Origin of the sequence: Brevundimonas sp. (assembly GCF_035627055.1) — a bacterium.
Taxonomy (GTDB): Bacteria; Pseudomonadota; Alphaproteobacteria; order Caulobacterales; family Caulobacteraceae; genus Brevundimonas.
In genome coordinates this window covers 1-55,016 of record NZ_DASPMM010000010.1, presented here as the reverse complement: position 1 = coordinate 55,016, position 55,016 = coordinate 1, and the positions used below count along the sequence as shown (strand labels likewise).

At 70.4% G+C, this 55,016-nt stretch carries 53 protein-coding genes, 2 tRNA genes and 1 other RNA gene (1 of these 56 running past the window's edge); 33 read left to right on the top strand and 23 right to left on the bottom strand.

The genetic code is table 11. The annotated features are described in order from the left end of the window. Positions 1-252, bottom strand: partial view of a cytochrome c family protein gene (locus VEA98_RS04050; protein ID WP_324811195.1) — the 5' portion only. Its footprint begins 501 nt before the window's first position; 252 of the gene's 753 nt are visible here — the first part of the coding sequence; its start codon is at positions 250-252; the stop codon falls past the left edge of the window. A 148-nt stretch (positions 253-400) separates the two neighbouring features. On the opposite strand from VEA98_RS04050, the gene VEA98_RS04045 reads away from it, so the two are divergent. Then, a complete protein-coding gene (locus tag VEA98_RS04045) occupies positions 401-1,141 on the top strand; it encodes a 3-deoxy-manno-octulosonate cytidylyltransferase (RefSeq protein ID WP_324811194.1) in 741 nt (246 codons plus the stop codon). 51 nt (positions 1,142-1,192) lie between these two features. On the opposite strand, the gene nudC is transcribed toward VEA98_RS04045, so the two are convergent. Beyond that, positions 1,193-2,122 carry an NAD(+) diphosphatase gene (nudC, locus tag VEA98_RS04040; protein WP_324811193.1) on the bottom strand — a complete coding sequence of 310 codons (930 nt, stop codon included), beginning with the start codon at positions 2,120-2,122 and terminating at the stop codon, positions 1,193-1,195. A gap of 55 nt (positions 2,123-2,177) precedes the next feature. On the opposite strand from nudC, the gene ffs reads away from it, so the two are divergent. After that, an RNA gene (ffs, locus tag VEA98_RS04035) (signal recognition particle sRNA small type) lies at positions 2,178-2,273 on the top strand. Between the two features lie 192 nt (positions 2,274-2,465). Then, positions 2,466-4,367 carry a DNA polymerase III subunit gamma/tau gene (locus tag VEA98_RS04030; protein WP_324811192.1) on the top strand — a complete coding sequence of 634 codons (1,902 nt, stop codon included), beginning with the start codon at positions 2,466-2,468 and terminating at the stop codon, positions 4,365-4,367. A 15-nt stretch (positions 4,368-4,382) separates the two neighbouring features. On the opposite strand, the gene VEA98_RS04025 is transcribed toward VEA98_RS04030, so the two are convergent. Beyond that, the gene (locus tag VEA98_RS04025) at positions 4,383-4,955 is read right to left on the bottom strand and encodes a hypothetical protein (protein ID WP_324811191.1); all 573 of its coding nucleotides are present in this window, start codon (positions 4,953-4,955) and stop codon (positions 4,383-4,385) included. 148 nt (positions 4,956-5,103) lie between these two features. On the opposite strand from VEA98_RS04025, the gene VEA98_RS04020 reads away from it, so the two are divergent. After that, on the top strand, positions 5,104-5,499 hold the full coding sequence (locus tag VEA98_RS04020; protein WP_324811190.1) for a cupin domain-containing protein: 396 nt from the start codon (positions 5,104-5,106) through the stop codon (positions 5,497-5,499). 383 nt (positions 5,500-5,882) lie between these two features. After that, the gene (locus VEA98_RS04015; RefSeq protein WP_324811189.1) at positions 5,883-6,422 is read left to right on the top strand and encodes a hypothetical protein; all 540 of its coding nucleotides are present in this window, start codon (positions 5,883-5,885) and stop codon (positions 6,420-6,422) included. A gap of 43 nt (positions 6,423-6,465) precedes the next feature. Here VEA98_RS04015 and VEA98_RS04010 read toward each other — a convergent pair whose 3' ends face one another. After that, entirely contained in the window at positions 6,466-7,080 is a 615-nt protein-coding gene (locus VEA98_RS04010; protein ID WP_324811188.1) for a malonic semialdehyde reductase, read from the bottom strand. Positions 7,081-7,238: 158 nt separating this feature from the next. On the opposite strand from VEA98_RS04010, the gene VEA98_RS04005 reads away from it, so the two are divergent. The 8 genes from VEA98_RS04005 (at position 7,239) to VEA98_RS03970 (ending at position 14,206) form a co-directional block, all read left to right on the top strand. Then, the gene (locus tag VEA98_RS04005; protein WP_324811187.1) at positions 7,239-7,568 is read left to right on the top strand and encodes a YbaB/EbfC family nucleoid-associated protein; all 330 of its coding nucleotides are present in this window, start codon (positions 7,239-7,241) and stop codon (positions 7,566-7,568) included. A 207-nt stretch (positions 7,569-7,775) separates the two neighbouring features. Next, positions 7,776-8,378 (top strand): recombination mediator RecR, encoded by a 603-nt coding sequence (recR, locus tag VEA98_RS04000; protein ID WP_324811186.1) that lies wholly within the window; start codon positions 7,776-7,778, stop codon positions 8,376-8,378. Positions 8,379-8,696: 318 nt separating this feature from the next. After that, positions 8,697-10,112 (top strand): DNA recombination protein RmuC, encoded by a 1,416-nt coding sequence (gene rmuC / locus VEA98_RS03995; protein ID WP_324811185.1) that lies wholly within the window; start codon positions 8,697-8,699, stop codon positions 10,110-10,112. A 92-nt stretch (positions 10,113-10,204) separates the two neighbouring features. Beyond that, positions 10,205-10,651, top strand: a complete 447-nt coding sequence (locus tag VEA98_RS03990; RefSeq protein ID WP_324811184.1) for a hypothetical protein — start codon at positions 10,205-10,207, stop codon at positions 10,649-10,651. Between the two features lie 10 nt (positions 10,652-10,661). Beyond that, entirely contained in the window at positions 10,662-10,856 is a 195-nt protein-coding gene (locus VEA98_RS03985) for a helix-turn-helix transcriptional regulator (protein WP_324811183.1), read from the top strand. Between the two features lie 13 nt (positions 10,857-10,869). Continuing rightward, positions 10,870-11,835 (top strand): TraB/GumN family protein, encoded by a 966-nt coding sequence (locus VEA98_RS03980; RefSeq protein WP_324811182.1) that lies wholly within the window; start codon positions 10,870-10,872, stop codon positions 11,833-11,835. A gap of 81 nt (positions 11,836-11,916) precedes the next feature. Then, positions 11,917-11,991 (top strand) — tRNA-Gly (locus tag VEA98_RS03975). 115 nt (positions 11,992-12,106) lie between these two features. Then, positions 12,107-14,206 carry a TonB-dependent receptor plug domain-containing protein gene (locus VEA98_RS03970; protein ID WP_324811181.1) on the top strand — a complete coding sequence of 700 codons (2,100 nt, stop codon included), beginning with the start codon at positions 12,107-12,109 and terminating at the stop codon, positions 14,204-14,206. A 101-nt stretch (positions 14,207-14,307) separates the two neighbouring features. On the opposite strand, the gene VEA98_RS03965 is transcribed toward VEA98_RS03970, so the two are convergent. Then, positions 14,308-16,512 (bottom strand): oligopeptide:H+ symporter, encoded by a 2,205-nt coding sequence (locus VEA98_RS03965; protein WP_324811180.1) that lies wholly within the window; start codon positions 16,510-16,512, stop codon positions 14,308-14,310. 166 nt (positions 16,513-16,678) lie between these two features. Here VEA98_RS03965 and VEA98_RS03960 point away from each other — a divergent pair, with 166 nt between their 5' ends. The 3 genes from VEA98_RS03960 to VEA98_RS03950 are packed head-to-tail and all read left to right on the top strand — an operon-like array spanning position 16,679 to position 19,325. Beyond that, positions 16,679-17,620, top strand: coding sequence for a hypothetical protein (locus VEA98_RS03960; protein ID WP_324811179.1), 942 nt, complete (start codon positions 16,679-16,681; stop codon positions 17,618-17,620). After that, positions 17,608-18,606, top strand: coding sequence for an iron ABC transporter permease (locus tag VEA98_RS03955; protein ID WP_324811178.1), 999 nt, complete (start codon positions 17,608-17,610; stop codon positions 18,604-18,606). Before VEA98_RS03960 ends, VEA98_RS03955 begins: the two co-directional genes overlap by 13 nt. Continuing rightward, entirely contained in the window at positions 18,603-19,325 is a 723-nt protein-coding gene (locus tag VEA98_RS03950) for an ABC transporter ATP-binding protein (RefSeq protein WP_324811177.1), read from the top strand. Before VEA98_RS03955 ends, VEA98_RS03950 begins: the two co-directional genes overlap by 4 nt. A 16-nt stretch (positions 19,326-19,341) precedes the next feature. Here VEA98_RS03950 and VEA98_RS03945 read toward each other — a convergent pair whose 3' ends face one another. Next, positions 19,342-19,563: a hypothetical protein gene (locus tag VEA98_RS03945; protein WP_324811176.1), complete on the bottom strand. Its 222-nt coding sequence runs from the start codon at positions 19,561-19,563 to the stop codon at positions 19,342-19,344. Positions 19,564-19,597: 34 nt separating this feature from the next. Between VEA98_RS03945 and VEA98_RS03940 the strand changes: the two genes are divergently transcribed. From VEA98_RS03940 to VEA98_RS03910, 7 genes are all read left to right on the top strand, one after another. Continuing rightward, the gene (locus tag VEA98_RS03940; RefSeq protein ID WP_324811175.1) at positions 19,598-20,665 is read left to right on the top strand and encodes an isoaspartyl peptidase/L-asparaginase; all 1,068 of its coding nucleotides are present in this window, start codon (positions 19,598-19,600) and stop codon (positions 20,663-20,665) included. Beyond that, positions 20,662-21,033, top strand: a complete 372-nt coding sequence (locus tag VEA98_RS03935; protein WP_324811174.1) for a cupin domain-containing protein — start codon at positions 20,662-20,664, stop codon at positions 21,031-21,033. Before VEA98_RS03940 ends, VEA98_RS03935 begins: the two co-directional genes overlap by 4 nt. Then, positions 21,030-21,506 (top strand): isoprenylcysteine carboxylmethyltransferase family protein, encoded by a 477-nt coding sequence (locus VEA98_RS03930; protein WP_324811173.1) that lies wholly within the window; start codon positions 21,030-21,032, stop codon positions 21,504-21,506. Before VEA98_RS03935 ends, VEA98_RS03930 begins: the two co-directional genes overlap by 4 nt. Further along, the gene (locus VEA98_RS03925) at positions 21,497-21,769 is read left to right on the top strand and encodes a hypothetical protein (RefSeq protein ID WP_324811172.1); all 273 of its coding nucleotides are present in this window, start codon (positions 21,497-21,499) and stop codon (positions 21,767-21,769) included. The genes VEA98_RS03930 and VEA98_RS03925 overlap by 10 nt, the downstream gene beginning before the upstream one ends. A gap of 114 nt (positions 21,770-21,883) precedes the next feature. Next, positions 21,884-22,600 (top strand): hypothetical protein, encoded by a 717-nt coding sequence (locus tag VEA98_RS03920; protein ID WP_324811171.1) that lies wholly within the window; start codon positions 21,884-21,886, stop codon positions 22,598-22,600. A 44-nt stretch (positions 22,601-22,644) separates the two neighbouring features. Continuing rightward, positions 22,645-23,652 (top strand): fumarylacetoacetate hydrolase family protein, encoded by a 1,008-nt coding sequence (locus VEA98_RS03915; protein ID WP_324811170.1) that lies wholly within the window; start codon positions 22,645-22,647, stop codon positions 23,650-23,652. Continuing rightward, complete coding sequence (locus VEA98_RS03910; RefSeq protein WP_324811169.1) at positions 23,652-24,443, top strand: TonB family protein; 792 nt, start codon at positions 23,652-23,654, stop codon at positions 24,441-24,443. The genes VEA98_RS03915 and VEA98_RS03910 overlap by 1 nt, the downstream gene beginning before the upstream one ends. On the opposite strand, the gene VEA98_RS03905 is transcribed toward VEA98_RS03910, so the two are convergent. Further along, the gene (locus tag VEA98_RS03905; protein WP_324811168.1) at positions 24,440-25,480 is read right to left on the bottom strand and encodes a S41 family peptidase; all 1,041 of its coding nucleotides are present in this window, start codon (positions 25,478-25,480) and stop codon (positions 24,440-24,442) included. The two genes, VEA98_RS03910 and VEA98_RS03905, sit on opposite strands and share 4 nt — an antisense overlap. A gap of 115 nt (positions 25,481-25,595) precedes the next feature. Here VEA98_RS03905 and VEA98_RS03900 point away from each other — a divergent pair, with 115 nt between their 5' ends. The 3 genes from VEA98_RS03900 to VEA98_RS03890 all read left to right on the top strand — a co-directional run bounded on the left by VEA98_RS03900 (position 25,596) and on the right by VEA98_RS03890 (position 27,262). Further along, a complete protein-coding gene (locus VEA98_RS03900) occupies positions 25,596-26,132 on the top strand; it encodes a CcdC protein domain-containing protein (protein ID WP_324811167.1) in 537 nt (178 codons plus the stop codon). A gap of 72 nt (positions 26,133-26,204) precedes the next feature. Next, a complete protein-coding gene (locus VEA98_RS03895; protein WP_324811166.1) occupies positions 26,205-27,089 on the top strand; it encodes a hypothetical protein in 885 nt (294 codons plus the stop codon). Positions 27,090-27,177: 88 nt separating this feature from the next. Continuing rightward, positions 27,178-27,262, top strand: a tRNA-Leu gene (locus tag VEA98_RS03890). A gap of 85 nt (positions 27,263-27,347) precedes the next feature. On the opposite strand, the gene VEA98_RS03885 is transcribed toward VEA98_RS03890, so the two are convergent. The 5 genes from VEA98_RS03885 to hemN all read right to left on the bottom strand — a co-directional run bounded on the left by VEA98_RS03885 (position 27,348) and on the right by hemN (position 34,698). Continuing rightward, the gene (locus VEA98_RS03885) at positions 27,348-29,177 is read right to left on the bottom strand and encodes a pyridoxal phosphate-dependent decarboxylase family protein (protein ID WP_324811165.1); all 1,830 of its coding nucleotides are present in this window, start codon (positions 29,175-29,177) and stop codon (positions 27,348-27,350) included. Beyond that, complete coding sequence (locus VEA98_RS03880) at positions 29,153-29,614, bottom strand: YbaN family protein (protein ID WP_324811164.1); 462 nt, start codon at positions 29,612-29,614, stop codon at positions 29,153-29,155. The genes VEA98_RS03885 and VEA98_RS03880 overlap by 25 nt, the downstream gene beginning before the upstream one ends. Positions 29,615-29,663: 49 nt before the next feature. Continuing rightward, positions 29,664-30,845, bottom strand: coding sequence for an NnrS family protein (locus VEA98_RS03875; protein ID WP_324811163.1), 1,182 nt, complete (start codon positions 30,843-30,845; stop codon positions 29,664-29,666). Between the two features lie 76 nt (positions 30,846-30,921). Beyond that, positions 30,922-33,213 carry a nitric-oxide reductase large subunit gene (locus VEA98_RS03870; RefSeq protein ID WP_324811162.1) on the bottom strand — a complete coding sequence of 764 codons (2,292 nt, stop codon included), beginning with the start codon at positions 33,211-33,213 and terminating at the stop codon, positions 30,922-30,924. A gap of 123 nt (positions 33,214-33,336) precedes the next feature. Then, positions 33,337-34,698: an oxygen-independent coproporphyrinogen III oxidase gene (gene hemN / locus VEA98_RS03865; RefSeq protein ID WP_324811161.1), complete on the bottom strand. Its 1,362-nt coding sequence runs from the start codon at positions 34,696-34,698 to the stop codon at positions 33,337-33,339. Positions 34,699-34,812: 114 nt separating this feature from the next. Between hemN and VEA98_RS03860 the strand changes: the two genes are divergently transcribed. Together VEA98_RS03860 and fixJ are read left to right on the top strand one after the other, a co-directional pair. Beyond that, positions 34,813-36,324 (top strand): PAS domain S-box protein, encoded by a 1,512-nt coding sequence (locus tag VEA98_RS03860; RefSeq protein ID WP_324811160.1) that lies wholly within the window; start codon positions 34,813-34,815, stop codon positions 36,322-36,324. Further along, positions 36,314-36,925, top strand: a complete 612-nt coding sequence (gene fixJ, locus VEA98_RS03855) for a response regulator FixJ (RefSeq protein ID WP_324811159.1) — start codon at positions 36,314-36,316, stop codon at positions 36,923-36,925. Before VEA98_RS03860 ends, fixJ begins: the two co-directional genes overlap by 11 nt. Here the strand turns inward: fixJ and VEA98_RS03850 are convergent. Together VEA98_RS03850 and VEA98_RS03845 are read right to left on the bottom strand one after the other, a co-directional pair. After that, complete coding sequence (locus VEA98_RS03850) at positions 36,922-37,308, bottom strand: response regulator transcription factor (protein WP_324811158.1); 387 nt, start codon at positions 37,306-37,308, stop codon at positions 36,922-36,924. The two genes, fixJ and VEA98_RS03850, sit on opposite strands and share 4 nt — an antisense overlap. Continuing rightward, the gene (locus VEA98_RS03845) at positions 37,305-37,997 is read right to left on the bottom strand and encodes a helix-turn-helix domain-containing protein (RefSeq protein ID WP_324811157.1); all 693 of its coding nucleotides are present in this window, start codon (positions 37,995-37,997) and stop codon (positions 37,305-37,307) included. Before VEA98_RS03845 ends, VEA98_RS03850 begins: the two co-directional genes overlap by 4 nt. Before the next feature lie 160 nt (positions 37,998-38,157). Between VEA98_RS03845 and VEA98_RS03840 the strand changes: the two genes are divergently transcribed. Continuing rightward, on the top strand, positions 38,158-38,853 hold the full coding sequence (locus VEA98_RS03840; protein WP_324811156.1) for a Crp/Fnr family transcriptional regulator: 696 nt from the start codon (positions 38,158-38,160) through the stop codon (positions 38,851-38,853). A gap of 70 nt (positions 38,854-38,923) precedes the next feature. Here the strand turns inward: VEA98_RS03840 and VEA98_RS03835 are convergent, their stop codons facing one another. Then, a complete protein-coding gene (locus tag VEA98_RS03835; RefSeq protein WP_324811155.1) occupies positions 38,924-39,370 on the bottom strand; it encodes a pseudoazurin in 447 nt (148 codons plus the stop codon). Positions 39,371-39,441: 71 nt separating this feature from the next. Then, positions 39,442-39,924 carry a hemerythrin domain-containing protein gene (locus VEA98_RS03830; RefSeq protein ID WP_324811154.1) on the bottom strand — a complete coding sequence of 161 codons (483 nt, stop codon included), beginning with the start codon at positions 39,922-39,924 and terminating at the stop codon, positions 39,442-39,444. 119 nt (positions 39,925-40,043) lie between these two features. Here VEA98_RS03830 and VEA98_RS03825 point away from each other — a divergent pair, with 119 nt between their 5' ends. Beyond that, positions 40,044-42,296, top strand: a complete 2,253-nt coding sequence (locus VEA98_RS03825; protein ID WP_324811153.1) for an adenosylcobalamin-dependent ribonucleoside-diphosphate reductase — start codon at positions 40,044-40,046, stop codon at positions 42,294-42,296. A 61-nt stretch (positions 42,297-42,357) separates the two neighbouring features. On the opposite strand, the gene VEA98_RS03820 is transcribed toward VEA98_RS03825, so the two are convergent. From VEA98_RS03820 to VEA98_RS03795, 6 genes are all read right to left on the bottom strand, one after another. After that, positions 42,358-43,551: an alginate export family protein gene (locus VEA98_RS03820; RefSeq protein WP_324811152.1), complete on the bottom strand. Its 1,194-nt coding sequence runs from the start codon at positions 43,549-43,551 to the stop codon at positions 42,358-42,360. 67 nt (positions 43,552-43,618) lie between these two features. Beyond that, positions 43,619-44,662, bottom strand: a complete 1,044-nt coding sequence (gene nirK, locus VEA98_RS03815; protein ID WP_324811151.1) for a copper-containing nitrite reductase — start codon at positions 44,660-44,662, stop codon at positions 43,619-43,621. A gap of 234 nt (positions 44,663-44,896) precedes the next feature. Further along, positions 44,897-45,301: a SirB2 family protein gene (locus VEA98_RS03810; RefSeq protein ID WP_324811150.1), complete on the bottom strand. Its 405-nt coding sequence runs from the start codon at positions 45,299-45,301 to the stop codon at positions 44,897-44,899. A 5-nt stretch (positions 45,302-45,306) separates the two neighbouring features. Beyond that, positions 45,307-47,613: a nitric-oxide reductase large subunit gene (locus tag VEA98_RS03805; protein WP_324811149.1), complete on the bottom strand. Its 2,307-nt coding sequence runs from the start codon at positions 47,611-47,613 to the stop codon at positions 45,307-45,309. A gap of 84 nt (positions 47,614-47,697) precedes the next feature. Beyond that, positions 47,698-48,213 carry a YcnI family protein gene (locus VEA98_RS03800; RefSeq protein ID WP_324811148.1) on the bottom strand — a complete coding sequence of 172 codons (516 nt, stop codon included), beginning with the start codon at positions 48,211-48,213 and terminating at the stop codon, positions 47,698-47,700. A gap of 11 nt (positions 48,214-48,224) precedes the next feature. Next, positions 48,225-50,294, bottom strand: coding sequence for a TonB-dependent receptor family protein (locus tag VEA98_RS03795; RefSeq protein WP_324811147.1), 2,070 nt, complete (start codon positions 50,292-50,294; stop codon positions 48,225-48,227). A 231-nt stretch (positions 50,295-50,525) separates the two neighbouring features. On the opposite strand from VEA98_RS03795, the gene VEA98_RS03790 reads away from it, so the two are divergent. Further along, the gene (locus VEA98_RS03790) at positions 50,526-50,732 is read left to right on the top strand and encodes a hypothetical protein (protein ID WP_324811146.1); all 207 of its coding nucleotides are present in this window, start codon (positions 50,526-50,528) and stop codon (positions 50,730-50,732) included. Here the strand turns inward: VEA98_RS03790 and arsC are convergent. Further along, the gene (gene arsC, locus VEA98_RS03785) at positions 50,729-51,085 is read right to left on the bottom strand and encodes an arsenate reductase (glutaredoxin) (protein ID WP_324811145.1); all 357 of its coding nucleotides are present in this window, start codon (positions 51,083-51,085) and stop codon (positions 50,729-50,731) included. The two genes, VEA98_RS03790 and arsC, sit on opposite strands and share 4 nt — an antisense overlap. 91 nt (positions 51,086-51,176) lie before the next feature. Here arsC and VEA98_RS03780 point away from each other — a divergent pair, with 91 nt between their 5' ends. Together VEA98_RS03780 and VEA98_RS03775 are read left to right on the top strand one after the other, a co-directional pair. Continuing rightward, positions 51,177-52,427 (top strand): multidrug effflux MFS transporter, encoded by a 1,251-nt coding sequence (locus VEA98_RS03780; protein WP_324811144.1) that lies wholly within the window; start codon positions 51,177-51,179, stop codon positions 52,425-52,427. A gap of 97 nt (positions 52,428-52,524) precedes the next feature. Beyond that, a complete protein-coding gene (locus tag VEA98_RS03775) occupies positions 52,525-54,477 on the top strand; it encodes a M1 family metallopeptidase (RefSeq protein ID WP_324811143.1) in 1,953 nt (650 codons plus the stop codon). Positions 54,478-55,016: the final 539 nt, after the last annotated feature.

Below are 55,016 nucleotides of genomic sequence, written 5' to 3'. Positions count from 1 at the left end.
GGCCTGGCAGCGCGCGAAGGCGGCCTCGCCGGCGGCCAGGTCCGCGGTCGGCAGGACGGTGCCCCAGTCCGGCGGCAGTTCGGCCTCTTCGGCTCCGCCGGCGGCCTCTTCCGGCGCGTCGACGAAATAGCCCATCTTTTCAGGGGCCTCGGAGTGGTAGATCAGGCCCGTGACCTGCGGCACGGCCACAATCACGAAAGCGGTCGCCAGCACGGCGCCCAGAATCTTGTTCGTGTTCAGATCGCCGCTCATCGCGTCGTCGCATCCCGTTCTTGAGGCCCGGCCGCGAAGACGGCGGGGCGGATTCTTGCGTGGGCGTCTCTTACACGCTAGCGCGACCTTCGCAACCGGCCCCGGACGTCCCTGACGGCGTTCCGGAGTCGCAGGCAGGAAGCTAACGATGAACCCCCTCGTTCTGATCCCGGCGCGCATGGCCGCGACCCGCCTGCCCGGAAAGCCGCTGGCCGACATCGGCGGCCAGCCGATGATCGTGCGCGCCTGGCGTCAGGCCGCCGCCTCCGGCCTGCCCGTCGCCGTCGCCGCCGGCGACCCCGAGATCGTCGAGGCCGTCGAGGCCGCCGGCGGCGTCGCTGTCCTGACCGACCCTGACCTGCCCTCGGGCTCGGACCGCATCCGAGCCGCTCTGGACGCCATAGACCCCCAGGGGCGCCACGACGCCGTCATCAACCTGCAGGGCGACATGCCGTTCGCCGATCCGGGCCTCGCCGTCGCCTGCGCCCGGCTGCTGGAGGTCGAGCCCGCCTGCGACATCGCCACCCTGGTCGCCCGCGAAGCCGACGCCTCCGACCGCGCCAACCCCGACGTGGTCAAGGCCGTCCTCGCCCTGCCCGAGGGCCAGACCCATGGCCGCGCCCTCTATTTCACCCGCTCGACCCTCTACGGCGACGCCCCCGTCTGTCGCCACGTCGGCCTCTACGGCTACCGCCGCGCCGCCCTCGAACGCTTCTGCGCCGCCCCGCCCTCGCCGCTGGAGCGCCGCGAGAAGCTGGAACAGCTCCGCGCCCTCGAAATGGGCCTGCAAATCTGGGCCGCCGTCATCGACGAGGCTCCGCTGTCGGTGGACAGCCCGGCGGATCTCGAAGAGGCGCGGCAGCAGGCAGCAGGCAGCAGGCAGCAGTAGGGTCGCGGCGCAGGCGGGCTCTCCAGCCGTTCTCGTCCTGCTGCCTGCTGCCTAAACTTCGAACCCGTCCACCCATGCCTGCAACAGCGTCCGCGCGATGGCGATCCGCGCCGGCGCCTTGATGCTCGAGTGCGTTCCCGCGAGGCAGGCCCGCGCCTCGGCCCGCGTCAGCCACGCCACCGCCTCGAGTTCCGTCTGATCCGGCCGGGCGTCCTCCGAATCGACTTGGCACACCAACCCGATCATCAGCTGCCCCGGGAACGGCCACGGCTGGCTGGAGTGATAGCGCACCGCCGTCACCGTCAGCCCGGCCTCCTCCGCCACCTCGCGGGCGCAGGCCTCCTCGATGGTCTCGCCCGGCTCGAGGAAGCCCGCCAAGGCGGACATCCGCCCTTCGGGCCAGCTCGCCTGCCGCCCCAGCAGGCAGCGCGGCTCATCCCCACCCCGATACACCGGAAGCATGATCGTCACCGGATCGACGCGCGGAAAATGCTCCGTCGAACACGCCGGACAGACCCGCTTCCATCCCCCGCAGGCGTCCGCCGTCTGCACCCCGCACGCGGCGCAGAACCCGTGCCGCCGCCGCCAGTCGAACAGCGACTTGGCCGTCCCCGCCATGGCCGCGTCGGGTCCGGGCAGCAGCGCCGCCGCCTCGCGCATCTCGTGGAACACGCCGACGCCCCGCAGCGGCCCCGCCGTCGGATCGATGGAGCCCTCCACTTCCACCGCGAACACCGGCGCGCCCTTCCACTGTCCGAGGAACAGCTCCCGGTCCGGAACCACCGCCCGCGCGTGCGTCATCGGCAGCCAGGCCAGCCCCGGCTCGTCCCCCGCCTCCAGCAGCGGCCGCCCCTCCCACAGCACCAGCGCCAGCGCCTCCGGATCGGCCGCCCGCTCCGCCAGCCACTCGGGATCGTTCCTCAGGTCCCCGGCCCGATCGAGCGGATTGCCGGCGAAGGTGTTCAGGGCAGGGAGCGACATGGCGTCTCTCTAGCAAGGCGGCGCTTGCATCCGCGAGCCGGAATCGTCATATCGGCCTTGGAGATCGCGGGCGAAGGCTTCGCCAACCTGGTCAGGGCCGGAAGGCAGCAGCCACAACGAATTCCCCTTCGGGTCGCGGTCTCCACCTCCTTCTTTAGTGCGCTAACGCTCGCGACGCGGTCGCTCGCTGCCTGAGCGCGGCTGTCTCCTCCCTGTCGCGCAGCGATGGGGAGGGGGACCATCCGAGCCGCAGGCGAAGGATGGTGGAGGGGTTGGCGGCCCGTGCACAGTTTGACGGGCGGCCCCCCTTCGCCCCCGCCGCCCCCCGCGCTAAGACGGACCCATGAGCGACGTGGAACCGAGTCTCGATGGCCCTCCGTGGGAGGAGGACGCGCCCGAAGCGGAGGAGCGCGACCCCAACACCGACGACATGTTCGGCGCGCCCGAGCCCGCCGGCATGCGCGAGGCCGAAGCCGCCGCCGCGCCCGAACCGCCGCCCGTCGCCGATGCCCCTGCGCCCAAGGCTCCGAAGAAGGCTGCCGCCCCCGCGGCCGACGACGGCCCCGCCGCCCATGCCGACGACGGCGAGGCCTATACCGTCCTCGCCCGCAAATACCGGCCGCGCACCTTCGGCGACCTGATCGGCCAGGAGGCCATGGTCCGCACCCTGACCAACGCCTTCGCCACCGGCCGCATCGCCCACGCCTTCATGCTCACCGGCGTCCGCGGCGTCGGCAAGACCACCACCGCCCGCCTGCTGGCCCGCGCCCTCAACAACGAGACCGACGCCATCGACCGCCCGTCGCTGGAACTGACCGCCCATGGCCGGCACGACGCCGCCATCATGGCCGGCCAGCACATGGACGTGGTCGAGATGGACGCCGCCTCCCACACCGGCATCGACGGCATCCGCGACATCATCGAGAGCGTCCGCTACGCCCCGGTCGAGGCGCGCTACAAGGTCTACGTCCTCGACGAAGTCCACATGCTGTCGAACCAGGCCTTCAACGCCCTGCTGAAGACGCTGGAAGAGCCGCCGCCGCACGCCAAATTCATCTTCGCCACCACCGAGATCCGCAAGGTGCCGGTGACCATCCTCAGCCGCTGCCAGCGTTTCGACCTGCGCCGCGTCGAGCCGGAAATCCTCGTCGAACACCTCGCCCGCATCGCCGACCGCGAGGGCATGAAGATCGAGCAGGACGCCCTCGCCCTGATCGCCCGCGCCGCCGAGGGCTCGGTCCGCGACGGCCTCTCGCTGCTGGATCAGGCCCTCGTCCAGGGCGAGAAGGGCGAGACCGTTCCGACCACGGTGGTGCGTGACATGCTCGGCCTCGCCGACCGCAGCCAGACCATCGCCCTGTTCGAGGCCGTCATGGCCGGCCGCACCCCCGAGGCGCTGGAACTGTTCCGCACCCTCTACGGCTACGGCGCCGATCCGGTGCAGGTGACCAACGACCTGCTGGAGCACTGCCACGCCGCCTCTGTGGCCAAGATGCTCGGCCCTCAGGCCACCCGCCTGCCCAACGACCAGGCCCAGAAGCTGACCGCCCTCGGCGCCGTCATCTCGGCCGGAACGCTGGCCCGCGTCTGGCAGATGCTGCTCAAGGCGCTCGACGAGGTGCGCCGCGCCCCCAATCCGGCCGACGCGGTGGAGATGGCCATCGTCCGCCTCGCCTACGCCGCCGACCTGCCCGGGCCGGAAGAGGCGCTCAAGGCCCTGCGCGACGGCGAACCCATCGGCGGCGGCGCGGCCCCGCGCGGCCCGTCCGGCGGTGGCGGCGGTGGCGGCGCCTCGGCCCAGCTGGCGGCCCGCCCCGTCCAGGCTCCCGCCCTGCCCGATCCGCAGTCCTTCGAACAGGTCGTCGCCCTGATCGGCGACAAGCGCGAGGTCGGCCTGCAGATGGACGTCCAGCGCTACGTCCGGCCCGTCGCCTTCAAGCCCGGCGCCATCACCTACGAGAGCATCGAGGGCGCGCCCATCGACCTCGCCCGCCGGCTCGCCTCGCGGCTCAGGGAATGGACCGGCCGCACCTGGCTGATCGCCGCCAACGGCCAGGGCGGCGGCGAGACCATGATCGAGATCGACCGCCGCAAGCGGGCCGAGGAACGCGCCGCCATCGAGGCCGACCCCTTCATCGTCGCCGTCATGGACGCCTTCCCGGGCGCGAAGATCGGCGAGATCAAGACCCTGGCCCCGGCGGTGGAGCTGCCGGTCATCCCGGATGAGGCGGGGGACGAAGAGTGAAGGCCTCCCCTGGGCTCACCGCAGGAGGAAGGGAAAGGTGATCCATAGGGTGTAGGGGACGAGCAGCGCGACGAACCCCCTGTGCAACCATGGCCGTTTCACGAAGATCAGCACCGTCATGACGGCGCCGAGGGCGAGATTCGGCCATTGGCTGAGCAAGAACCCGACAGGGGAGGCGCCGGGCGCATGGCGCGACCCCAGCACGAACACGAGGGTGATCGTCGTCAGCACCATCAGCATCCAGAAGTGGGGCGCGGTGTCGAAGTAGTGGCGACGAAGCGAAAGCCCTTCGGCGGGCACCTCGTCGGGCAAGACGGCGGCGACGGCGAGGAACAGCATCAGGAACAGGGCGAGGTCGGGCAGAAACCCGCCGATACTCATAGTCGCGGCGGTGCGGTACCATTGGTACGAGCCCCACCAGAACAGCACGACCTCCAGCAGCATCACGAAAGCGAGCGCGAGGCTGAGCCAGTCCCATTCCACGCGTTTGCGCGCCCGCAAGAGCCTGTGGAAGCTGATGGCGAGGTCGGTGACCGCAAGGCCGACGATGATGGCGAGGAAGATGGAAATATATTCGGCGAGCGACATGGGCGACTTTCCCCCGCCGGCTTGCCCTTGAGTCGCGGCGCCTCGGCCGCCCCAGTAACGCTGATCGCCGGGCGATGGGCAAGGGACCGGCGGGGACGGAAACCTGAATGGCCGCTGGCCAAAGCGCCGTGTGCAGAGGAGTTACAGGATGGCCCGCAGAGACTTCGACCCCTCGACCGTCAAACCCGATGGACGCCCGGCGACGAAAAGCCGGCTGTTCGATCCTGCCAACGAGGGCCCGTGGCGCGGGTCCGTCCCCGGCCTGACGCTGGGCGGCCAGAACACCGTCCTCGCCTACGGCACGGACACCGTCGGCGCCGGCCCGCGCCTCCACGTGCACCCCTACGACGAGACCTTCATCGTCATCGAAGGTCGCGCGCGCTTCTTCGTCGGCGCGACGACGCTGGACGCCGCCCAGGGTGATGTCGTCTTTGGCCCGGCGGGCGTCCCCCACCGCTTCGAAAACCTCGGGCCGGGCCGCCTCCAGACCATCGACATCCACCATTCGCCGGAATGGATCCAGACGGACCTGGACGAGGATTAGCGTTGCCGACAGGGACGCCGCCTCAGCGGCTCTCGCCCGGACCCTGGTTGTCGGTATGGTCCGTCGCGTCCCTCGGAAACCCGCTGAACCGCCGGACCTGACAGGTTCCGCGCCGCGTGATGCGCCGGTGCGACTCCGGATAGTCCGTGTCCCAGGTGAAGGCGCCGTCGACTTTGTCAGCACGAAGCGATCAGGCGTCGCTTCCGCGATCGAGAATAGCATGGAGCATTCGGCGTCGCACGTCGCCCGCCGGACTGTGTCGACCCGAAATCGCTGCCGTATCCCGTCGAGTTTACTGGGTGCGGACCCATTGCAGAGGTTCGCCGGGGCCCGCATTCTGAAACCCTCAGCGGCGCCTGCGCCCGATTTCGAGGATCACCGCCGTGGCCGATCACCCCGAGGACGACTGGCGCGTCACCGAAGGCCCCGCCTTCGGCGTCGAACCCGAGTTCGACCTGTCCGATATCCGCCTGGGCGCGAACTTCATCGTCACCGGCGTGATGCTGCGGCGCATCACCGCCACGGTGACGGCCTCCGCGCCCACCCTGGTCGAAAGCCTCGGCCGGACGCTGCCGCAGCTCTCAGGATTCCTGAGGATTTTCGACGACCATCACAGGCGCACCATCACCGGTTTCGGCGAGGGCATGCCCGTCGACCTGGGACCTCATCGGGGCGCGATGTGGCTGTGCGGCCCTGACCGATATGTCGTCCATCTCTATCTGCCGCCCGACCAGTTCGAGAAGCTTCTGCCCCTGATGACCCCGGCTCCGGCGACGGCGAGACTGCGCATCGAGGTGGATCGGACGCTCGATCAGGGGCTGTTGGACACTGAGGTCCACTTCTGGAACGACCGCCTGTCGCCGGTGATCCTCTTCAACGAGTTCGAACTCAGCCTGCCGGCCCGGGACGGCTCCTACTTCTGATCCCGAGGGCGTTGAGCCGGCGGCTGTTCGAACTCGCGGCGCCCTACAGCACCACCGCCGCCTCATCGAACCTCAACCGCGGCGACCTCGGGAACAGGTTCTCGTCCGTGCCGTAGCCGAGATTGACGATGAAGTTCGGCTCCACCGTCGTCCCGGCGAAGAACTCCGCCTTCACCCCCGCCGGGTCGAAGCCCGACATCGGGCCGACGTCCAGCCCCAGCGCCCGCGCTGCCAGCAGGAAATAGCCGCCCTGCAGCGAGCCGTTGCGGAACGCGCTCTCACGCCGCCCGGCCTCGTCGGCGAACCAGTCCTTCGCCCCCGGCGCATGCGGGAACAGCACCGGCAGCTGTTCGTGGAAATCGGTGTCCATGCCGATGATGACATTGACCGGGGCCTGCAGAGTCTTGGCCTGATTGCCCTCGCTCATCAGCGGGATCAGGCGCGCCTTGGCCTCGGGGGAGCTCACGAAGACGAACCGCGCCGGCGTGTTGTTCACCGCCGTCGGACCGAATTTGGTCAGGTCGTACAGCTTCCTCAGCAGCGCCTCCGGCACCGGCCGGTCAGACCAGGCGTTGCGCGTGCGGGCCTCGGTGAACAGCTGGGCCAGGGCGCTGTCGGACAGCGGACGGTCGCGGACGGGGGTGGAGTCAAAGGCCATGGGAAAAACCCTCCTGATCGGTATTAGCAACAGCAGTGATTGCTAATTAGGACCCTTCAGGACGGGCGCAAGGGGATCGGGCACAAAAACTGTTGCCGATATGGCGACACTCGCCCGCTCCCTTGCGGGGCCGGGGCGGCGAGGCCTATCTAGGGCCCATGAAAGACCTCAACGCCCTGATGCAACAGGCCCAGGCGATGCAGCAGAAGCTGCAGGACGCCCAGGCGAAAATGGCCGAAACCACCGCCTCCGGCAGCTCCGGCGGCGGCCTCGTCTCCATCGACCTGAAGGGCCCCGGCGAGGTCACCCGCGTCACCATCGACGACAGCCTGATGGTCCCGGGCGAAACCGAGATCCTCGCCGACCTGATCGTCGCCGCTCATGCCGACGCCAAGCGCAAGCTCGACGAGGTCAATTCCGCCCTGATGCGCGAGGCCGCCGGCCCCATGGCCGGGATGAACATCCCCGGCATGCCCAAGCTGTTCTGAACCTTTCCGTCTTCTCCGCCGTCACCCTCGGGCTTGACCCGAGGGCCAGACCGTCCGGTGCTGCGTCAAAAGGAGCGCGGGCACAGTCGTCGGGCCACCGCTGACGCACAGCCCGGCTCGACGTCTGATCCTCGGGTCAAGCCCGAGGATGACGACGGTGTGGTGGACCGATAGGCAACCGCTCGACCCCCATGGTATGCGCCTCTTATGGCCGCCTCCGCAGGACCCGAAATCGAGCGCCTGATCTCGCTCCTCGCCAGGCTCCCCGGCCTCGGCCCGCGCTCGGCCCGTCGCGCGGCCTTGGCCCTGCTCAAGAAGCGCGAGCAGCTGCTGGTCCCCCTCGCCGCCTCCCTCCAGGAGACCGCCGACAAGGTCACCTCGTGCAGCGTCTGCGGCGCCCCTGACACCCGCGACCCCTGCTCGATCTGTTCCGACCGGGTCCGCGACAACGGCCTGATCTGCGTCGTCGAGGAGGCCGGCGCCTTGTGGGCCATGGAGCGCTCGGGCGCCTTCCGCGGCAAATACCACGTGCTCGGCGGCCTGCTCTCGGCCCTCGACGGCGTCGGCCCGGACGCGCTGCGCGTCGCCGAACTGGTCGGACGCGTCCGCGGCGGCGAGGCCAAGGAGGTCGTCCTCGCCCTCCCCGCCACCGTCGATGGCCAGACCACCGCCCACTACATCGCCGAACGCCTCTCCGGCTCAGGGGTCGAGATCACCTCCCTCGCCCGCGGCGTCCCCGTCGGCGGCGAACTCGACTGGCTGGACGACGGCACCATCATCCAGGCCCTGCGCCAGCGCCGACCTGCCTGAGCGGCGCCCTCCGGTCCTGACCGGGGAGCCGGACCATCCAGGGCTCCGTCCACCAAGGTTGAGCGCTGTCTCGGGCCGCCGGCGCGACGTCCGGGAGCCGGTTCGCACCCACGTCCGATTCTGACGCAGGCCGGGTGTAGGCTGGCGAGGATGACCGCCGGGCCGGTCGACGGATGTGGACTCTATGGACTCTACGGACGCTACGGACGCTACGGACTCTTCGGACTCTTCGGACTGTGTTTTTCCGGATTTCACCCGGGTGAAATCCCCCCGCCCCCGCCATGGCGGCGCCCCGCGACTCCCGGTAAGGAACGGAGCATGAACGCCTTTCTTCCCGTGATCTCCATCCTCACCCTGATCGCCGCCGCCGCGGCCGTGGTCGTCTCGGGCCTGGCCCTGCAAGCCGCTCGCCGCGCCGCCCGCACCGGCGAGGACGACCGGCTGCTGGCCGCCCTCAGCCGCGAGATGGCCGCCCTGCGAGCCGAGGCGACCCAGAACGGCGCCACCCAGCGCCTCGAACTGACCGACGCCCTGACCAAGCTGGGCGGCGGCCTCGACGGCCGCATCGGCCTGCTCACCGAGAATTTCGACAAGCGGCTGACCGCCTTCGCCGAGCTGCAGCAGAAGGTCGGGACCGATCTGGCCGACGGCCAGCACAAGCGGCTCACCGAGACCAATCAGGCCGTGTTCAAACTGACCGAGACCCTCCAGCAGCAGCAGGCCGAGGGCCGCAAGGTCATGGCCGAGGAGCTGGAAAAGGTCCGCGCCGTGCTGACCACCAACATGGAGCAGCTGCGCAAGGAGAACGAGGCCAAGCTGGAGCAGATGCGCGCCACCGTCGACGAGAAGCTCCAGGCGACGCTCGACCAGCGCCTCGACGCCAGCTTCAAGCAGGTCTCGGACCGGCTGGAGTCGGTGCAGAAGGGCCTCGGCGAAATGCAGACTCTCGCCACCGGCGTCGGCGACCTCAAGCGGGTGCTGACCAACGTCAAGTCGCGCGGCACCTGGGGCGAGGTCCAGCTGGAGGCCCTGCTCGAGGACACCCTCAGCGCCGAGCAATACGCCGCCCAGGTGCCGATCCGCCCGCGCAGTCCCGAACGCGTCGACTTCGCCGTCCGCCTGCCCGGCCATGACGACCAGGGCCAGGTCTGGCTGCCGATCGACTGCAAATTCCCGCACGAGGACTACGCCCGCCTGCTCGCCGCGCAGGACGCCGCCGACCCCGCCGCCGTCGAGATCGCCGGCAAGGCGCTGGAGAAGGCCGTGGCCGCCCAGGCCAAATCGGTGGCCGAGAAATACATCCATCCGCCGCACTCGACCGACTTCGCCTACCTCTACCTGCCAACGGAGGGGCTGTTCGCCGAGATCGTCCGGCGCGACGGCTTCGCCGCGGAACTGCGCGCCAAATATCGCGTCGAGGTGGCTGGCCCCAGCACCCTGACCGCCCTGCTCAACAGCCTGCGGGTCGGCTTCCGCTCGCTGCAGATCCAGAAGAAGTCCAGCGAGGTGTGGATCGAACTCGGCAAGGTGAAGACCGCCTTCGAGCGCTACGGCGACGCCCTGCACGCCGTCGACAAGAAGCTGGACGAGGCCAAGAACAAGGTCTCGGACGTCAGCCGCAAACACACCGTCGTCCTGCGCAGCCTGCGCAATGTCGAGGCCGTGCCGCTGCTCGCGGGCGAGCCGGAGCCGGAGCGTCTGCCGGCCCCGGAGGATGAGGTCGCCGCCGAATAGCCGGACAAGCCCCTCCGACTGTCTGACAAGGGTGCTTGACACCGCGCCGGCGCGATGTAAAACACGCTTGTCATCGCGACACGGAGCCCCTGATGAACCCCGGCCTGAAGCCCAGACCCCCATTCGGCCTCGGAACCTACCTGCTGATGATCCTCGGCGTCGCCATCGTGGGCGGCGTGGCCGGGGCCGCCCAGGTCTTCGTCAAGGACCTGCCGGGCACGCTTGGCCTGATCCTCACCGCCGCCATCGTCACCGCCGCCATGGCCATCGCCTTCGCCGCCTGCATCTGGTGGTGGCGCGGCATCGACGAGGCCGCCCGCGAAGCCCACAAGTCGGCCTGGTGGTGGGGCGGCTCCTGCGGCATGGCCATCGGCGTCGTCATCCTGACGGTGCTCACCATCCACGACGACGGCTCCACCAGCGCGACCGTCGGCATGACCGCCCCCGACCTCGTCGTCACCGGCATGTGGACCATCCTGCTGTTCCAGCTCGCCGGCTACACGGTCGCCTGGGCGATCTGGTGGCTCAAGCACCGCTAGGAGCGACCGGATGAACAACCGCCTCAAGGTGCTGCGCGCCGAACGCGACTGGAGCCAGGCCGACCTGGCCGAGCGGCTCGGCGTCTCGCGCCAGACCGTCAACGCCCTGGAGACCGGCCGCTACGATCCCTCCCTGCCTCTCGCCTTCCGCATCGCCCGCGTCTTCGACCAGCCGATCGAAGCCATCTTCATCGATTCCGAATAAGGACCCCTCGCGCATGCATCCCCTCCCCGTCCGCCGCCGTCTCGCCGGCGCCCTTCGCTCGGCCCTCGGCGCGGCGCTCGGCCTCGGCATGGCCGCCGCCCTCGTCTTCCAGCCCGCCCCGGCCTTCGCCGGCGCCCCGACGCCCGCGGTCGCCCCCGTCCAGGCGTCCGGCGGCGGCGGCCCCGCCCTCTGGGTGGTCCGCGACGAGGACTCGACCCTCTATCTGTTCGGCACCGTCCATGTGCTGCGCCCCAACACCCTGTGGCGCTGGGCGCGCATCGAGACCGCCTTCGACAGCGCCGACCGGTTGGTGCTGGAGATCTCCAATCCCGACGACCAGGCCGCCATCGTGCCGCTGATCCAGCAGCACGGCCTGTCGCCCGACCGGCCCCTGTCCAGCCTGCTGAACACCGAGGAACGCGCCCGGCTCGACGCCGCCGCCCAGACCATGGGGGCCAGCGGCGCCGCCCTCGATCCGATGCGCCCGTGGCTGGCGGCCCTGACCCTGTCGGTCTCGCCGCTGGTCAAGGCCGGCTACGATCCGCAGTCGGGCGTCGAGCTGGTGCTCAAGGCCCGCGCCGAGGCGGCCGGCAAGCCGGTCACCGGTTTCGAGACCATCGACGAGCAGGTGCGCATCCTCGCCGGCTTCCCAGAGGCCGACCAGCTGGCCTTCCTGCGCAGCACGCTCGAGGATTTCGAGACCGCCACCACCGACCTCGACCAACTGGTCGCGGCCTGGTCCAGCGGTGACGTCCGCGCCATCGACCGGGTCGGCGTCCAGCCGATGCGCCGCGCCGACCGCGCCCTGTACGAGGCCCTGCTTGTGAAGCGGAACACCAACTGGGCCGACCAGATCCAGACCATGCTGGACGGCTCCGGCACCGTGTTCATCGCCGTCGGCGCGGCCCACCTCGCGGGCAGCGACAGCGTCGAGGCCATCCTCGGCCGCCGCGGCGTCACCGTCGAACGCATCAACTGATCGAACGGGCCCGGCCGCCGCGCCGGGCCTTTTCTTTTGCCGGCGCGAAGCTATGGTCCGCCTCCGATCGGCGACCCGGTCGCGGCCGTAGTTCAGAGGTAGAACGTCAGCTTCCCAAGCTGAATGTCGCGGGTTCGATTCCCGCCGGCCGCTCCACGGGCGAACACCGCTCCGCCGCAAGCCTGTCCGCGAATTAATCCACCTGTCCAGCTTGTAACTGGAGCCCTCCCCGGGAGGCGGGGCACGGTCCGCTCACTTGGGAGAGGGACCTATGAACAAGACCATCTGGCTGGCCACCGCCGCCCTGACCGTGCTGGCCGCTCCGGCCGTGGCGCAGACCACTCCGGACCAGTCGCCGACGCCGGACAGCGCCGCCCGGGCGCCGGTTCCGACCGGCCCGGCGCAGACCGCGCCCGAAGTCGACGCCGCCCAGCAGGGCGTGCTGGTCTTCGAACCGGCCTTCTTCGCCGACTCCCGGCCCAACACCGCCCTCGACATGATCGCCCGCCTGCCGGGGTTCGGCTTCAACCCGGGGAACAACGGCACGCGCGGCTACGCCGGCGCGGCCGGCAACGTCCTGATCGACGGCGACCGACCCTCGTCCAAGAGCGACGGCCTCGACCAGGTGCTGCGCCGCATCTCGGCCGCCAGCGTCGAACGGATCGAGCTGATCCGCGGCGGGGCGCCCGGCATCGACATGCAGGGCCAGTCGGTTGTCGCCAACGTCGTCCTGCGCCGCACCGTCACCGTCGAGCGGGTCCTCGAACTCAACACCTACATGTATCCGGACGGCTATCTGGGGCCGATCATCGCCGGCCAGTATTCCCGCCGCGAGGGCGAGAATTCCATCGAGGGCTCGTTCAGCGCCACGACCGACCGCACCGACGGCACCGGCGAGGGCTTCCGCCGCCGCTACGACCCCAACGGCGCCCTGATCCAGGACGCCGACCTGGTGCTGTGGGACCGCTTCCGCAACGTGCGCGGCACCGGCGCCATCCAGCGCCCGTTCGCCGGCGGCAGCCTCAAGGTCAACGGCCTGCTCGGCTGGTTCGCCAGCGACAGCTCCCAGGACGTGCTGATCCGCTCCGGCGCGGGCATCGACAGCTTCAACGACGAGGAGGTCGAGTCGCTGAACGGGGAAGTGGGCGTCAACTGGACCCGCGATCTGTCGCCCCGGATGGGTCTCGAACTGGTCGGCCTGCAGCGCTACGGAACCCAGGACTATGTCGGCGTCTCGGAAAGCGGGCCGGACACCTCGACCTTCTCCGAAGACAGCAGCCAGGGCGAATCCATCGCCCGCGCCGTGCTGCGCTTCCGTCCGAACGACCGCTGGGCCTTCGAAAGCGGCGGCGAGATCGCCTACAACTTCCTCGACAGCGCCACCGCCTATGAGGAGAACGGCCTCGCCATCCCGCTGCCGTCCGCCTCGGTCAAGGTCGAGGAACTGCGCGGCGAGGCGTTCGGCCAGGCCACCTGGCGCCCGAGCCCCAAACTGACCCTGGAGGCCGGCCTGCGCGTCGAGGTCTCGGAGATCAGCCAGTCCGGCGACAGCGACCTGACCAAGTCCTTCGTCTATCCAAAGCCGCGCGTTCAGCTGACCTGGACCCCGTGGGAAGGCCACCAGTTCCGCTTCCGGGCCGAACGCCAGGTGGGCCAGCTGAACTTCGGCGACTTCGTCGCCTCGGCCGACATCGACATCGGCCAGGTTGAGGGCGGCAACCCCGACCTCGAGCCGGACAAGACCACCATCGTGGAAGCGGTCTACGAGCGCCGCTTCTGGGGCGAGGGCGCGCTGCAGCTGTCGGCGGCCCACGGCGAGGTCGAGGACGTCATCGACATCATCCCCCTGACCGGCGGCTTCGACGGCGTCGGCAACATCGGCGACGGCTCGTTCGACCAGTATCAGGTCGTCCTGACGCTGCCGATGGACAGGTTGGGCATCCCCAACGCCCGGCTCCAGGCGCGCGGCAGCTGGGCCCACACCGAGGTGGTCGACCCGCTGACCGGCGAGAGCCGTCGCTTCCAGGGCAACCAGGCCTTCGGCTGCGGCGTCGCCTTCAACCACGACCTGCAGGGCGGCAAATGGTCCTACGGCTTCGATCACGGCTGCAACACCGACAAGGGCCGCCTCTTCCGCGTGCGTGAGATCCGCTCCCTCTACGCAGAGCCGTTCATCACCCTCTACGCCCAGTGGAAACCCTCGCCGGACCTGACCATCAAGATCGACTACGCCAACATCAGCGACCGCCAGCTGGGCTACGACCGCGACATCTACGCCGGGCCCCGGGACGTCTCCCCGGTCGCCTTCCGCGAGGTCCGCCGCACCACCATGAGCCCGTGGCTGTTCCTCCAGATCCGCAAGAGCTTCTGAAGCGCATACAAACCGCGCTCAAGCAGGCCGACGGCGTTAGCGCCAACAAAAAGGGCGGAGCCGCGAGGCTCCGCCCTTTCCCGTTCAGCTGGGCGCGGGGCCTAGCCGAGGGTCGTGGTCTCCGGTCGGGCGACGTTGCCGTCTTCGCCGCCGCGATCCGTGAGCGTCGGTCCCGGATGGTTGTCCGGGTCGTTCACGCCGTTGGACCATTTGGCGATGAAGAAGCTCGCCAGGATGAAGGCCACGCCGATGCCGACGCCGACCCAGCCGATGCTGTTGAACGTCGCCAACGAGCTCTGCAGGGCCGCCTCCGGATCCGTCACCTCGCCGCCGACCGTCCGCGTCCCTGCGGTTGCGGCGATGATGCCGCCGAGGAAGTGGGCGATCGACGAAGCCATGAACCAGACCGCCATCATGAAGCTGACGATCGAGGGCACCGACAGTTTGGTGATCTCGGACAGGCCGACAGGGCTGAGGAACAGCTCGCCGGTGGTGTGCAGCAGATAGAGCAGGGCCAGCAGGAACAGCGGCGTCCGGAAGGCCTCGTTGACCATCCCCGACTCCACCCCCCAGACGATCACCAGGAAGCCGAGGCCGACCTGGATGATGCCGAGGCCGAACTTGACCACCGGGTTCGGGTCGATCTTGCGCGAGGCGAGGAAGGCCCACAGCGCGGCGAAGATCGGCGCGAAGATCAGGATGAAGCCGGCGTTGAACGACTGGGTCTGCGACGCCGTCAGCGAGGTGTTGATCCAGCCCCACCAGTTCGACGTGTCCAGTCCGGCGGCGGCCACCTGGGCCGGCGAGCCCACGGGCATGCCGAACAGGGTGTAGGCCTGGCCGGTCACCGCCAGATCGACGTTGCGGTCCGCGAACAGGTTCAGCGACGAGCCGGCCTGTTCGAACAGGGTGAAGAACACCGCCGAACCGAACACCAGCACCATGGCCAGCATCATTCGTTCGCGGGCGACCTTGTCGCATTTGGTGATGATGAACCAGGTGATGAAGCCCAGCGACAGCACGGTCGAGATGACCAGGCCGATGCCGACGAACATGTGGTTCGAGACGATGAAGGTGGCCAGCAGGCCGACCCCGACGAAGGCCAGGATGTAGATCAGCCATTCGCGGTTGATCGGTCCCAGCACCGGCTTTCTGATCAGCTCCGGATAGGGGCTTTCGCCCTTGCCCTGCAGCAGCGGCTTGCCGATCACGAACACGATCAGGCCGGCCAGCATGCCGACCCCGGCGAGGCCGAAGCCCCAGCCCCAGCCGTAGGTCTGGCCGAGGAAGCCGCACAGCACCGCGGCCCAGAACGAGCCGAGGTTGATGCCGTAGTAGTAGAGGGTGAAGCCGGAGTCGCGCCGCGGATCGCCCTGCGGATAGAGCTGGCCGACCAGGGTCGAGATGTTCGGCTTCAGGAAGCCGACGCCCATGATGATCAGCGACAGGGCCAGCCAGAAGACGTTGAGGCCCATCGGGTCGCGCTGCTCGGCGAAGGAGAAGTCCTCCTGGTCGAGCGACGCGGGCAGCGAAGCCGTTGCGGGCAGCCCCTCGATGTTGAGACCGGCGGTGGTCGGCATCGGATAGTCGCGGCCGCCGACCTGGATCGTGGTGCGGGTCTCGCCGTCCTCGGTCACGTTGCGGACCGGATAGGTCTGGCCCTGGTAGGTCAGGGTCTGGGCGGTCGTCACCGTGCGTTCGACCTCCACGAGATCGCCCAGAACGGCCCAGGCCGGCTTGTCGACCTCGACCGGATCGGTGATCCGGTAAGTCCCCTTGGCCAGCGTCGCCGGCAGGCCCGGAGCGCCGTCGATCTGCAGGCCGGAGGCCTCCCTCTGGGAGAAGGCATAGGGCTGGCCATCGACGATCAGTCGGGTCTGGCGGTTGTCGCCGCGGCCCTCGATCTGAACCTGGTAGGAGTCATCGCCATAGACCAGGGTCTGGGTCGCCGGACGTCCCTCGAAGGCCATCAGGCCGTGGCCCATGACCAGCAGGACGGCGCCGAACATGATCGCCTTGCGCGTCCCGATGTAGCGGTCGGCCACGATGCCGCCGATCAGCGGCAGCAGGTAAACGAGGGACCCGTAAGTGCCGTACTGGCCGGACGCGAAACGGTCATCGAACAGGAAATGCTGGGTCAGGTAGAAGATCAGCAGCCCGCGCATCCCGTAGAAGGAAAAGCGCTCCCACATCTCCGCGAAGAAGCAGGTTATCAGCCCCTTCGGGTGATTTTTGAGGATCTGGAGAAGCACGGGAATGCCCGTGACGAGGGTGACCAGCACCCCCAGCAAGATGACTAAATTCATGCCAAACCTTTGACTGTGGGGACGCACCGCCCTCGTTGAAGGCGCGCGGAGACACGCACCCCGCCTCCCCTGACGAAGCCGCGATAGGACCACCGTGGAACAGGCTTTACAAGCCGTAACCGATCGTGAGAGGCCTCGTGCCGGACAGCAGAGGACCGTCCAAGCCATGCTGACACGGCGCGCCTTGACGCTCTCGGGCGTGGCGGGAAGCCTGCTGGCGTCCGCCTGCGCGCGGGCCACGGCCGCCCCGTCCGGCGACGTCGTCGCCGCCGGCCAGCCCGCCGCCCTGCTGATCTGGGCCGTGGCCCGCGAGCGTCTCGCCGGCTGGCCGCGCAAGCCCGACGCCGCCGCCCTGGCCGCCCTGCCGGCCCTCGCCGCCGGCCTGCCTGAGATCGGCGCCCTCGCCAGCGGCGGCCGCCCTGCCTCGCCCGAGGCCGTCGCCGCGCTGAAACCGCGCCTCGTCATCGACTACGGCGACGCCGATCCCGAGCACCAGGGTCTGGCCGGACGCATGACGGCCCGGCTCGGGGTCGACTGGCGCCTGATCGACGGCGCGCTCCTGCGCATGCCCGACGCCTTCCGCGAGGCCGGACGCCTGCTCGGGGCCGCTCCCGGCGGCGACGCGCTCGCCGACGCCGCCTCCGGGGTGATCGCGCGCTGGCGCGCCGCCCCCGCCGCCCGCGCCTTCTACTATGCGAGAGGCGTCGACGGCCTCGAGACCGGCTTTCGCGGGGCCCTGGCCACCGAGGTGCTGGAGGGCGCCGGCTGGAGCAATGTCGCGCAGGGCTCGCGCAACATCGGCCGCGTCACCCGCGAGCAGGTCGCGGCCTGGGACCCCGAGGTCGTCGTCACCCTCAGTCCGGCCTTCGCTCGCGCCGCCGCTGGCGACCCGGTCTGGCGCCGCCGCCGCGGCGGCGGCCGGCGCGGCCTGCTGCTGCTGCCGTCGACGCCGTTCGGCTGGATCGACCGCCCGCCGTCGGTCAACCGCCTGCTCGGCTGCGCCTGGCTGGCCAGTCCTGGCGAGGCCTGGATGGAGCTGACCCTGCTCAGCCGCTCCCTCTACGGCATGGCTCCGGTCGAGATTCCCCGCCCGCGGTGGATTCCCTGAGCGCCGTCCGCGCCTGGGCCGCGCCGCTGGCGCTGGCGTTGCTGGCCGTCGCTGCGGCGGCCGTGGTGCTGTCCACCGGCCCGCTCGCCGCCCCGCCGGACGCCCTGATCACGGCCCTGTTCGGCGAGGGGCCGCCGGACGCCGAGTTGGCCCTCGCCCTGCGCGGCCCGCGCCTGCTGGCGGCGATGGGCTGCGGCGCCGCCCTGGCCGGAGCGGGGGCCGGCTTCCAGATCCTGTTCCGCAACCCGCTGGCCTCGCCCGACCTGCTCGGCGTCACCTCCGGCGCGGGGTTCGGCGCCGCCCTCGCCCTGCTGCTCGGCGCCGGGGCCGTGCTGGTCCAGGGCGCGGCCTTCGCCGGAGGCCTCGCCACCGGCGCCGTGGCCGTGGCCTGCGCCGCCCTGACCCGCAGCGGCGACGGCCGCCTGGCCCTGATCCTCTGCGGCATCGTCGCCGGCGCTCTCGCGTCCGCCGGTCTCGGCCTCGTGGTCATCGCCGCCGAGCCCTATTCGCAGCTGCCCTCGATCACCTACTGGCTGCTCGGCTCCTTCACCCGCGCCACCGCCGGCGAGGCCGCCCTCGCCCTCGTCCCCGTGGGTTTCGGCGCCGCCATTCTGCTCGGGCTGGGCTTCCGCCTCGACGTCCTGTCGCTGGGCGATGAGCAGGCCCGCTCGCTCGGCCTCAGGGCCCGCCCCCTGCGTCTGATGGCCCTCGGCTCCGCCGCCCTGATGACCTCGTCCGCCGTTTCCGTGGCCGGGATCGTCGGCTGGATCGGCCTGCTCGCCCCGCACGCGGCCCGCCGCATGGTCGGCGAGCGCGCCGGGCGGCTGATCCCCGCCTCGATGGCCCTCGGCGCCCTGTTCGCCCTGCTGATCGACCGGCTGTCCACCGCCTTCGGCCCGGCCGAACTGCCCGTCGGCCTGCTTGCCGCCGCCGTCGGCGCCCCGGCCTTCCTCGCCCTGTTCGTCGCCACCTCGAGGCGGGCGTGAGCGCGCTCGTCCTCGACGCCCTGGTGGCCGGCCGCCGCGCGCGCAGCGGAGCCGGCTTCCGCCTGCCCCCGCTGACCGCCGCCTTCGAAGCCGGCCAGGTCGTCGCCCTGATCGGGCCCAACGGCGTCGGCAAGACCACCCTGCTGAAGACCCTCGCCGGCCTGCTCCCGCCGCTCGGGGGCCATTTCGAACGTCCCCGCGCCGTCGCCTGGCTGCCGCCGCCGGGCGCCGTGTCCGCCGGCTTCTCCGCCCTGCATCTCGCCGCCCTCGGCCGCGCCGCCCGCCGCCGCTGGTCGCCCGGCCTCACCCCCGGCGATGTCGAGGCCGCCCGCGCCGCCCTCGCCCGGCTCGATGTCGCCGACCTCGCCGAGCGCCCCTTCGACCGCCTGTCCAGCGGTCAGCAGCAGCTGGTCCTGATCGCCCGCCTGTTCGTGCAGGACGCCCCGGTCTGCCTGCTGGACGAGCCGCTGGCCCTGCTCGACCCCGCCCACGCCCAGGCGGTGGAACGGGCGATCCGCGCCCTCGCCGCCGAAGGCCGCATCGTCGTCGCCTCCAGCCACCACTTGCCCTTCGCCGCCCGCGCCGACCGGGTGCTGGCCATCGGCCTCGACTGGATCGAGGCCTCGCCGGCCGCGCAGGCCCTCGCCCCCAACCGCGTCCGCGCCCTGTTCGGCGTCGAGACGACCGGCTGCCCGTGCTGCGGTCAGGCGTTGAGTTGAGGACGAGGGCGAGAGGTCAGACCTCGACCAGCTCCAGCCGCCTCTCGACCCGCTCCATGCGCTGGTCGAAATTGTCCATCCGGCGGTTTAGGCTGTTCACATTGGCTTCCAGCCCGGTCAGACGCACCTTGATGTGGTGCATGTCTTCCTTGATGTTGGCCATATCGGTTTCGATGCGTCCAAGCTGCGCCTGGATTTTCTGAAGCACCGGAACGACGATGTCGGTCATCTCGGACATGGCGCATACATAGCCCGAAATGCAGGATTACGCCATGAAGTCCCTCTCACGCGCCGCCGTGCTCGCCGCCGCTCTCGCCCTGATCGCGGCGCCCGCCGCCGCCCAGGAGTCGCCCGGCTGGTCCTTCGCCATCCACGGCGGCGCCGGCGTCATCGAGCGCGACAGCCTCACCGCCGAACAGGACGCCGCCTACCGCGCCGCGCTCAAGCGCGCCCTCGACGCCGGTTCGGCCGTGCTCGCCCAGGGCGGCTCGGCCCTCGACGCCATTCAGGCCGCGATCGAACTCATGGAGGACGACCCCCTGTTCAACGCCGGCCGCGGCGCCGTCTTCACCGCCGCCGGCCGCAACGAGCTCGACGCCGCCGTCATGAACGGCTCGGACCGCACCGCCGGCGCCGTGGCCGGCCTGACCACCACCCGCCATCCCATCGCCGCCGCCCGCGCCGTGATGGAGCAGTCGCCGCACGTCATGCTGATCGGCGAGGGCGCCGACAGCTTCGCCGCCTCGGTCGGTCTGGAGCAGGTCGATCCGTCCTTCTTCTTCACCGAGCGCCGCTGGCAGGGTCTGGTCCGCGCGCTCGAACAGCAGGGGCAGCCGGTCCCGGAGCGCCCCGCCGGCGCCCCCTCGCCCCAGGCCGCTGCCGACCTCCCGGCCCCGCCGCTGAACGAGCGCAAATTCGGCACCGTCGGCGCCGTCGCCCTCGACAGCCAGGGCCGCCTCGCCGCCGGCACCTCCACCGGCGGCACCACCGCCAAGCGCTGGGGTCGCGTCGGCGACGTGCCGGTGATCGGCGCCGGCACCTACGCCTCCAACGCGGAAGGCTGCGCCGTCTCCGCCACCGGCGACGGCGAATTCTACATCCGGGCCAGCGTCGCCCGCGACATCTGCGCCCGCATCGCCGCTGGATCGCCGGCTCTGACCGCCGCCCAGACGGAGGTGGACGACGCCCTGTCGCTCGGCGGCTCGGGCGGCGTCATCGTCATGGACACGGACGGGCGACCGGGCTTCGCCATGACCACCTCCGGCATGTACCGCGGCGCCGTCTCGGCCACCCAGCCCGCCCGCGTCGCCATCTACGGCGACGAGGAGTTACGCCCGTGACCGCGGCCGCCGTTCTCGACCTCGCCGAAAAGTTCGCGGCCTTCTCCGACCACTGGCGCCCGCGCGTCGCCGCCCGGCTGAACGGTCAGGACGTCCGGCTGGTCAAGGTCCAGGGCGTCTTCCCCTGGCATAGCCACGCCGACGCCGACGAGATGTTCCTCGTCTGGAAGGGCCGGTTCCGGGTCGAGTTCCGCGACCGCGTCGAGACCCTCGACCCCGGCCAGCTCCTCGTCGTGCCGCGCGGCGTCGAGCACCGCACCGCCGCCGACGAGGAGGCCGAGGTGCTGATCTTCGAACCGTCGGAGGTGATCAACACCGGCGACGCCCCGGTCTCCGCCTTCACCGCCCCGCAGGGCCAGACCGTATGACCGCCCCCCGTGACACCGCCGGCGTCATCGCCCCGCCGCCGCTGATCTACCTCGGCTTCCTGCTGCTCGGCTGGGGCCTGTCGAAGGCGCTCGGCGCCCCCGACGACCTGGGTCTCGAGCCGCAGGTCCGCCGCGTCGCCGCCTTCGTCCTGATCGTCGGCGGTCTGGTCATCGAAGGCTCCGCCGCCAACCAGTTCCGCCGCCTCGGCACCCGCATGGAGCCGTGGAAGCCGACCACCGCCCTCTCCACCGACGGCCTGTACCGCTTCAGCCGCAATCCGATCTACGTCGGCTTCACCCTGATGTACCTCGGCTTCGCCGCGGCCATGGACAGCCTGATCGCCCTCGCCTTCGTCCTGCCCTGCCTCCTCGTCGTCGACCGCTTCGTCATCCAGCGCGAGGAGCGCTACCTCGCCGCCAAATTCGGCGCCGAATACGACGCCTACCGCGCCCGGGTGCGGCGATGGCTGTAGCCCCCGACCCGCGCGACGAACTCTCCCTGATGGCCATGGAGGAGCTCGACGCCGCCTGCGCCCTGGCCTGGCCCGAGATCAAGGCCATAACCCCCTGGGGCGACAGCTTCACAGGCTTCGCCCCCTCCGGCCGCGAGGTCGAGATCGAGCGCCGCTACCTCTGGGCCCACGAGCCCGAGGGGGCCGTCGCCGTCGAGGTCGAGGTGCGCGACGTCGGGGCCCGCACCGGGGCGGAGGCCAAGGCCCTGATCACCCCGGACTGAACCGTTCGCGCATCCGGCGAATCCGGCCCGCTGTTAACCTTTCCCGTTGCCAAGCTGAGCCGTCGGGGCAAGATGCGCCGTCCGCGAACGGCGGTCGGTCCAGCGGGGAGCCCCATGTCCTACGGCGACGACTTCGCCACCGTCGATACGGCCGGGGCCCCGCTCGATCCGGTCATCATGATCGGCGCCGATTCCTTCTTCTGGGGCGCCGTCCTGCTGGCGCTGCTGGTCGCCGCCCTGATCGGCTGGTGGTTCGCCGGCGGCTCGCGGCCCCGGCGGGTCGACGCCGCCGGCCCGATCTGGGAGGCCATCGACGACGCCGCCAAACTGGCCATGCATGCCGACAGCGAAGCCCTGCCGGCTCGCGCCGGGGAACTGCGCCGCGTCCTGAAGGCCCGGCTCGGCAAGACCCTGGCCTTCGGCGGCGAATTGAGCGGATGCGTCGGCGCGCTCGACCGGGCGCTCAACGGCGAGGTCGACCACGGCGCCGGCCACGCCGCGCCCGACCACCCGGCGGAGGAACCCGGCCCGGAGGCGGATCACGAGGCCGGCGAGCCGGTCCGGCCGTCGTCCTCGGCCGCCGCCAACGTCACCATCGTCTCCATCCATCCGGGAGCAGGGGGCCCGTCCCGTCGTCCGTCCCGGCAGCACGGTGGGCGGGCCATGACCACGCGCGAGCGCAATGAGGCCCTGCGCCTCGCCGTCTCCGACTTCAACGACTACTGGCGCCACCGTGCGGCGCGGGAGGGCGACATGCGCGCCGTGGTGGCCGAGCTGTGCAATCCGGGGCCGCGCCGCCCGCGCCTCAGCCACAGCAGCGATCACCACTGACGCGGGCTGTTCCCCCCGGCGCGGAAACCCCTTAAGCCGGAAGCATGAAACTCGCCTCGCTCAAGCACGGCCGCGACGGCCGCCTCGTCCTCGTTTCCAGCGACCTCGCCTGGTTCACCGACGCCTTCCTGATCGCCCCGACCCTGCAGGCGGCACTCGACGACTGGGACCGGGTCGAGCCCGACCTGCGCGCCCTGGCCGAGAGCCTCGAACACGGCGGCGTGCCGCGCGGCCGCTTCCACGAACGCGAGGCCGCCTCCCCCCTGCCCCGCGCCTATCAGTGGGCCGACGGCTCGGCCTATGTGAACCACGTCGCCCTCGTGCGGCAGGCGCGCGGCGCCGAAATGCCCGACAGCTTCTGGACCGACCCGCTGATGTACCAGGGCGGCTCCGACGGCTTCCTCGCCCCGCGCGATCCGATCCCCCTGGCCGACGAAAGCTGGGGCTGCGACCTCGAGGCCGAGGTCGTGGTGGTCACCGGCGACGTGCCCCAGGGCGTGTCGCGCGAGGAGGCGCTGAGCCACATCCGCCTCGTCGGCCTCGTAAACGACGTCAGCCTGCGCAACCTGATCCCGGCCGAACTGGCCAAGGGTTTCGGCTTCGTCCAGTCCAAGCCCGCCTCGGCCCTGTCGCCGGTCTTCGTCACCCCCGACGCCCTCGGCGACCGCTGGGCCGACGGCAAGCTCAAGGGCGAACTCAATGTCCAGCTCAACGGCGCGGACTTCGGCAAGGCCGACGCCGGCGCGGACATGACCTTCGACTTCGGCACCCTCATCGCCCACCTGGCCAAGACCCGCAGCCTGTGCGCGGGGACCATCATCGGCTCGGGCACCGTCTCCAACCGCGACGCCGACGGCGGCCCCGGCAAGCCGGTCAGCGAAGGCGGCCTCGGCTACTCCTGCATCGCCGAGGTCCGCACCGTCGAGACCATCCTGCGCGGCAAGCCCGAGACCTCGTTCCTCAAGCACGGCGACACCGTCCGCATCGAGATGCTGGACGACCAGCATCGCTCGATCTTCGGGGCCATCGAGCAGACGGTGGAGCCCGCCTGATGCCGCGGGCGGTCCTTGCAGTCATCGCGGCCGCCATGTCCATCGCGGCGCCGTCCGCCATGGCGCAGGAGGCCGTGGACGACTGGGACCTGACCATCGACGAGGCGCAGGACGTGATGCTGGCCACCGTCGGCTATTCCAGCGGCCAGGCGCTCGCCGTGCGATGCCGCGCCGGCGAGCTGGACGTTCTCATCTCGGGCCTCCCGCCGTTGGAAGGCCCCTCCCGCCGGATCGAGGCCATCTATCCCGACGGACGCGACGAGGTCGGTTCCTGGTTCGCCGGCGGCGACGGCTCGCTGGTCTTCAGTCCCGCTCCGCGCCTGGACGCACGCCGCTTCCGCCAGGGCGGATCGCTGCAGATGTCGGTCGCCATCCGGGCGGCGCCGGACGCCGCCCCTCGCCAGTACGCCCTCGACCTTCCCGCCCAATTCAGCAATCTGGACCGGGTGCTCCAGGCCTGCGGAGCTGATCAGCCCGACGCGCGCGCGGACCTCGTCCGTTGGAATCAGCCCCTCATCGTGGGTGATCTCTGGCGGCGTCTGCCGGCGCCGCAATACCCGGAGGCCGCAGCTCACCTCGGAGCGGGCTTCGTCACCGTCAGCTGCGTCGTCGGTCAGGGCGGCCGGCTGACGGACTGCCGGATCGAGCGTGAGAGCCACGCCCGCCGCTACGGCTTCGGCGAAGCCGCCCTGAGTTCGATGCGCGACGCCCGGATTGCGCCTCCCGAAGAGGGCGGCCCGCAGCCGGGTCAAGTGTTCCTCGGCACGATCCGGTTCAGCCTCGCCCCCTAGCCGATCCGCCGCAGCGCCTCCGCCAGCGCCTGACCCGCCGGCACGGCCACGTCCGGGCGCACGCCCCCGCCTTCCCAGTTGGTTCCCGTCACGGGATGCCGCGCCTCGCCGATCGGCATGATGACGGTGAACCACGGCCCGAGGTCCATGGCGATCGAGGGATTGGCCCCGCCGCCCGTGGGCTCGCCGATGACCGTGGCCCGGGCCGCCGCCTGCAGGTCGTAGGCCACCGCTTCGGCCGCCGAGAAGGTCCCGGGCCCGACCAGGACCAGGATCGGCTGGCTCGGAAAGGTCGGAGCCGCCACAGGGTTGGCGAACCGTTCGAACACATCCCGCCCGTCCGCAACACAGTCCTCGGGGTCAGCCGGATTGGGCTGGCAACGGCGGAACTGGATGTCCTCCAGCCGCATCGGCTGCGGCGCGAAATGCCCCATCAGCTGGCGCAGGGCCGCCTCGCCGCCGCCGAGGTTCTCGCGCAGGTCCAGCACCAGCGCCCGCGCCCCGGCCAGCCGCGCCATGGTCGCATCGATCGCCGCCGCCGAGTCCGGATGCCCGCTGAACGAGGCCAGGTTCAGATAGGCCACCCCGCCGTCCAGCATCTTCGCCTCGCGTACGCCCCAGCCATTCCGGGCCTCCTCGGCCGCCATCTGCTCCAGGGTCGGACCGGGTCCCTCCGCCGCCGCGTCGTCGCGGCTGCGCCCCTCGATCCACACCTGCAGATGATTGTCGCCGGAGACCGCCAGCAGATCGGCGTTGATCGCCTGCCGGAAGGCCTCCGGATCGGTCAGCGCCAGATAGGCCTGCCGCCGCTCCGCCAACCGCGCCCGGATCGCGGGCGTGCGCTCGACCATCACATAGTGGGCCAGCCGCCGGTGCAGCGTGTCCAGCGCCCGCTCCCGATGCGCCGCGGTGATCGCCGCAGGCGAGTTCGCGCCGACGCCGCCCGCCGCCGCCTCCTGGGCGAGGACCGCCGCCGGCCCCTGGCATGACAGCATCAGGGCTCCCAGCGCGGCCGTCATCACATGTCTGAGCTTCATCGTCGTCTCCTTGCCCGCTGAGGAGGCGGCGACGGCGCTTTACGGATGCGCGGCGTCGGTTAAGCTTTCGACAGGTTCGCGCCCGTCAGGGGCCGGCGACCCGGAGCCCCCACGCATGTCGACCCAGCAGCTCATTCCGCTCATCGCCGTCCTCATCGCCCTGCCGCTGATCCTGCTGCGCAACCGCCGGCCGCGGACGCTGCGTCCGCAGTGGCTGTGGGTCATGCCCGCCGTGATCGTGGTGCTGATGGGCTTCGCCCTGTGGGGAACCAGTATGGATCCCGACGTCCCGCACGCCGCCTTCGACGCCCTCGCCTGGGCCGTTCTCGCGATCGGCCTCCTCCTAGGCGGGGTGTTCGGCTGGTGGCGCGGCCGGATGACGACGATCGAGAAGCATGCCGACGGCGCGCTCAAGGCGCAGGCCTCGCCGCTCGGCCTGATCCTGATCATCGCCGTGATGGTCGGCCGCCGCGCCCTGACCGCCTTCCTCGAGCCGCACGCCGCCGACTACGGCCTGAACCCGCTCGCCATCGCCGACGCCTTCCTGCTGTTCGTCGTCGGCATGATCGTCGTCCAGCGCATCGAGATGTTCATCCGCGCCCGGCGAATCCTCGCGGGCGGAACCGACGCCCATGTGGAGGCGGCCGTTTGAGCGCCGGCGCCGCTTGACGCCGCGCGTCGCCGTCGCGCAAGTCGGGGTTGCAACTCGTCCGGATCCCGTTTCATGAACCGCCTGCTCGCCCCCGTCGTCGCCTGCGCCGTCGCCCTCGCCTCCGCTCCGCCCGCCCTGGCCCAGGAGGCGCAGGCCGACTGGGATCTGCTGCGCGACCCGGCCAAGCGGCTGACCATGGCCTACTCGCAGTTCGACAGCGGCGTGGGCATCGCGGCTCGCTGCGTCGATGAAAGCTACGAGGCTCTCATCACCGGCCTGCCGCCCGCCGGCTCCGGCGAGACGCGCATCCTCCAGGTCGCTTTCGGCGACGGCGAGTTGCACCCCCAGCGCTGGAACGTCGCCGTCGAGGACACCATCGCCGTCAGCGAACTGCCCGCCCCCTTCGCCCGCAAGCTGCGCGAGGGCGGCCGGCTGCGCATCATGATCCCGGGCGCCGCCGAGGGCGGCCGCAATCTGATGCACGACCTGACCCTGCCCGCCTCCTCGAGCTCGATCGACGAGACCCTGACCGTCTGCGACCGGCCGCTGACCGACCCGCGCGACGCGGATCTGGAGGCACTTCCCGACGGCGGCCTGCCCGCCAACCTGGCCTGGGCCCGCCGTCCCCGGCCGCGCTTCCCGACCCCCGCCCGCTATGCCCGGGGTTTCGCGACCGTCATGTGCCTGACCAATCCGGACGGGTCCCTGCGCGACTGTTCGGTGGAGGCCGAACACCCGCAGGACGCCGGCTTCGGCGAGGAGGCGCTCCGGGCCACGCGCCGCGCAAGGGTCGCGAATCTCGACGCCGCCGGCGCCGCCGTGCCGCTGCAGCGCATCCTCTACCGCACCAATTTCGTGCTTGAGGGCTATCAGACCCGCGACGACGAACAGCGCCGCCGCGAGCAGCGCGACCGCGACCGCGAGATTCGCGAACGGCAGCGGACCGCCGGAGACTGATCCCGCGCCGGGTCCGACTTCCCCGATTGCCTCCCCGCCCCGCCCGCGCTACCTGTCCCGCCCTGCCGGAAAGACCCAGACGGCCTGTGCGGGCGTGGTGGAATTGGTAGACGCGCCGGACTCAAAATCCGGTTCCGAAAGGAGTGTCGGTTCGAGCCCGACCGCCCGCACCACACCGAAACACGCTGGCGTCAAAAAACCTCAGGCGGGCCATGACGGCTCGCCGGCCGCCTGTTGGGCCATCTCCGCGTCGCCGGTTCACGAAAGCGCCATCTCCGGCCGCCTCTCCTTCGCCGCCTCGACCGCCTCGGCCACCAGGGCGGTGAACCGGGGAAAGAGATCGGCGCGCATCTCGGGCGCCGCCCAGTAGGGGTTCATGAACACGCAGCGGACCAGCGTCAGCCCCTCCGCGTCGACCGCGCCGCCGTAGCTCGCCGCATGACGCCGGATCAGGGCCGTGTAGTCCGCGCCCAGGGTGGTCTTCGAAACCGAGAATTCCGGCGACCGGTGAATGGCGTCGAACAGCGCTGCGGTGCGGCGGTTGGCGACGGACAGGGCTTCGCCATCGTCGGCGATGGAGAAGCATACGATGTTCGCGTCCGCCGGCTCGAGGAAGCGCACGTACGGCAGGGCGCTTGCCAGGACGCGCTGGAAGGCGGCGCGCGTGCGGACGGTCTCGGCGATGACGCTGCCCAGCCCATGCGGGCCAAATCCGAGCGTGCGACCGGTCAGCCAGGTCGCCGCCGCGCCCGCCGCCGAACGAGAACCTTCGAGCGTCGACGACCACTTGCCGTCGCCAAGCTCCGGCCGATCCAGATAGGGCGCATCGAAGGACGAGACGGCGTAGGCCGCGGCGTCACGAGTCAGAAAGGCCCCGCACGCGTAGGGGACGTAGCCGAGCTTGTGCGGATCGATGGTGACGGAGTCGGCCGAGGCGATCGCGCGCAGGGCCGCCGCGCTCTCGCACGATAATTCCGCCTCCTCAAGCCCGCCCAGAAGACTGCACAGGAAGCCCCCGTAGGCGGCGTCGACGTGCCGCCAGACATGAACGCCCCGTTCGTCCCGCCAACGGTCGAGCCGGGCGTGCAGGCGATCGGTCGGGTCGATCTCGCCCGTCTCGGTCGTGCCGGCGACGCTGACGGCCATGAGCACGGGCCGGCCCTCCGCCTCCGCCTGGCGCACCAGCCGTTCGAAGTCCTCGACGTCCAGCCGCCCCTCGGTATCCAGAGCCACGCTCCAGAGCGAGCTCTCGCCAAGCCCGAACAGATTGGCGGCCTTCAGCCAGGAATAGTGTTTGTTCCCCGGAACCAGCATGACCGGCCCAAGGTAGTCGCGCCCGGCGGCCTTGCTGATGCGGCGCCAGATCGAGGCGGGATTGCCGACGGCGGCGCTGCACCTCCGCAGGCGCTCGTCCGTCAGGCCGTGCTCGCGCCACAGCGCCCGGAACCGGGCCCAGCCCATATGGGCCGCGGCGAAGGGATCGAGACGTTCGCCGGTGGCTTCGGCGAGGTACAGCCCCAGGCTAAGCCAGTGATCGAGGCGATAGCGCGCGCGCCACACGGCTTCGAAGTTGGCCACCGTGCCGCCGGACGTGAAATGGCCCTGCGCCCGGGCGGGATCGTAGCCGACCATCCCGGCCAGCATGCCGATCGCCTCGGTCTCGATGACGGAGCCGACGCGACTGGACTCCCGCGAGGTGTTGTTGGGGTTGTGCAGCATGGCCGCCAGCCAGCCGAACAGGGCCGGCAGCGACACCTCCGCCTTCATATGGCCGATGTAGCGGGGCGTGTGCGTCGGGGTCTCGGCGGTGAGGGCCTGACACAGTTCGGCGAGGTGCTGAGACAGCTCCTCGCGCCGCCGCAGCCGTTCCGGCGACAGCCGGTCGGCGGACGACGCCGCGCCCGGATCGCCGGCGAACAGGCTCTTGCGCCAGTCGAACCACTGGTCGAGCACGGCCTGGAACTCGCCGCGGACCCAGGTCTCGTTCTCGGAGCGAGCGCCCGGGAAATAGGCTCCGGCGACGGTGGCGGCGGATGACGGAGTCATGGGGGCGCTCTCGACGGTCAGGATGGTCGGCTCAGAATCCACAGCCCCGCCGCCAGCACGGCGGCCCCGGCGGCGGTCGTCACCGGTACGGAGGCGCCGCCGGCCCACAGCGCCAGCCAACCGGCCGGCAGACTGACGCCGGCGACAGCCTTGGCCGAGCGGGGAATAGCGCGCCGGGCTTCCCAGGCGGCGAGCGGCGGGCCGAGCCTGGGGTGCGCGCGCAGCCAGCCGTCCAGCCGGGGCGAACTGCGCGCGAAGGCCCAGGCCGCGAGCAGCAGGAAGGGGGTGGTCGGCAGCAGCGGAAGGATCACGCCCGCCAGCGCCAGAGCGGTCGCCGCGCCTCCAAGCAGCCGCAGCGCGAGCCGCTCGCTCCCCCGGCCGGCGGGCGGCGTGCAATGGCACTCGCCGAAACAGCAGAGGTCCGGAGGGCAGGAGTCGCACGCGCAGGCGGCGATGTCGGGAGGGGCGGGCCTTGTCATGACGCCAGCCTGCCTTGCCCGGCCGCGGCCCGCGTTGCGCAGGCGCAATTCAGAGCGAGCGCCGCAGCAGCATGGGACCATAGACGAGGGCGAATCCAAGGAAGGCCACCGACCACAGGACCGCCGAGAGGCCGAGCAGCGCCTGCGACCATTCGGCGTGGAAGGGCGCACACACCCTGACCACGGCGGCCAGAAGGACGGCGACGTAGACCGCCGTGGTGGCCCCGTCCGCCACGCGGGGGCGGCCGGTATGGCCGCGCGTGGCCCGGGTCATCATCGCCAGGGTCATGACGCCCATGGCCCCGGCGGTCAGGGCGTGGACCCCGGCGCTGAAGGGCGCGACGGCGGGCGCGAGAGCGGCGAGGCCCAGCAGCAGCAGGCCGATGGCGACCCAGGCGTAGCCGGCGTGGAGGATCCACACCAGCGCCTCGCGCCGCGCCAGCCAGCCGCGCCAGCGCCACAGCCGAAGGACGTTGGCCAGGCCGGCCAGAAGCATCAGCAGGCCGGGAATTTCGGCGTAAGGGGCGATCACCCAGCCGGTCAGGGCAACCCCGGTCAGCGCCAGAACGGCCTTGTCGAAAAGTCCGAAGGCTGCGGGCCGCGCCAGGATGCCGTGGGCCACGGTCCAGTTCTGGGTGAAGCTGGGTGTCACCCGTCCGCCGATCAGGGCGACGAGGCCGATGATGACGGCCACCGCAGCGCGCTCGGCGCCGGGCCCGACGGCCGGGAATTCGCTCCGCAGGTGGAAGGCGACATTGGCCAGCGCCAGCACCGTCACCATCAGGCACACGGGCAGGTTGCGGCGGTTGCGGGCCGCCAGCACCTCGCGCCAGACGACCCCTGCGAACACGATCAGGAAGGCGGCCTCGACGACTGCGGCGGGCCCGGCGAGTGAGGCCGGGGCGAAACCGGCGACCCGCCCCGCGAGCCACAGGGCGAACAGACCGGCCAGGCCGGCGCCGGTCACCGGCAGCCGTCCGGTCCAGTTCGGCACGGCGGTCAGCAGAAAGCCCGCGATGACTCCGCCGAGATAGCCGAACAGCATCTCGTGGATGTGCCAGACGCGCCCGTCGACAGCGCCGACCATGCCGTCGCCCAGGGTGAAGGACGCAACCCAGATCGGCACGGCGGCCGCGGCCCAAATGGCGCTGAACAGGAAGAACGGCCGGAAGCCGAAACTGAACACCGGCGGTCCCGAATAGCGCCGCATGGATTCCGCTGTTGTCGACACGCCCGTACTCCTCAACAAGAAAAAACGGGGGCGGGGAAGGCCAACCCTCCCCGCCCCCGGCCCCACGCCCCGGCGACTACTCCGCCGGCGCCGCCACGGGATCCGCGTCTGCGGATCCCGAAAGACCGACCGGGACGGGCTTGAGCGCCCCGATCACCAACCGTCCCGCGAACAGCGCCAGCGTCAGGGCGCCGATGCTGAAGGTGACGTCCCCGGGCATGCGCATCCACACCAGCGTCTCGACCAGCGGCGAGTGGATCACCGCCGGCGAACGGGCGAACCAGACGCCGTGCTCAATGCTGGCGAAGGCCTGGATCACCCCGACCGGCAGCAGCGACAGGAAGACCATCATCGCCAGGCCGCCGTTGAGGAGCCAGAAGGTCCAGGCCAGCAGCTTGTCGTTCCAGGCCTCACGCCGGGCCAGGCCGCGGAAGCAGAACAGCAGCAGGCCGATGCCCAGCATCCCGTAGACCCCGAACAGGGCCGCGTGGGCGTGAGTCGCCGTCGTGTTCAGGCCCTGGATGTAATAGAGGCTGAGCGGCGGGTTGATCATGAAGCCGAAAACGCCGGCGCCGAGCAGGTTCCAGAAGGCCACGGCCACGAAGAACAGGATCGGCCATTTGTAGAGCTGCACCCACGGCGCCGCCTTGGTGTGCCGCCAGTTCTCGAAGGCCTCGAAGCCGATCAGGGCCAGCGGCACGACTTCCAGCGCCGAGAACATCGAGCCGATGGCCAGCACCGACACGGGCGTGCCCGCGAAATAGAGGTGGTGCAGCGTGCCCAGCACGCCGCCGGTCATGAACACTATGGTGCCGAACATGACCGCCAGGTTGGCCGTGGCCGCGCGGACGAGGCCGAGGCGGACGAACAGCAGGCCGATCACCGCCGTGGCGAAGACCTCGAAGAAGCCCTCGACCCACAGGTGGACGATCCACCAGCGCCAGTACTCGACCATCGAGATGTGCGTGTGCTTGCCCCACATGAAGCCGGCCGCATACATCAGGGCGATGGCGATGGTGGACAGGAACAGCACCACCAGAACCGGCTTGGCCGCGTTCGGCTTCTTCAGGGCCGGCCACAGGGCGCGGCCGACCAGCACCAGCCAGAGCAGCAGGCCGACGAACAGCAGGGTCTGCCAGAAGCGGCCGAGATCGACATACTCCCAGCCCTGATGGCCGAACCACCAGTTGGCGTCGAGGTCGAGCACCTGCTGCACGCCCAGCCATTCGCCGAACAGCGAACCGACCACGACGACCAGCAGGGCGACCCAGAGGACATTGACGCCGAGCTTCTGGAAGCGCGGCTCGTGACCCGAGACCATGGGCGCGATGTAGAGGCCCGTGGCCAGCCAGGCGGTGGCGATCCAGAAGATCGCGATCTGGGTGTGCCAGGTGCGGGTGACCGCATAGGGGATCCATTCCGAGATCGGGACGCCGTAGAAGTCGTGGCCCTCGACCGCATAGTGGGCGGTCACCGCGCCAAGCCCGACCTGGACCAGGAACAGGGCGATGACGGTCAGGAAATACTTGCCGGTCGCTTTCATTGAAGGCGTCGGCTTGAGGGCGCCGAGCGGATCGCTGGTCGGGACGACCACGTGGTCTTCCCGGCGGGTGCTGGCGTGCCACAGGACCAGGGCGGCGACGCCGAAGATCAGCAGCAGCACGCTCGCCGCCGACCAGACGACGTTGGCCGAGGTCGGCACATTGTCGATCAGCGGCTCATGCGGCCAGTTGGAGGTGTAGGTGATGTCGTCGCCGGGCCGGTTGGTCGAGGCGCCCCAGCTGGTCCACCAGTAGAAGGCGGCGATCTGGTCGCGGCGGCCCGCATCCGGCACGGGGTTGTTCGCGATCGCATAGTCCTCGCGCAGGGACTCCAGCGCCGGATCATCGCCCAGCAGCGCCGTATAGTGCGCCTTGACCTGCCGGATGGCGGCGGCCCGGTCGTTGGACACCGTCACCACGCCCGTCGCCGGGTCGAAGGTGTTGGTGCGCATCTCGGCCTTCAGCCGGGCCTTCAGCGCGGCCTGCCGCTCGGCGTCGAGCGAGGCGTACAGCATGCCGAACTCGCGACCCGCCCAGAGGTCGAGCAGGGTCGTCGCTTCGCGGTGCAGCTGGTCGGCGGACCAGTCGGGGGCGACGTAGCCGCCATGGCCCCAGATCGAGCCGACCTGCTGGCCGCCCATCGACTGCCAGGCCAGCTGCCCCGTCTGGATGTCGTCGCGGGTGAACAGCACCGCGCCCGAGGCATCGACCACCTGCGCCGGTATCGGCGGGGCCTGTCGGTGAATCTCGCGCCCCTGCAGCCCCAGGACGGCGAAGGACGCCGTCATCACCAGGGCGAGAAGCAGCCAAAGTCTCTTGGTTGTCATCGCGTGTCTCTCCGGCCGCCCGGGACGCCCCCATCGGCCTGTGGTCGCCTGATCGCCTGCGAAGCCTGTTCTGACGTTGCGCTCGCGCAAACTCCGGGATTCCCCGGAGGCGGCGGCGCCCGGTCACACCGCGAGGGCGTGGCGCTTGACGGTCAGGGGCAGGTAGGCGTCGAAACAGGCCGCGACGACGCGCATCAGGCGCGAGGCCGCGGCGGGAATCCGGATCCGCCGGCCGGCCACCTGGCAGAGGCCGTCCGCCTGCAGGGCGGCGGCGGCGCGGATCGATTCGTCCAGGACCGACGGATCGAAACCGTGCTGCCGACAGACGGCGCCGACATCGACGGCGAGGTCGCACATCAGCCGCTCGATGACGGCGGCGCGCAGGTCGTCCTCCGCGGTCACCCGCTGGCGGCGCGCCACGGGCAGGCGCCCGGCCTCGACCTCGCGGCCCCAGATGTCGGTGGTGATGGCGTTCTGCACGAAACCCTCGGCGAACCGCCCGATCGACGACGGTCCGATCGGAACTAGCACCGGGGCCGGATCGTCGGTGTAGCCCTGGAAGTTGCGGCGCAGCCGTCCCTCAGCCGCGGCCATCGCCAGAGGATCCCCGGGCAGGGCGTAGTGATCGAGCCCGATACGCACATACCCCGCCGCCAGAAGGGTTTCGTCGGCCGCCTCCGCCTGTTCCCAGCGGCCGGCCACGTCCGCAAGGTCGGCCTCCCTGATCATCACCTGGTGCTTCTTCATCCACGGCACGTGGGCGTAGCCGAACACCGCCACACGATCGGGCCGCAGGGTGACGGCCGCTGCGGTCGAGGCGGCGACGTTGTCGGGCGTCTGGCCGGGAAGTCCGTACATCAGGTCGAAATTGATCGCCGCGACGCCCGCCTTGCGCAGCCGGTTGCTGGCCGCCTCCACCATCCCGAAAGGCTGGATGCGGTTGACCTTGGCCTGGACCTCCGGATCGAAGGTCTGGACCCCGAGGCTGACGCGGGTCACGCCCGCCTCGCCGGCGGCGTCGATGAAGGCCTCGGTCAGCATGCCCGGGTCGAGCTCGGCGGCGACCTCGGCCCCCGGCCGCAGCCGGAACCGCTCGATCATGTGCCGGGCCAGGCCGATGAAGTCCTCGGGCGACAGGGCGTTGGGGCTGCCGCCGCCGAAATGCAGGTGCGCCGCCCCCGCGTGCGGCCCCATGGCGTCAGCCCACAGGTCCACCTCCAGCCGCAGCGTCTGATAGAAGGCGCGGACCCGGTCGTATTCATGGAAGACGCTGGTGTGACAGCCGCAGTACCAGCACAGCCGCTTGCAGAACGGCACATGGACATAGGCCGAGATCGCCTGGTCGGTCCGGGTCGAGGCGAGCCAGGCGCGGGTCTCCCCCTCCCCCTCGGCCGGTTCGAAACTGACGGCCGTCGGATAGCTCGTATAGCGCGGCAGGTTGCGCTCGACGTGCGGCCGCCAGGCGGCCGGAAGGGCGGAGGGCATGGATCATCCATCTGAACGGCGAGCCGGGCTGAAGCTCGACCCGCGTCCAACTAGCCCCACCCCCGGGCTGGCGAAATTCGGGGCTTTCACCTACGGGATATCCCGGAGGTCCGAGTGACGGCGACGCCTGAGCAGCAACGAATGACGGTCTGGGGCTGGGCCTTCGACTCGCGCCACCCCTGGCTGGGGCTCGGACTTGCGATCGCCGGGGCGGCCCTGGGCCTGACCGTGCGCATGGCTCTGGCCCCGTGGCTGGACGAACGCGTCGCCTTCCTCTTCTTCGTGCCCGCCGTGGTGGTGGCCGCCGCCCTCGGCGGGGCCGCGCCCGGAGCCGTGGCGACCGTGCTGGGGGCGATCGGCGGCCTGGTCGTCACCTGGTCCGTCGCTGACCGGACGAGCGGGGACATCGCCGCCGTCGTGGTCTTCGTCTGTCTCGGCGCCGCCATCAGCGCCGGCGGCGAGATGTTCCAGAACATGCGGCTGCGGGCGGTGAACGTGAACCACGACCTGCGCGCCCGCGAGGCCCATCTGCGCTCCATTCTCGACACCATACCCGACGCCATGGTCGTGATCGGCGAGAGCGGGATCATCCAGTCCTTCAGCCAGGCCGCGGAAAGGCTGTTCGGCTGGACGCCCGACGAGGTGATCGGCAAGAACGTCAAGATGCTGATGCCCTCGCCCTACCGCGAGAACCACGACGGCTACCTGGAGCGCTACCTGACCACCGGAGAGCGCCGGATCATCGGCGTCGGCCGGGTGGTGGTGGGCGAGCGCAAGGACGGCTCGACCTTCCCGATGGAGCTGTCGGTCGGCGAGATGATTTCGGGCGACCAGCGCTTCTTCACCGGCTTCGTCCGCGACCTCAGCGAACGGCAGCAGACCGAGCAGCGGCTGCAGGAACTGCAGTCGGAGCTGGTGCACATCTCGCGGCTGACCGCCATGGGCGAGATGGCCTCGGCCCTGGCCCACGAGCTGAACCAGCCGCTGTCGGCCATGGCCAACTATCTGAAGGGCTCGGCCCGGCTGCTGGCGGCCGATCCGGTGCCGCGGGAGCGACTGCTCGACGCCATCCAGAAGGCCGGCGACCAGGCCCTGCGCGCCGGCGACATCATCCGCCGCCTGCGCGATTTCGTCGCGCGCGGCGAGGCCGAGCGCCGCGTCGAAAGCCTGCCCAAGCTGCTGGAGGAGGCCAGCGCCCTCGCCCTGGTGGGGGCCAAGGAGCACGGCATTCGCGTGCTGTTCCGGTTCGACCCGGCCATCGATCTGGTGCTGGCCGACAAGATCCAGATCCAGCAGGTCGTGCTCAACCTGATCCGCAACGCCATCGAGGCGATGGAGGAGTCGCCGCGCAAGGTGCTGGAGCTGCGCATCGACGCGGTCGACGACCACGCCCAGGTCACCGTCAGCGACACCGGTTCGGGCATCAGCCCGGACATCGCGGACCAGCTGTTCCAGCCCTTCATCACCACCAAGCGAACGGGTATGGGCGTCGGACTGTCGATCTCGCGCACCATCATCGAGGGCCACGGCGGCCGCATCTGGGTCGAGGACAATCCCGGCGGCGGGACGCGATTCTGCTTTACGCTGACCGCCGTAGGACAACAGGAGTTATACGATGCCGACTGACCTGGTCGTTCATATCGTCGATGACGATCCGGCCATCCGGGACTCCCTGTCGTTCCTGCTGGAAACCACCGACATCGCGGCGCGCACCTACGACTCGGCGCCGGCGCTGCTCGCGCGGGCGGACCGGCTGGAACCCGGCTGCATCCTGACGGACGTGCGGATGCCGGAGATGAACGGCCTTGAGATGGTGCGGCGGCTGACGGAGTTCGGCGTGCGCCATCCGGTCATCGTCATGACGGGGCACGCCGACGTGCCGCTCGCCATCGAGGCGATGCGCGCCGGGGTGAAGGACTTCATCGAAAAGCCGTTCGACGACGAGGCGCTGCTGTCCTCGATCCGGTCCGCGCTCGCCGTCGGGGCGGAGGCGATCGAACAGGAGGGTCAGGGAGCCGAACTGCGGGCGCGGCTCGAGTCGCTGTCGCCCCGGGAACGTCAGGTGCTGGACGGGCTGGTCGCCGGCCAGGCCAACAAGGTCATCGCCTACGACCTCGGGCTCAGCCCCCGGACGGTCGAGGTCTATCGCGCCAACGTCATGACCAAGATGCAGGCGCGCAGCCTGTCCGAACTCGTCCGGATGAGCATGGTCGCCCAGCGGGCCTAGTGCGTGGCGGCCCCCAGGGCGTTGCGCACCGAGTCGCGCAGGGCGTCCGTCAGCAGCGGCTTCTCGATGATCTGCACCCCCGCCAGCGCGGCCTGCGCGCGAAGCGCCCGGCGCGGATTGGTGGTGATCAGGATCGCCGGCAGGTTGACCTCCGCGGCGCGCAGACGCTCCAGCAGGTCCAGGCCGTCGATGCCGGGCAGATTGTAGTCCAGCACCAGACAGCCGCGCGTCGGCAACGGCGTCGACGCGAGCAGGGTCTCGCCGTCGGCATAGGCGCAGACCTCGAACCCCTCCAGCTCCAGCGAGAAGGTCAGGGCGTTGACGACCGCCGGGTCGTCCTCGACCAGCAGGATGGCCGGCCGTCGGAGATCAGCGACGGTCATGCCCGAATCCGTTCCAGAAGATCGCGGCGCAGCAGCCGGACGTGGCGGCTCGAGCGGGCTTCGATCAGGCCCTGGTCCTGGAGCTGCGACAGCGTGCGGGAAACGGTGTGGATGGTCAGACCCAGGTGATCGGCCATGTCCTGGCGGGTCATCGGCAGGTCCACGATGTCGTCCGCGCCGACCCGGTCGGCGTAGTCGAGCAGGAAGGCGGCCACGCGCTCGGTGGCGCCCTGCCGGGCCAGGATCATGGCGTGGTCTTCACTGCGGTGGAAGGCGCGCACCGACATCTGCCACAGGGCGCGGGCGAGGCCGCTGTCGGTCGCCGCCAGCCGCGCCAGATCCGCCCGGCGCACGGCCGCCACGGTCGCGCCGCCGAGGGCGTCCGCCGTGGTGCGGTATTCCAGGCCCGCCTCGAGGCCCAGGAAATCCCCGGCGACATGGAATTCGGTGACCTGGCGCCGGCCGTCGTTGAGCAGGCGATAGCTGATCGCCGCGCCGCTCAGCACCCGGTAGACCATGCCCGCCCGGTCGCCCTGGCGGAAGATTTCCGCGCCCGCCGCCAGAGTGGCCCGAACCGGGGAGGCGGCGATGGCGAAGGCCTCGCACAGTTCGCAGCGCTCCAGCGCCTTCGGCGCGACGGGCTTCGCGGCGCTGCCGGGGGTCTCTACGGTATTGAGAAGTGCGGGCACGCTGGCCTCCGGGGCGGCGATCTGACGCTGGAGTTTTAGGCCCCCTCCGACGGCCTCGATATTTGGGAGAGCTCCCTAAGGGATTTCCCCTAGTGGACAGCCCCCGGGTTCGTCCCTGATACGGCGGCCAATCGCGCCCGCCAGCGAGGGAGCCGTCCCAATGATCGACCCCCGGAGCCTCTCCAGCTCGGAGATGTTCGGCGCACTCGAGGAACCGGCCCTCGCCGCCATTGTGGCTGCCGGTTCCGCCCGATGTCTCGCCGCCGGCACGACCATTTTCGCCCAAGGCGATCCTGGCCTCACCTGCCACAGTCTGCTGGAGGGGCGGGTCAAGATCGTGCAGACCCGCCCGGACGGCGGTCAGTCGATTCTCAGGTTCATCGGGCCGGGTGAGATGTACGGCACCGTCGCGGCCATGATGAACAAGCCTTTTCCGGCCGACGCCGTGGCCGTCGTGGACAGCGTCGAGATCGTCTGGTCGGTGGCTGCGATGCGCCGCCTGATGCGCGAATGGCCGGAGATCGGCATCGGTTCAACGGCCTTCGCGGGCGATCGGCTGTTTGAACTTCAGCAGCGGATGGGAGACCTCACCGGCGAACGCGTCGAGAGGCGGATCGCCCGCGCCTTGCGCCGGCTGTGTCAGCAGGCCGGTCGCCATACCGCCGAGGGGATTGAAATCGACTTTCCCCTGACGCGACAGGACCTGGCGGAGATGGCGGGCGCCACCTTGCATACCGTCAGCCGCACCCTCGCCGCCTGGGACCACCGCGGAGTGACGTTCAGCGCACGCCGCCGTGTTATCATTCGTGACGTCGAGGCCTTGGCGGCGTTAGCCGCGGACGGCGCCGACGCCTGACGCTTCGGCCATCCACGCAAGCAAGAAACCGGGGCCGAAGCGGCCCCGGTCTCGCTGCCGCGCTTCGGGCTCAGCGGAGTTGGGTCAGGAACTGTGCAAAGCGCCGGCGGGCGAAGTTAGGAGCCCGCGCCGTCGCGGCTTGGACCGCGGCGAGGTTCGGATCCTCGGTGCCGACCTGAACCATGCCGACCATGCCCATGCTGTAGTGCGGCGCGCATTTCACGCCGTAGACGCCGGGCGCCGTCACCCGCAGGACGAACTCGCGGCCCATCGCCCCGCGCTGCACGGTCACGCCCGCGGGCAACATGCCGGCGATCAGTTCGGCGTTGTGTCCCGGATTCGTCGGCACATAGCGGATGGTGTCGCCGGGCCGGGCGTGAACCACGGCGGGCGAAAAGACCATGGCGCCGCCGGGGCCGCTGTTCAGCATCTGCACCACGTGTTCGCCTGCCACCGCCTGGCCGGCCAGGGTCATGGCGGCTCCGGCGACGAGAAGGGGGAGGAGTTTCTTGAGCATCGTCCTGGACCTTGTGAAAACCATGGCGCGAAGGGCTTCGCGTCATGACCCTCTTCTAGGAAAGCCCGGCTCTAGCGACGTTGCGCATGAGCAACCGCCGCCTCCGTATCATTGCGGAGGCGGGCCGCGCGGCCGGCCAGCAGCATGCGGTTTTCCAGATCGACCTGCGCCTGCCAGTCGAGATGAAGCCGCTCACAGAGGGCGTACAGCGACCGCCAGGTTCCACACGCATGGACCGGCGCCTTGAACCCTCCGGTCCTCTGATCGAGCCGCCGCCAGCGCCTCGCCAGATCCTCGTGAGCCGCGATCATGTCGTCGACGGTTTCCCCGGGCAGCGCGTCCACGCCGGTCATCAGCATCGGGAAGACGACAGACTGTTCGCGTTGCTGGTGGACGATGGTGCGTTCCAGGATGTCCTCCAGCTGATCCAGGAGGCCATGCGGCCAGGCGTCGTCCTGCCGGTGGACGCGCTCCGCCCTCGCCGCGAGGGCGATGGCCTGTTCCAGGTGATCTTCCTGTTCCGAATGGCGGCGGCGGCAAAGGCGGGGGGTCATCGGCGTCAACTCGTCCAGCGTTTGAGCCAGATCGCTCCGTCTGGCCTCCGGCGTCTTTGCGCTCGCACAACTCGCCGCCGGCGGGAATCGGTCAGCGTCTCCGGTCCAAGGAGGACGCCATGGCATTCGACAACCCGCTCGCCGCCGAGATCTGGACCAGCAAATACCGCTTCGCGCCGGACGGCGGCGCCGGCGATCAGACCGTTGAACAGAGCTGGGCCCGCGTCGCCGCCGCGGTGGCCGAGGCCGAAGCGCCGAAGGCGCGCAAGCCATGGCGCGACCGCTTCCTCGACGCCCTCGCGGATTTCCAGTTCCTCCCGGCAGGGCGGATCATGGCGGGCGCGGGCACCGGTCGGGCCGTCACCCTGTTCAACTGCTTCGTCATGGGAACCGTGCCCGACAACCTGAGCGGCATCTTCGAGGCCGTGCGAGAGGCCGCCGTGACCATGCAGCAGGGCGGCGGCGTCGGCATGGACTTCTCCACCGTCCGCCCCTCCGGCGCGCCGGTGAAGGGAGTCGGCGCCGACGCCTCCGGCCCGCTCAGCTTCATGGACGTGTGGGACTCGATGTGCCGCACCATCCTTTCGGCCGGCCAGCGGCGCGGGGCCATGATGGGCTGCCTGCGCATCGACCACCCCGATATCGAGGCCTTCATCGACGCCAAGCGCGACCCGCTGCGGCTGCGCAATTTCAACGTCTCGGTGCTGGTTCCCGACGCCTTCATGGAGGCGCTGCAGGCCGATGGCGACTGGCCTCTGGTGTTCGGCGGCCAGACCTTCCGCACCGTCCGCGCCCGCGACCTGTGGAACCGCCTGATGCAGGCCACCTACGACGTCGCCGAGCCGGGCGTGATCTTCGTCGATCGGGTCAATGCGCAGAACAATCTGGCCCACTGCGAGACCATCTCGGCCAGCAACCCCTGCGGCGAGCAGATGCTGCCGCCCTACGGCGCCTGCCTGCTCGGCTCGATCAATCTGGCGCGACTGGTGCCGGCGCCGTTCCAGTCGGGCGCCGCCCTGGACGAGGCGCGCCTCGGCGAGCTGACCCGCACCGCCATCCGCTTCCTCGACAACGTCATCGACGTCTCGCGCTTCCCGCTTGAACAGCAGGACGCCGAGGCCAAGGCCAAGCGCCGGCTCGGCCTCGGAGTCACCGGTCTGGCCGACGCCCTGGTGTTCTGCGGCGTCCGCTATGGCACGCAGGAGGCGGCCGAGACCACCCGCCGCTGGCTGGGCGTGATCAAGCGCGAAGCCTACCGCGCCTCCGCCGAGCTCGCCGCCGAGAAGGGCGCCTTCCCGCTGTGGGACCCGGCCATGTTGGACACCCCCAACCTCAGGGGCCTGGATGAGGAGACCCGGGCCCTGATCGCGCGCAACGGCCTGCGCAACGGCTGCCTGACATCGATCGCGCCCACCGGCACCACCTCGCTGATGGCCGGCAACGTCTCCTCGGGCGTCGAGCCGGTTTTCGCCTACGCCTACACCCGCAAGGTGCTGCAGAAGGACGGCTCGAAGCGCGAGGAGGCGGTCGAGGACTACGCCCTCACGGTGTGGAAACGCCTCCATGGCGACGCGCCGCCGCCGGAGCACGCCTTCGTCACCGCCCAGACCCTGACTCCCGCCGATCACCTGCGCATGCAGGCCGCGGCCCAGGAGGTCATCGACAGCTCGATCTCCAAGACCGTCAACTGTCCCGAGGACATCGCCTTCGACGCCTTCGCCGATGTCTATGTCGAAGGCTGGAAGCTGGGCTGCAAGGGCCTGACCACCTACCGCCCCAACGCCGTCACCGGCTCGGTGCTTTCGGCGGTGCCGGCCGAGGCCGCCAAGCCTCCGGCGCCCGCCGGTCCGCCTGCCGAGCTGAACCTCAGCCCCCGCCCCGAGTCCCTGACCGGCGCCACCTACAAGATCAAATGGCCCGACAGCCCGCATGCGGTCTACGTCACCCTCAACGACGTCGACGGCGGCGACGGCCCGCGCCCGTTCGAGATCTTCATCAACTCCAAGAATATGGAGCACTACGCCTGGACCCTCGGCCTGACCCGGATGATCTCGGCGGTGTTCCGGCGCGGCGGCGACGTGTCCTTCGTCGCCGAGGAGCTGAAGGCGGTCTTCGATCCGCGCGGCGGCGGCTGGCTGAACGGTCGCTATGTGCCCTCGCTGCTGGCGGCCATCGGCGGCGTGATCGAGCGGCACCTGGCCCGCGACGCGGCGGCCTGCGTCGAGCACGAGCACGACGAGGCGGTGGAAGTCTCGGCCCCGGCGGCGGCTGCCGGCTCCAAGGCCTGCTGCCCGCGCTGCGGCACGCCCGGCCTGGTGCGCAAGGAAGGCTGCGACACCTGTTTCGACTGCGGCTATTCAAAGTGCGGCTAGGCTGAAGGCCTCGTCATCCCGGACCCCGCGAAGCGTCGGTCCGAGATGACCGGCCTGTCCCTCAGTACCGGTAGTCGAGGATCAGCCAGCCCTTGTCGGCGTCGCCGAAGAGGGGGTGGTCGCCCTCGAAACGCGCCGCCTTCAGCTCGACCGACCAGTGGCCGTCGATCGGCAGCGAGGCCGACAGGTCAAGCTCGCGGCCCAGCCCGAAATCACCGTCGGGGTCGTGGAAGGCGTGCGCCTCCGCGGTCAGCCGAAGAGTGCGCCCGAACGCCGGGAGTCCGACATGGCCGCGCAGGAAGAGATCGCGAACGCCGAACGCCGGCGTGGTCGTGATCACATCCGACCAGCCGAGGAAGCCGTGCCCCGAGCCGAGTGGCGTCTGGAAACCCGCCGTCCCGTCCCCGTCGAACCGCTCATAGCCCAGAGCGGCGGACCAGCGTGGCGTCTGCATCCCCACGGCGACCGCCTGGAAATCCACGGAATAGTCGGCCGGGTTGGCGCCGCCGTCGGACTGGACCGCGTACTCTCCCGACCAGGTCAGCGACATGTCCTCCTTGAGCGGCCTGGACCCGGCCAACCGGAGGCCGAGCGTGGTCGAGGACTGCGCCGGCGCATTGTCCAGGTCGAGGCTCAGGCCGAAACCGCTCACCCGCCCGACCGGCGTGTCCGCCTCGGCCTGCAGCAGATGGATGTCGCCGCGCCAAACGCCCTGGGGATGCTCATGTCCGAGCGGGCGCTGCACCCGGTCGGCGAACACCCAGGTCACGGTCACCGGCTTGAACGCCGTCGTGGAGAGCCGCACCGCGTCGAAGGTCTGTTCGTTCTGCCGCCAGCCGGAGTTGCCGACGAACCGGCCGTTGCCCACGATCAGCCTCTGCCGGCCGGCCACGACCTCCGTGCCGGTCAGCCCGGTCCAGCGCAGCTGCGCCCGGTTAAGCTCCAGCGTCTCCCCGTCGGCGACGGCGGGACGGCCCGGAGTCGGATCGACCGGGGCCGAATAGCGGTCGTCGAGCACCGCGAGGCCTTCCCCCTCGACCAGCAGCTGGAGGTCGGCCACGGTCGGTGAACGCCAGCCCAAACGGGTCCGCAGGGTCAGGGCGTGGGCCTGCCGGGCGAAGCCCTGCTGGTCCACCGTCTCGCTGCGCAGCCGGTTCTCGAAGATGATCCGCGCACCCTCGTCCGCGGTCTGGGCGAGCGCGACGGCGGGTAGAAAAACGGCCGCCAGGGCGGCGGCCGAAACGGCCTTGAGCATGGCCTCGTCTCCGGAAAAAAAGCGGCCGCCGGAGCCATCCCCGGCGGCCGCGCGCCGCAAGCTGCGGCTAGTGTCCCTGATGTTCGGGCGTTCCGGGCGGAACGTCGAAGATCTCGGCGTTCGCGGGACCCGTCACCGTGATGATGCCCGCAGCCCCGCGCTCGGCGCGGCTCAGGGCGTGGTCGACCATGACGTAGTTGCCGGGAACCTCGAAGGTCAGGTCCACCACGGTCGCCCCGCCCGGCGCGACCAGCACGGTCTGCACGTCCTGGATCGGCTCGCTGACCAGCGACGCGTCCTGATAGACCTGGTCGAAGATCTCGCCGATCACGTGGAAGCTCGAGATCTTGTTCGGTCCACCGACGCCGAAGTAGATGCGGGCGGTGTCGCCCACCTCGGCCTGCAGCGCCCGTTCGCCGGTCAGGGCCTTGAACGCCCCGTTCATCACATAATAGGTCGGCCGTTCATCCAGCAGCCTCTCGACGCTCTCGGTCAGCAGCCCTTCCGTACCCAGGTCCTCCTCGGTGTAGAGCTCGCCCTGCATGACGTAGAACTCGTGGTCGACCTCGGGCAGGCCGCCCTCGGGCTCGACCAGGATCAGGCCGTACATGCCGTTCGAGATGTGGCTGGCGACCATCGGCTCGGCGCAGTGATAGACGTACAGACCCGGCTTCAGCGCCTTGAAGCTGAACGACTTGTGCTCGCCCGGCATGGCGTGGGTGGCCTCGCCGCCGCCGCCCGGTCCGGTGACCGCGTGGAAGTCGACGTTGTGCATCATCGTGCTGTTCTCGTTGTTGGCCATGTTGACCTGGACCGTGTCGCCGACCCGCACGCGGATGAAGGGCCCGGGGACCCGATTGTTGTAGGTCCAGTAGGTGTAGCTGGTGCCGTCTGCGAGCTGGCCGATCACCTCGGTGGTCTCCAGGTTGACCACGTGGTGGCGCGGGCTGCTGGCGGTCAGCGGCGCCGGCAGGTCCGTGGCGCGGCGGACGATGTCCACGGCCGCCGCGGGCGCCTCGGCGGCATCAGCCTCCTGGGCCAGAACGACCCCCGGGGCCGTGGCGGCCAGGGCGAGGGCGGCGACGCCGGTGAGCAGAGCGATCAGTTTCATTTTCGGTCCCCGGGGGCTGTTGCTTGCCCCGATGCGCAGACCTCTAGGAGCGGCCGGGAGGCCGGACTTTGCGCGGGAACAACCTCGGCCGGGGGGCGCCGCAGTCCGCCGCAGGCGCCACCGCAGCGCCAAAATTTTTTGTATTGTTTTCCGAGGTTTGCCGGGGTCAAGGTCGGCGGGGTGGGCGGCTCGGGACCTTCCCCTAAGGGTTCATACGGAGGCGCCGGAAGGGCCTCAGCCGCCCAGTCCGGCGAACAATCCCAGCGGATCGTGCGCCCTCGCCACGGTGACGATAAAGCCGAACACCAGCAGCGCCGCGACCCAGAAGCCGATGCGGACCCGCCGCGGCCGGGCGACGGCGAAGGCCTGGGTCCCGAGGCCGATATAGACCACCAGCAGCGTGACCTTCACGGTCAGCCAAGCGTCCACGAAGGGGTACTGCCGGACGATGGTCATCAGCATCAGGGCGGCCGTCAGCAGGGTGGTGTCGATGACCCAGGACAGCAGCCGGACCGGCAGCGTCCTCGGCCAGGTCGCCCCCAGCAGGTTGAAGGCCCCGCCGCGCAGCGCGAACAGCAGCCCGCTGGCGGTCACCGCCCAGATGTGGACGGCGCGGATCTGGGCGTAGAATTCCTCCATGCCGGCTAGCGCTCGCCCCCGTCGAGCCGGGCCGGCTCATCCGCGACCTCGACCTCGGGCGCCTCACGCCTCGGCCGAATCCACAGGCTGGCGACAAACAGCCCCAGCGCGACGGCGCCGATGCTGAACACGACGTCGCCGGGCACCCGCATCCACACCAGCAGGTCGACGAGCGGCTGCTGCATGAACTGCTCCGAACGGGCGAACCAGTAGCCCTCGCGGACCGCCGTCAGCAGCTGCACCGTGCCCATCGGCAACAGGGTCAGCAGCGCCATCATGGCCAGGCCGATATTGAAGCACCAGAAGCTGATCCTGAGCAGGGTCTCGTTCCAGATCAGATCGGGCCGCATGCCGCGCAGGCAGAACAGCACCAGGCCGACGCCGAGCATGCCGTACACCCCGAACAGCGCCGTATGCGCGTGCAGCGGCGTCAGGTTCAGGCCCTGCATGTAGTAGAGCGACAGCGGCGGATTGATCAGGAAGCCGAACAGGCCGGCCCCCACCAGATTCCAGAAGGCCACCGCCAGGAAGAACATGACCGGCCATTTGTAGCGCCGCATCCACGGCGTCGACCCGGCCAGTCGCCACTGGTCGTAGGCCTCGAAGCCGATATAGGCCAGCGGCACGACTTCGAGGGCCGAGAAGCTGGCGCCCAGCGCCAGCACCGGCGTCGGCGACCCCGCGAAATAGAGGTGGTGCAGGGTGCCCAGAACGCCGCCGGCCATGAAGACGATGGTGGCGAACAGCACCGCCACCGTGGCCACCCGCACCGGGATCAGCCCCAGCCGGGTGAACAGGAAGGCGATCACCGCCGTGGCGAAGACCTCGAAGAAGCCCTCGACCCACAGATGGACCAGCCACCAGCGCCAGTACTCGACGATCGAGATGTGGGTGTGCTCGTTCCAGAACAGGGCCGCGGCGTAGAACAGGCCGATGGCCACCGTGGAGAGGAAGAACAGGCCGATGATCGAGCGCGACTCGCCGCCCGTTCCGCCGCGCTTCAGCGCCGGCCAAAGAGCGCGGCCGACCAGGACCAGCCAGATCATCAGGCCGATGAACAGGAACCACTGCCAGAAGCGGCCGCCGTCGGCGTATTCCCAGCCTTGGTGGCCCCACCAGAAATTGTCCTTCAGGTCCATCATTTGCATGACGGCCAGCCACTGGCCGACGAACGAGCCGACGACGATGATGAGCAGGCAGACCCAGAGGATGTTGACGCCGAGTTTCTGGAATCGCGGCTCGTGTCCCGAGATGGCCGGCGCCATGTACAGGCCGGTGCCGAGCCAGGCGGTGGCGATCCACAGCACCGCCAGCTGCGTGTGCCAGGTTCGGGTGATCGAATACGGCAGGATCTCCGCCATCTCGTAGCCGTAAACGAGCTGGCCCTCGACCTGGTAGTGGGCGGTCATGGCGCCGAGGAAGATCTGCAGCAGGAACAGCGCCAGCACGACCCAGAAGTATTTCGCGGTCGCCGCCATGGACGGGGTGATTACGATCTTGCGCATCGGGTCGGTCTTCGGCAGGTCGTGCGGGGCCTCCTTGCGCCCGTGCGTCACCGCATGGTGCCAGCCCAGCAGGGCGATTCCCGCCAGCAGGAAGGTGACGCTGAAGGCCGACCACAGGAAGGTGCTGGCCGGGGGCCGGTTGGCCACCAGCGGCTCGCTGGGCCAGTTGTTGGTGTAGGTGACGGTGTCGTTGGGGCGCTCCGTCGTCGCGGCCCAGGAGGTCCACCAGAAGAAGGCCGACAGGGCCTGGCGGTCGTCCGCCCGGGCGACGGTGCCGTTCTTCATGGCGTAGTTTTCGCGCAGTTCGGCGTGGGAGGGGGCCTCCCCGAACAGGTTCTCGTAGTGCGCCGACACCAGCGGGATGGCTGCGGCGCGGTCGGCGGGCAGGGTGATCGTCCCAGTAGCGGGATCGTAGGTGTTGGTGCGCATATAGGCGCGCAGCCGCCCCTGCAGGCCGGCCTGCTGTTCCTCGGTCAGGCTAGCGTAGTCCGGGGCGCCGGTGCGCCGCGCCCAGGTATCGAGCACCGCCACCGCCTCCCGGTGCAACCAGTCGGCGCTCCAGTCCGGCGCGACATAGCCGCCATGCCCCCAGATGGAGCCCAGCTGCATGCCCCCGATCTGCTGCCAGACCTGCCGCCCATGCTCGAGATCGGCGCGGGTGTAGATCACCTGGCCGCTTTCGGAGACCACCCGCTCGGGCAATGGCGGCTTGGACTCGTTGATCCGGCTTCCCGTCCACAGCAGGACCGCGAAGGACGAGATCAGGAGGACCGCCAGCCAGATCCACAGTTTCCGGGTGCTGTTCACGGGGTCCCTCCTGTACGGCGTCCGACAGAAGCTAACCCTGACAGTCGCGGCCATGTTCCGTCAAATCCGGGGCCGGAGACCACTTCAGTGGTGCGATCCGCCGGCTTGCAGGGTGAGGACCGGGGCCGGATGGGCCGGCCGGGCCGCTCCCGCGACGACGGCCTCGGTCCAGCGGGCCTCGCCCTGCTCGCAAGTCTGGATCACCGGAAAGGCCAGCGCGCCGGCTTCGGCCGGCAGCTTCGCCGCCAGCCCGAACTCCTCGAACTGGTCCTCGGGCAGCCGGCCGGTCCAGGTGATGGCGCTGACCCGCTCGGTCAGCACCCCGCCGCCCTCGGCCGGAACCGGCTGGGCGAGCGGCTGGCGCTCGATGGCGACGTTCCATCCCGCAGGAACCTGCGGCCGAGCGACGACGATGCCCTCCGGAATTTCGACGCGGACGGCGGTCGTGGCCGAGCCGTCGCAGCCGTGGCTGACGCGAAGCGCGCCGGCCCAGTGGCCCCCGGCCGTGGCGTTGGGCTGGGTGAAGACGACGTGGGCCTGGGCGGCCCCCGCGAGCGTGGCGGCGGCGAGGGCGGCGATCAGCAGAACGGGCTTGTTCACGGGATACTCCTTCAGAAGCTGGTGCGAAGGCCGACGAAGGCGCTGCGGCCCTCGCCTGGCCAGAAGACGGCGGTCGGAGCGACGCGGGCGTCGGTCACGGCCGAGGCGTTCGAGACATAGGTCTCGTCGGTGAGGTTGCGGGCGTCGAGGAACAGCCTGACCTGCGGCGTCACCGTCCAGGTGGCGTTCAGCGACCACACCATATGCCCGGGGCTCCTCAGGGTGTTGGCGTAGTCCACCCATCCGTCGGAGGCCCATTCCAGCGACGGCGCCACCGACCAGACGCCTTCGCGGCCGAAGCTCAGTTCGGCGTGGTAGTGGTGCTCCGGCATCACCGGCATGCGGCCGTCGCCATAACGGGCGTCGCCGTCGAAGCGGAAGTCCGACCAGGCCCAGGTCTGGTGCAGTTTCAGCGCGTGCTCTTCACCCTTCCAGACGGCCCAGTCGAGGCCGGCTTCGATCCCTTGGTGGATGGTGTCGCCGGCGTTGAACGTCGTGGCCGGGATGTCCGGCCCGGGCAGGAAGGTCAGCAGTTCGTTCTCGACCGCCATCCGGTACACGGCGACGTCCCAGGCGAGGGGGCCGCGGCGGCCGCGCGTGCCGATCTCGGCGGTCCAGGCCGTCTGGGCCTCGACGGGCACGAACTCGGGGATCGCCGCCTGCACCAGCGCCGAGAACTGCGGCGGCTCAACCGACCGGGTCACATTGGCGTAGACCTGCTGACCGCCCTCGCCTTCCCAGAGGACGCCGAGGCGCGGCGCGAACCAGTCGAAATCCCTGGACTCGTCTCGCGCCGGATTGCGGCGATCCTCATAGTCCCGCGTCGCGACGCCCCAGCTGCCGCCGGCGACCAGCGCCAGCGAGTCGGTGACGAACAGCCGCCCTTCGGCGAAGACATCGAGCGCGGTCGCCGTCTGCAGGTTGTCGCCGATCAGCGCGCCGCGGGCGCCGCCGAGGTTCTGGAAGGTGCGCCCCTCCAGTTCGCCGCGGCGCAACCAGGCGCCGAAGAACAGGTCCGCGCGCCGCGAACCCAGCTGACCGGTCCAGTCGAAACGGCCGAAGGCGCCGCTATTGAGGCTCTGCTGGTCGATGACGACCGAGATCGGGTGGTCGAGGTCCTTGACCGCCGCATAGACGCCGCCGTCAAAGGTCCATTCCCCGCCCAGGCGCCAGTGGGCCTGCAGCGAGCCGCGCAGCACCTGCATGTCGCGGCCGTAGTCTCCCGCGACGCTGGCCGGGGTGGCCATGGTCGGGCGCGACAGCGCATCGGCCAGTTCCAGCGCGCCGGGGATGTCGTTCTCGATGTCGGCGGCGCTGAGCAGCAGCCGGACCTCGCGTCCCTCCCCGAAGCTGCGGCCAAGGTTCAGCGACAACCGCTGCGACGCCTGGGCCGAATGGTCCCGGAATCCGTCGGCGGCCATCACCGTGGCTCCGGCCCACAGATCCCAGTCGCCCCATTCGCGGGCGATCTCGCCGTGCGCCCGGCGCGTGCCGAACGAACCGGCCTCGAGCCGAAGCGCGTTGTCCGCCGGCGCATTGCGGCCGGTCGGCGTGTTCAGCTCGATCGCCCCGCCCATGGCCGCGCCGCCGAAGCGCAGGGCGTTGCCGCCCTTCCACACCTCGATGTAGCGCGCGCCCAGCAGGTCGATTTCCTGGAAGTCGCCGAAGCCGTCCGCCTGGTTGAAGGGCACGCCGTCCTGGGCGATCACCACCCCCCGATTGTGGGCCGAATTGCCGATGCCGGAACCGCGGATCGACAGCCGCACCTCCTCGCCCCAGCGCTTCTGGGCGTAGACGCCCGGCACGCCGTGCATCGCGTCGCCGAGGTGGCTGGCCATGTGGTCGGCGTACTGCTCGCGGCTGACCACGGCCACCGCGCCGGGGGTCTCCTGGGCGGCGTAGCGGGCGGCCGAAACGGCGCGCGGGCTCAGCGGATCGGTCGGGGCGGTGATCACGACTTCGCCGAGGTCGACCGGATCCTCCATGGCCGCGAAGGCCTGAACCGGATCGGCGGGTGCGGCGTCAGGGCCCGGGGCGAGCGCCAGCAACAGGGCGGCGGCGGAAGCGGATGTGGCGAACATGGGAAGCGGCTCTGGAGTCGTCCGGCCCTGATCGGGCCGTCCTTCAGATCAGCCATCCGCCCCATCCCGACTTTGCGCCAAAGCAAGGCCGCGCCTCCGCAATTGTCCTTGGCGCCGGACCGGCCCCGACCGCCCACGCCCCGGCCGCCGACGCCGGAACCCGCTCACCGGCCGGGACGTTTTCCCGGTGTGGCGTCGCACGCCGCGGCGCCCCGTTGAACGAGGTGTTCCATGCGAGCCCTTCATCTGCACATGCCCCGGCTCGGCCGCCGGCCCATGGCCGGCCACGGCGCCGCTCATCATCATCTCTCGTCCGGCGAGCGCTTCTGGCGTCTCGAGCGGGCGTTCGACTATCTGGTCGTCGCCGGGATCGTCATCCTCGGCGGCTTCATGGTCTACGGCCTGGCCACGGCGTCCGGCGACGCTTCCTGGTTCTAGGATTCCAGCAGGCCCCGGACCGCTTCCGGCGGCCGGCACAGCGCCGCGCCCTTCGGCGTGCGCACGATCGGGCGCTGCACCAGCGCGGGGTGCTCGATCATGGCGGCGAGCAGGGTCTCGTCATCCGCCTCCAGCAGCTCCGGCGCCACGGCCGCCGCCTCCTTCTCCCTCAGGGCCTGGCGCGGCGTCAGCCCGGCCTCCTCGAACAGGCTGCGCAGCTGCGCCGCGTCCCAGCCGGTCTTCAGATAGTCGACCACCTCGGGCCGGTAGCCGGCCGCCTCGACCATGGCCAGCACATTGCGCGACACCCCGCAGGCGGGGTTGTGGAACACGGTCACGGGAAAGTCGGTCATGGGTCGCTCCTTGGCGCCGCGATCTAACATTTCCGCCCGCTATTTCCAGCCGCGCGGTTGCGCCTCGCCCGCGCCGCCCCATCTGGCCCCGATGACTTCTCCCGCCTCCGCGACCGCCTTCAAGGGCCCCGGCTTCCCCGAGTTCGTCGCCCTGATCGCCATGATGATGGCGCTCAACGCCCTCGCCATCGACGCGATGCTGCCCGCCCTGCCGGCCATCGGCGAGGCCCTGAACGTGGTCTCCGAGAACAGCCGCCAGTGGATCATCACCGCCTATCTGCTCGGCTTCGGCGTGGCCCAGCTGGTCTACGGCCCGCTCGCCGACCGCTACGGCCGCAAGCCGGTGCTGATGGCCGGCCTGTCGCTCTATGTGCTGTTCAGCGGACTGGCCGCCTTCGCGCCCAGCTTCGGCCTGCTCATCGCCGCCCGCGTCGGCACCGGCTTGGGCGCCGCCGCCCTGCGCGTGCTCGCCGTCTCCATCGTGCGCGACCGCTACAGCGGCCGGACCATGGCCCGCGTCATGTCGCTCAGCTTCCTCGTCTTCCTCGGCATCCCGATCATCGCCCCGACCCTGGGCCAGCTGGTCCTCAGCGTCGCGCCGTGGCCGTGGATCTTCGGCGTCCTCGCCCTCGCCGGCGGCTCCTTCATGCTGTGGGCCGCCCTCCGCCTGCCCGAGACCCTGCACCCGGAGGATCGCATGCCGATCCAGGTCGGCCGCATCGCCGGCGCCTTCCGCGAGGCCGTCACCAACCGCCAGTCGATCGGCTACACCCTCGCCATGACCGCCATCACCGGCGCCCTGTTCGGCTTCATCAACTCCAGCCAGCAGATCTTCTTCGACGTGTTCGAGGCGCCCGAGCTGTTCACCACCGTCTTCGCCATGGTCGCCGGCGGCATCGCCGTCGCCTCCCTGCTCAACGCCCGCCTGGTCGAGCGGCTCGGCTCGCGGCTGATCTCGCACGCCGCCCTGCTCGGCTTCATCGCCATGGCCGCCCTCCACGCGGCCGTGACCCTGGCCGGCCACGAGACGATCTGGACCTTCGCCGTCCTGCAGGGGCTGACCATGTTCTGCTTCGGCCTGATCGCCGGCAATTTCGGCTCGATGGCCATGGAGCCGATGGGCCATATCGCCGGCACCGCCTCCTCGGCCCAGGGCTTCATCTCGACCACCGCGGGCTCGCTGCTCGGCTTCCTGATCGGCCAGCAGTTCAACGGCTCGGTCGCCCCCATGGCGCTCGGCTTCACCGGCATGGGCCTGGCCGCCCTGCTCTTCGTGCTGGTCGCCGAGCGCGGCCGGCTGTTCAAGGCGCGCAACCCGGTTCCGGTCGCGGCGGGGGGTTGATCTTTCGCGCCGGGCGGGGCGTTGTCCGGTCCAGTCAGAAGAAATCCGGCCGCCCGCAGACGCGCGGGTGCGACCGGCCCCGAATGAGGAACGCCCCATGACCCGCACGACGCTCGCCGGCCTCGTCTCCGCCCTCGCCCTGACGACCGCGCTCGCCGCCTGCGGCGGGCCCGCCCAGGTCAAGTCGGACATGCCGCCCCTGCCGGCCTCGGCCACGGCCCCGGTCACCTACGCCCGCGACGTCCACTCCTACGCCCAGCCCCAGATCGCCCGGGTCCGCAACGTCGCCCTCGACCTGACCGCTGACTTCGAGCGCAAGATCCTCTCGGGCTCGGCCACCCTGACCGTCGCCGCCGAGCCGGGCGCGACGCAGATCGTGCTCGACACCCGCAACCTCGACATCCGCTCCGTCAAGGACGCCGACGGCAAGCCGCTGGCCTTCGTGCTCGGCGCGCCCGACCCGATCCTCGGCCAGTCCCTGACCGTGACCTTCCCGGCCTTCGCCGCCGGCGAGAGCCGCGAGATCGTCGTCGACTACGCCACCCGGCCCGACGCCTCGGCCCTGCAGTGGCTGACCCCCGGCCAGACGGCCGGCGGCCAGAAGCCGTATCTGTTCAGCCAGGGCCAGGCCATCCTGACCCGCACCTGGGTCCCCACCCAAGACAGCCCGGGCATCCGCCAGACCTACGAGGCCCGCATCGTCGCCCCGGCCGATCTGACCGTGGTGATGAGCGCCCAGCACCTGACCCCCGAGGGCGAGAACGCCGGCGAGGGCCGCAAGGCCTGGCGCTTCCGCATGACCAATCCGATCCCGCCCTATCTGATGGCGATCGGCATCGGCGACCTCGACTTCGCGGCCTTCGACGAGCGCAGCGGGGTGTGGACCGAGCCGTCGCGCCTCAAGGCCGCCCATGACGAACTGGTCTCCACCGCCGACATGGTCGACGCGGCCGAGGCCCTCTACGGCCCCTACCGCTGGGGCCGCTACGACCTGCTGGTCCTGCCGCCCTCCTTCCCCTTCGGCGGCATGGAGAACCCGCGCCTGACCTTCGCCACCCCGACCATCATCGCCGGCGACCAGTCGCTGGTCTCGCTGGTGGCGCACGAGTTGGCCCACAGCTGGTCCGGCAACCTCGTCACCAACGCCACCTGGTCGGACATGTGGCTCAACGAGGGCTTCACCTCCTATTTCGAGAACCGGATCATGGAGGCCCTGTACGGCCGTGACCGGGCCCTGATGCTGCAGTCGCTGGGCTGGAGCGACCTGCAGGCCAATCTGCGCGACCTGCCGGCCGGCGACACCCGGCTGCACCTCGACCTGACCGGCCGCGACCCCGACGAAGGCCTCAGCGACATCCCGTACGAGAAGGGCGCCGCCTTCCTGCGCGCCATCGAGGCCACCGTCGGCCGCGAGCGCTTCGACGCCTGGCTCAAGGGCTATTTCGAGCGCAACGCCTTCACCCCGATGACCGACGTCGGCTTCCTGCGCGACATCCGCCAGCACCTGGTGCGCGGCGACGCGGCGCTCGAGGCCCGGCTCCAGCTCGACAACTGGATCTATCAGCCCGGCCTGCCGTCCAACGCCGTGGCCCCGGTCTCCAACGCCTTCGTCCCGGTCGACGCCGCGGCCCAGGCCTTCCACGCCGGCGGCCCCGCCTCGGCCGTGCCGTGGAGCGGCTGGTCGACCCAGGAGCGCCAGCGCTTCCTCGGCTGGCGCCCGGCCTCGATGCCCGCCAACGGCCGCTGGCTCAGCAACGCCCAGCTGGCCGACCTCGAGTCGACAATGAAGCTGCGCCAGGAAGGCAACGCAGAAGTCGTCTTCGCCTGGCTGCAGATCGCCGTGGCCCACCGCTACCAGGCCGCCGTGCCGACGCTGGAGCATTTCCTGACCACCCAGGGCCGGCGCAAATTCGTCCTGCCGCTGTTCCAAAGCCTCTGGGCCCAGGGCGACTGGGGCCGTCCCATCGCCCGCCGCATCTACGCCCAGGCCCGCCCCGGCTACCACCCGGTGACCACCGGCTCCGTCGACGACGTCGTCGGCCGGCCGTAGGCAGCGGGCCGCCGAGCCCCGTCTCCTCCCCGTCGCGCAGCGATCAAGGCGGCGCGCGCGAGCCCGAAGCTGTCAGGAGCGCCGCTGCTTCTCGTCTCCTCCCCGTTCGCTGCTTGCGAATGGGGAGGGGGACCGCGAAGCGGTGGAGGGGTGGAGGAGGTTCGCATGCGATCCGTCGACGGGCGGCGTCACGGTCGTGCGGCGGAAAGCGCCCCTCCGTCACGGCGCGTATTCGCGCCGCGCCACCTCCCCATCGCTTCGCGACAGGGAGGAGACCGATCAGCCATGACGCTGTGCTGACAATCCGGGAATCCATAGTCGGGTTCAGCGGAAACTCTCCCGCCTTTCCAACCACATCCTCTTTTCCAAACCCCCTCTCCTGCGCACAGCATCCGGCGGGCGCATAATTGACCCATCCCGTCGGTGGGGAGGGCGTCGGATCCACGCTCCTCGATGGCGGCGGGCTGTGGTCGAGCGATGAAGCCCGGGGGCGGAGACTCCGGGGGTCCTCGCGGAGGTCGATGGATGGCCTCTGCTTG

Bases quoted from the DNA above. Each gene is read 5' to 3' on its own strand.
- VEA98_RS03780 (WP_324811144.1), top strand. From the start codon at position 51,177: ATGACTTCTCCCGCCTCCGCGACCGCCTTCAAGGGCCCCGGCTTCCCC.
- nudC (WP_324811193.1), bottom strand. From the start codon at position 2,122: ATGTCGCTCCCTGCCCTGAACACCTTCGCCGGCAATCCGCTCGATCGG.
- VEA98_RS03970 (WP_324811181.1), top strand. From the start codon at position 12,107: ATGAACAAGACCATCTGGCTGGCCACCGCCGCCCTGACCGTGCTGGCC.
- VEA98_RS03985 (WP_324811183.1), top strand. From the start codon at position 10,662: ATGAACAACCGCCTCAAGGTGCTGCGCGCCGAACGCGACTGGAGCCAG.
- VEA98_RS03910 (WP_324811169.1), top strand. From the start codon at position 23,652: ATGCCGCGGGCGGTCCTTGCAGTCATCGCGGCCGCCATGTCCATCGCG.
- VEA98_RS03810 (WP_324811150.1), bottom strand. From the start codon at position 45,301: ATGGAGGAATTCTACGCCCAGATCCGCGCCGTCCACATCTGGGCGGTG.
- VEA98_RS03960 (WP_324811179.1), top strand. From the start codon at position 16,679: ATGCTGACACGGCGCGCCTTGACGCTCTCGGGCGTGGCGGGAAGCCTG.
- VEA98_RS03900 (WP_324811167.1), top strand. From the start codon at position 25,596: ATGTCGACCCAGCAGCTCATTCCGCTCATCGCCGTCCTCATCGCCCTG.
- VEA98_RS03905 (WP_324811168.1), bottom strand. From the start codon at position 25,480: ATGAAGCTCAGACATGTGATGACGGCCGCGCTGGGAGCCCTGATGCTG.
- VEA98_RS03945 (WP_324811176.1), bottom strand. From the start codon at position 19,563: ATGTCCGAGATGACCGACATCGTCGTTCCGGTGCTTCAGAAAATCCAG.
- VEA98_RS03795 (WP_324811147.1), bottom strand. From the start codon at position 50,294: ATGTTCGCCACATCCGCTTCCGCCGCCGCCCTGTTGCTGGCGCTCGCC.
- VEA98_RS04045 (WP_324811194.1), top strand. From the start codon at position 401: ATGAACCCCCTCGTTCTGATCCCGGCGCGCATGGCCGCGACCCGCCTG.
- VEA98_RS03830 (WP_324811154.1), bottom strand. From the start codon at position 39,924: ATGACCCCCCGCCTTTGCCGCCGCCGCCATTCGGAACAGGAAGATCAC.
- VEA98_RS04025 (WP_324811191.1), bottom strand. From the start codon at position 4,955: ATGTCGCTCGCCGAATATATTTCCATCTTCCTCGCCATCATCGTCGGC.
- VEA98_RS03980 (WP_324811182.1), top strand. From the start codon at position 10,870: ATGCATCCCCTCCCCGTCCGCCGCCGTCTCGCCGGCGCCCTTCGCTCG.
- VEA98_RS04010 (WP_324811188.1), bottom strand. From the start codon at position 7,080: ATGGCCTTTGACTCCACCCCCGTCCGCGACCGTCCGCTGTCCGACAGC.
- fixJ (WP_324811159.1), top strand. From the start codon at position 36,314: ATGCCGACTGACCTGGTCGTTCATATCGTCGATGACGATCCGGCCATC.
- VEA98_RS04030 (WP_324811192.1), top strand. From the start codon at position 2,466: ATGAGCGACGTGGAACCGAGTCTCGATGGCCCTCCGTGGGAGGAGGAC.
- VEA98_RS03920 (WP_324811171.1), top strand. From the start codon at position 21,884: ATGTCCTACGGCGACGACTTCGCCACCGTCGATACGGCCGGGGCCCCG.
- VEA98_RS03840 (WP_324811156.1), top strand. From the start codon at position 38,158: ATGATCGACCCCCGGAGCCTCTCCAGCTCGGAGATGTTCGGCGCACTC.
- VEA98_RS03930 (WP_324811173.1), top strand. From the start codon at position 21,030: ATGACCGCCCCCCGTGACACCGCCGGCGTCATCGCCCCGCCGCCGCTG.
- VEA98_RS03940 (WP_324811175.1), top strand. From the start codon at position 19,598: ATGAAGTCCCTCTCACGCGCCGCCGTGCTCGCCGCCGCTCTCGCCCTG.
- VEA98_RS03870 (WP_324811162.1), bottom strand. From the start codon at position 33,213: ATGACAACCAAGAGACTTTGGCTGCTTCTCGCCCTGGTGATGACGGCG.
- VEA98_RS03790 (WP_324811146.1), top strand. From the start codon at position 50,526: ATGCGAGCCCTTCATCTGCACATGCCCCGGCTCGGCCGCCGGCCCATG.
- VEA98_RS03965 (WP_324811180.1), bottom strand. From the start codon at position 16,512: ATGAATTTAGTCATCTTGCTGGGGGTGCTGGTCACCCTCGTCACGGGC.
- VEA98_RS03880 (WP_324811164.1), bottom strand. From the start codon at position 29,614: ATGACAAGGCCCGCCCCTCCCGACATCGCCGCCTGCGCGTGCGACTCC.
- VEA98_RS03820 (WP_324811152.1), bottom strand. From the start codon at position 43,551: ATGCTCAAGGCCGTTTCGGCCGCCGCCCTGGCGGCCGTTTTTCTACCC.
- VEA98_RS03990 (WP_324811184.1), top strand. From the start codon at position 10,205: ATGAACCCCGGCCTGAAGCCCAGACCCCCATTCGGCCTCGGAACCTAC.
- VEA98_RS03850 (WP_324811158.1), bottom strand. From the start codon at position 37,308: ATGACCGTCGCTGATCTCCGACGGCCGGCCATCCTGCTGGTCGAGGAC.
- VEA98_RS04005 (WP_324811187.1), top strand. From the start codon at position 7,239: ATGAAAGACCTCAACGCCCTGATGCAACAGGCCCAGGCGATGCAGCAG.
- hemN (WP_324811161.1), bottom strand. From the start codon at position 34,698: ATGCCCTCCGCCCTTCCGGCCGCCTGGCGGCCGCACGTCGAGCGCAAC.
- VEA98_RS04020 (WP_324811190.1), top strand. From the start codon at position 5,104: ATGGCCCGCAGAGACTTCGACCCCTCGACCGTCAAACCCGATGGACGC.
- VEA98_RS03775 (WP_324811143.1), top strand. From the start codon at position 52,525: ATGACCCGCACGACGCTCGCCGGCCTCGTCTCCGCCCTCGCCCTGACG.
- recR (WP_324811186.1), top strand. From the start codon at position 7,776: ATGGCCGCCTCCGCAGGACCCGAAATCGAGCGCCTGATCTCGCTCCTC.
- nirK (WP_324811151.1), bottom strand. From the start codon at position 44,662: ATGAAACTGATCGCTCTGCTCACCGGCGTCGCCGCCCTCGCCCTGGCC.
- VEA98_RS03925 (WP_324811172.1), top strand. From the start codon at position 21,497: ATGGCTGTAGCCCCCGACCCGCGCGACGAACTCTCCCTGATGGCCATG.
- VEA98_RS03835 (WP_324811155.1), bottom strand. From the start codon at position 39,370: ATGCTCAAGAAACTCCTCCCCCTTCTCGTCGCCGGAGCCGCCATGACC.
- VEA98_RS03895 (WP_324811166.1), top strand. From the start codon at position 26,205: ATGAACCGCCTGCTCGCCCCCGTCGTCGCCTGCGCCGTCGCCCTCGCC.
- VEA98_RS03915 (WP_324811170.1), top strand. From the start codon at position 22,645: ATGAAACTCGCCTCGCTCAAGCACGGCCGCGACGGCCGCCTCGTCCTC.
- rmuC (WP_324811185.1), top strand. From the start codon at position 8,697: ATGAACGCCTTTCTTCCCGTGATCTCCATCCTCACCCTGATCGCCGCC.
- VEA98_RS03825 (WP_324811153.1), top strand. From the start codon at position 40,044: ATGGCATTCGACAACCCGCTCGCCGCCGAGATCTGGACCAGCAAATAC.
- arsC (WP_324811145.1), bottom strand. From the start codon at position 51,085: ATGACCGACTTTCCCGTGACCGTGTTCCACAACCCCGCCTGCGGGGTG.